Below are 57671 nucleotides of genomic sequence, written 5' to 3' on the forward strand. Positions count from 1 at the left end.
GTCCGGCATGCGCTCGAGGCGCGCCCAGACCGTCTCGCACTGGGCCCCTACGTCGTGATGCACGCCATCGCCGACTACGTCGTCGACACCTACCTCGACGTCACCGCCGCGGTGGAGACCGACCTGGACTCGCTCGAGGAGAACATCTTCTCCCCCGGCGGTCTCATCGAGATCGACTCGGTCTACCTCCTCAAGCGCGAGATGACCGAACTCCGGCGAGCCGTCGCGCCGCTCACGATCCCGCTCCAGCGACTCACCTCCCCGGACAACGACCTCTGCCCGAAGGAGGTCCGACGCTACATGCGCGACGTGCTCGACCATCACACCACCGTCGCGGAGCAGATCGGGACCTTCGACGAGGTGCTGACGTCGTTGCTCGAAGCCGCCTCGGCGAAGATCGGCATCCAGCAGAACACCGACATGCGCAAGATCACGTCGTGGGTGGCGATCGCCTCGGTGCCGACCATGGTCGCGGGCATCTACGGTATGAACTTCGACCACATGCCCGAACTGCACTGGCAATACTCGTATTACGTGCTCCTGGCGTTCCTGGCCACGGTGTCGGTGCTGCTGTGGCGCACCTTCCGGCGTAACCACTGGCTCTGAACGGCTCAGACCGCACCGGGGTCGGCGGCGATCCGATCGGGGTCGGCGACGTCGATCCCGGCCTCGTCCCACGCGCGGCGCAGGGCGTCGACACCGCGGAGTCGGACCCACGCCGCCTCGTTGCCGGTGACCGGCACCGCGCGCAGGAACGTCACCGCCGACATCGGGTCGGGTAGCGGGCAGTCGTCGATGTCGTCGGACTCGAGAACGACCGCGGTACACGACGATCCCGACCAGAGGGGCTCGCCCAGATCGATCAGCGCGTCGGGCACCAGCACGATGCCCTCGACCGAGGGCGCGGCGGCCAGCAACGCCAGGCTGCGATGCAGTCCGGGCAGCTCGCGTTTCTGCGCCATCCTGATCACGATCTCCGCGCGGGGACCGTGCAGCGGATCCGCGGCGAGGTCGGTCGGATCGGTCATCGGGTGTCGGGCGCATCCGACGCTGATGTAGACGACCTGCGTGTCGGCCTCGAACCGGAGCACGTCCACCGGTTCCACGCCGAGAAACGTGACGGACGCCTTCTGGGGGGATGCGGACAGGACCGACTGCAGGTGGACGGTGATCTGTTCGGTGACGTGCTCGCTCATCGTCATCAGTCAACACCTTCCCGGCCGGTAGCCTCGACACATGGTGCGAGTTCTCGCGGTGGCCGACGAGGTGGTCGATGCACTGACCTGCGGTCTCGTCGAACAACTCGCCCCCGATCTGATCCTGGGGGCCGGCGACCTGCCGTTCGACTACCTCGAGACGCTCTCGACCCGTAGCGGCGCGCCGTGCGTCTTCGTCCCCGGTAACCACGATCGCGACCTGTCCGGCTTTCGACGCGGACGGGGTGGATGGGTGCGCGCCGGCCTGCCCGCCTCGGACCCGGGGCCACGCGGCGCCGTGAACGCGGACGGCCGGGTGGTCACCGTCGCGGGTCTGCGCATCGCCGGGTTGGGTGGCTCGATCCGGTACAACGACGGCCCGAACCAGTATCGCGAGGCGGCACAGCGGCGGCGCGCGAACCGACTGCGGTGGCGGCGACGTCTGACCGGACGATCGTCGGCGCCGGTGGACATCCTGCTGACGCACAGCCCGGCCCGCGGATACGGCGACGGCGACGACGGCCCCCACATCGGTTTCCGATGCCTCATCGGGTTGGTGCGGACCCTGCGGCCCCAGGCACTGATCCACGGCCACATCCACCCGTACGGCATGACGCCGGCGGATCTGCAGATCCCGGTGGACGATTCGGGGTCGGCCCTGTCGATGAACACCGTGGGATACACCGTCTTCGACATCGACGCCGGCGGCAGCGGGATATCCGTGCGGAGGCGCAGACATGGCTCGTGACACCGGCTTTCCCGACGCGGACGCCGAGAACGATTTCTCCCGCCTGCGCAGGCAGGCCGAACTCGCGCGTCTCTCGGCGTGGTTCACCAGGACACCTGCCGACGTCAACACCATCCTGCCGTTCGACGAGGTCGTCGCCGCACTCGGCCGCACCGGTGAGACCAACGTCGGCCTGGTCGTGGTCGAGGTGTCGACGATCGTCGGGAGTGTGGACCGGACACGGGATTTCGACCGCTACTTCCGACCCACCTCGGCACGTGTGCGGGCGCGGTGGCAGCGCCTGGCCGCCGCACAGCGACGCGGCGAGTCGGTGCCGCCGATCATCCTCTACCGCGTCGGGTCGATGCACTTCGTCGTCGACGGACACCACCGGGTGTCCATCGCGATCGCCCGTCGCATCAAGACGCTCGACGCCTACGTCACCGAGATCCACACCCGCATCTCACCCGACGGGATCAACGCCACGTCCGACCTGGTCCTCAAGGACCACCGTCGCCTGTTCCTGGCGCGGGTACCGCTGGCGGGCAAACAGGCCGAGGCCATCACCGTCGAGGACCCGTTCGACTACGCCGAACTGGCCGAGAACGTGGAGGCATGGGGATTCCGTCTCACCCAGGAGATCGGCGAGTTCCTGTCCCGGGGCGAGATCGCCCGCCGCTGGTTCGGTGAGGAGTTCCTGCCGGTGGTGCGCATGGCGCGCCGCGCCGAGGTCCTGCCCTCGGTGACCAGCGACGCCGAGCTCTACATGTGGCTGGCCTGCGAGCGTTATCGCCTCGTGCGCAAGCACATCTGGGACGAGGACATCATCGACGAGCTCCGCACACTCGCGCCGCGCCGCCGACCCTGAGGTCGTCTACGACGCGGCGCGGTGTGCGTCGGCGACGAGCTTTCTACAGGCGCAGGTTGTGACCGCTGGCCTGGTCGAAGAGCGCGACCTTCGAGGTGTCGTAGAACAGTTCCGCCGACTGCCCCTTGGTGATCGTCGACTCGGGCGACAGCCGCGCGATGAGCTGGTTGGACCCGAAGTCGGCACCGGAGTCGGCCGCGAGTTCGGCCAGCGCATCGCTCGAGGCCCGCTGGCCCTCGACGGTGAAGTAGGCGAACTTGTCCGATCCCATGGACTCGAGCACCTCGATGTGGGCGGCGAAGGAGCCGCCGTTGCCACGCGCCAGGGTGTCGAGCAGCTTCGCGTCCTCGAAGTGCTCGGGGCGGATGCCGACCAACACCTCGCCGTTGCTCTGCACCGACTGCGCGTTGGACACGACCTTCTGGTGATCGGGGACGACGATCTCACCGATCGCGGTCTGCACCGACCCGGCGGTCAGCGTGCCCGGCAGGAAGTTCATCGCCGGCGACCCGATGAACCCGGCCACGAACAGGTTCGCCGGGTTGGCGTACAGCTCCTGCGGCGACCCGATCTGCTGCACGTGTCCGCCGCGCAGGACGACCACGCGATCGCCGAGGGTCATGGCCTCGGTCTGGTCGTGGGTGACGTACACCGTGGTGGTGCCCAGTCGCTGCTGCAGCCGGGAGATCTCGGTGCGCATCTGCACGCGCAGCTTCGCGTCGAGGTTCGACAGCGGCTCGTCCATGAGGAAGGCCTTGGGGTCGCGCACGATCGCGCGGCCCATGGCGACGCGCTGACGCTGACCACCGGAGAGGTTGGCCGGCTTGCGGTCGAGGTACTGGCCCAGGTCGAGGATCCGTGAGGCCTCGTCGACCTTCGCCGCGATCTCCGACTTCGAGAGCTTCGCCAGCGTGAGCGGGAACGCGATGTTGTCGCGCACGGTCATGTGCGGATACAGCGCATAGCTCTGGAAGACCATGGCGATGTCGCGGTCCTTCGGGGCCTTCTCGTTGACGCGCGTCCCACCGATGCGCAGTTCGCCCGAGGAGATGTCCTCGAGGCCCGCGATCATGTTGAGCGTCGTGGACTTGCCGCAGCCCGAGGGTCCGACCAGGATCACGAACTCGCCGTCGGCGATCTCGATGCTCACCTCGCTGACCGCCAGCGAACCGTCGGGGTACTTCTTGGTCACCTTGTCGAGAACGATGTCGGCCATGGCTATCCCTTCACAGCGCCGGAGGTCAGGCCGGCAACGATTCGACGTTGGAAAAAGAGCACGAAGATGATGATCGGAATGGTGATGACGACCGCCGCCGCCGCGATGGAGCCGGTCGGTTCGGCGAACTGCGAGTCACCGGTGAAGTTCGAGATCGCCGCGGGTGCGGTGATCGAGTTCTCCGTCGAGGTCAACGAGATCGCCAGGAGCAGGTCGTTCCAGGCGAAGATGAACACCAGGATCGCCGCGGTGACGATGCCGGGTGCGGCGAGCGGTGCGATCACTTTGCGGAAGGCCTGCGCCGGTGTGGCGCCGTCCATCTTGGCGGCCTTCTCCAGCTCCCACGGGATCTCGCGGAAGAACGCCGAGAGCGTGTAGACCGCCAGCGGCAGCGCGAACGTGATGTAGGGCAGGATCAGTCCCGGCCAGGTGTCGAACAGTCCGACCGCACGCTCGATGTTGAACAGCGGTGTCACCAGGGAGATCTGGGGGAACATCGCGATCAACAGCGCCGCTCCCACGAACAGCTTCTTGCCCGGGAAGTCGAGGCGCGCGACGGCGTAGGCGGCCATCGTGCCCAGCAGCACCGCGATCACCGTGGTGATCAGGCCGATGCCGATGGAGTTGATCAGCGCGCTGGTGAACACGCTGGTGTCGAAGATGCCCTTGTAGTTCTCCCAGGTGAAACTCTTCGGGATGAAGTTGCCGTCGGTCACCTGGCCCGGGGGCTTGAGCGACAGGCTCACGATCCACAGGACCGGCACCAGGGCGTACACCACCACCAGCAGGTTGATGACCGACCAGCCGACCTTTTTCCCCAACGTCTGATTCATGGTCGGCTACCGCCCCTCGTTGTCGGAACCGGGCGCCGATGCACCGAACCCCTTGATGAACAGTGCGGCGATGATCGCGACGGTCAGGAAGATCAGCACGCTGACCGCCGAACCGACGCCGAGATTGAACGCCTTGAACAGGTTGTCGTAACCGAGGATCGACACCGAGTAGGTGGTGTTCGCCCCCTTGGTCAACACGTAGATGTTGTCGAAGATGCGGAACGCGTCGAGGGTGCGGAACAGCAGCGCCACCAGGATCGCGGGCTTCATCAACGGGATCGTGATGCGTATCAATCGCGTCCAGGCACCGGCACCGTCGACCTGGGCCGCCTTGAGCAGGTCGTCGGGGACCAACGCGAGGCCGGCCAGCAGCAGCAGCGCCATGAACGGCGTCGTCTTCCACACCTCGGCGAGCACGATGATCGCCAGCGAGGGCCACTGCTCGGTGAGAGGCGCGCTGCCGTCGGGGAGCAGGTTGGCCAGGTACCCGGTCTCCGGCGTCCATGCGTAGAACCACGAGAACGCGGCCGCGACGGTGACGATGCCGTACGGGATCAGGACGACCGTGCGGACGGTTCCCCGCCCGAAGATGGTCCGGTGCATGACCAGCGCCACGGCGAGACCGAGTACGAACTCGATGGCCACCGAGACCAGGGTGATGCCCAGCGTCACACCGAATGCCGTCCACCAGTAGTTGTCCCCGAGCACGGTCACGTAGTTCGAGAACCAGACGAACTCGTCCTTGCCGGGAGCCGAGAGGCTGGCCTTGAACAGGCTCAGGTAGATCGAGTAGACGATGGGATAACCGGTCACGACGAGCATCACGATCGCGGCGGGCGCCACCAGCATCAGGCCGAGGCGACGATCGGCCTTCTTGCCGTCACTGGCGTTCTTCGCTGTGGGAGGTGCTCCCCCACCACCGGTCGTGGCCGGCGACGCGGTGCTCGCCGGGGTGTCGGGGCGCGCGTGACGCCCTCCGGGCTGCGTGAGCCCACCATCGGCAGTCGTCATGGGATCAGTCCCTCACCGTCGATTGCCTTGCGGACCTGCTCGGCGAGCACATCGACTCCGCTCTTGGGGTCGAGTCCGCCGGGCGGACTCAGCTTGGCCACCAGCAGCGTCGAGATCGCCTGGTAGACCGGCGATGCCGGTCGGTTGGCGGACGCATCCGCCTCCAGCTGCGCCTTGATGTCGTCGCCCATGGGGTAGGTCTGCTTGAAGTCGGCATCCTCGTAGATCGACGAGATCGTCGGCGGAGTACCACCGCTGATGGAGTACACCTTCTGCGCGTCGGTGTTGGTCAGGCACTGAGCCGCCTTGAACGCCAGGGCCTTCTGCTTCGACGTACTCGCCACGGCCAGGTTCACCCCACCGACGGTCACCTTCGCGGGCGTGCCCGGGTTGACCGCGGGGTAGCGCGCGAAGTCGAACTTCGTACGCACCAGTTGGTTGACCGGACCGAGCTCGGAATCGGCGGGCGGGTTGTCGGCGTCGGCGAACAGCTTGCCGTAGCGCTGCGCCATCTCCGGGAAGAACGAGACGTCACCCGCCGCGGCGTTCGACCGCATGCTGGGGAACACGAACGGATAGTTGATCTGGAAGGAGGACAGACCGCCCTCCATCGCCAGTCGTCCCTCGTTCTCCTTGTTGTTGCTCAGCGAGGGGTCGCGACCGGGCGCGGTGGCGATCGCACGCATCACCGTCAGCGCCTTCTCGGTCGCGGCGCGGTGCGCCGGGGTGTCGTTGAGGGTGATCTTGGTGGCGTCGTCCGGGTCCACCACCGACCCACCCGCGCTGGCCAACAGACTGTTGAACCAGACCATCAGACCCTCGTACTGCGCGCCCTGGACCTCGATGTAGCTGGGGCCGCCCGCCGCGAGGATCTTCGCGTTGTCCGAGAGCAGCTCGTCCCAGTTCTGGGGAGCGGTCCGCTTGCCCAGGTACTTCTGCAGCACGTCGGGGCGGAACCACAGCAGCTGCGTGTTGGTCCACGTCGGGATCGCGTACAGCCGCTTGCCGGCGTCGGAGTCGGTCTTCCACTCCGCGGTCTCGAGGGGACCGGGCAGCGATTCCTGGCTGATCTTCGAGACCAGGTCGTTCGGCACCGGCTCGAGCCATCCCGCGTCGGCGAACTCGGCCGTCCACACGACGTCCATGCCCATGAGATCGAGCCCGGCGTCGTTGCCGGACAGTCGGCGCGCCAACTGCAGACGCTGGTCGTCCGCGGCCTTGGGCAGCGCATGGGTGACGATGTTGTACTCACCGTTGGACGCGGCGCTGCACTTCTTGCCGACCTGGTCGATGAACGTCGCGCCGTCGGCGGGCGCGTACGCGTTGAGCGTGCCCGTCGTGTAGCCCGAACCGCAGGCGCTGACCCCGGGGATCACCACCGCGGCCGCGATGGCCGCGACCATCAGTTTCGACGCACCGGGGCGACGAAGAAATCCCCCCTGGTGCGGACGGGATGGCCCGCCCCCTGAAACCTTTTTCCCCGCCACGTGCGCCTCCTTGCGACCGGAGCACACGCACCAACTATCGGCGTGCACCTTCGAATGCCTGAGGCGTTACGTTATATGTGGCAATTCGTGACGCGCAACACATTCGGCATGATCGTCCCAACCCGATGCGAAATTGCCGCCCTGCGGCCACATCTTGTCGGTCGACACCGCCCCCGGACCACCCGAACACCGTCGACGATCGGCGCGGGTGTGGTAACGCGGTCCGATCAGATCGAGGTGCGCGCCAACAGGTCGCGAGCCTTCTCGGCGCTCTTGGGATCGCAGATCACGTCATAGCGACCGGCAACCAGCTGCATCGTCGAGGCGAAGTCGCGCTGCCCCTTCGTGGCCGCGTAGGGGATGGACGTCGAGATGACACCGAAGACGATGCCGCCGACGAGACCGAAAAGCAGTGGCACGATTGCGTTCCCGGTCACGACGAGACTGACCAGCAGCCCGAAGAACAGTCCGAGCCATGCGCCGGACACGATGCCACCACCGATCACCTTTCCCCAGGTGAGTCGGCCGAGCACCCGCTCGACCTGCATCAGATCGACCCCGACGATGGTCACGTCCTGGACCGAGAAGTTCTCGTCGGATAGGTAGTCGACCGCTTTCTGCGCCTCGGCGTAGGTGCCGTAGGAGCCGATGGGCCAGCCGGTGGGCGGCGTGGGGAGACCCGGGGTCTCGCGGCCGGTTCCGGGTCGCATCGGGTTGGTCATGTCTGGTGGTCCTCTCGTTGCAGGCCGGCGGCGCGGCCCTTCTGTGCGATCTTGCCCGCCATCGCAGCGCTCGCCTCGTCGATCATCTCACCGCGGTGGCGTACCGCGCCGCGTGCGCCACCGGGGCGCGACGTGGCCTCCCGATAGGCGTCGAGCAGGTTCTCGGCTGCGTCGTAGTCGCTCTGCCGTGGCGTGAAGGCCGCATTGGCCGTGTCGATCTGACCGGGGTGGATGACCCACTTCCCGTCGAATCCCAGGGCTGCGACCGCAGCAGCATTGCGGCGGAACGCATCTGGCGCATCGATGGCGAGGTAGGGCCCGTCGATCGCAGCCAGGCCGTGCGCGCGGGCCGCGATCAGCACCGACATCAGCACGTGGTGATGCGCGTCACCACGGGTGTACCCGTCGGGTTGCTCGCCGGTGGTCAGGGTCTGCATGCCCAGACTCGCCGCCATGTCCGCCGGTCCGAGCACCAACGACTCCAGACGCGGACTGGCCGAGGCGATCTCGTCGATCTTCGTCAGCGCGATCGCGTCCTCGATCTGCGCCTGGATCCCGATGGCCGACGGTTCGAGGTCGTGCTTGGTCTCGAGTTGGGTCAGCAGCAGGTCGATCGCCACGACCTCCGCACCCGAACGCACCTTCGGCACGATGATCGAGTCGATGTGCGCGCCCGCACCGGCCACCACCGCGATGAGATCGTCGTGGGTCCAGGGCGTGGACCAGCCGTTGACCCGCACCGCACGCCGCTGCCGACCCCATCCCGGATGGGCGAGCGCCTCGACGATCGTCGCCCGGGCGGTTTCCTTCTCGCTCGGGGCGACCGCGTCCTCGAGATCGCAGAACACCTCGTCGGCGGGCAGATCACGCGCCTTGCCCAGCATCTTCGCCGAACTGCCCGGAACGGCCAGCACCGACCGTCGCGAACCCGGCGACGACTGTGTCTGCATGCGTATCGACCTCTCCGCGAGCGGCTTCACAACGGGCGATGACTACCCTTACAGCCATGGCAGCAGTGAGCAAGGTGTTCGTGGCCAGGCTCGCGGGCCTGGCGGTACTCGGTCCGGACGGCGAATCGATCGGCCGGGTGCGTGACCTCGTGCTCGCCCTGCGCTACGACACCGCCCAACCGCGTGCGCTCGGTCTCGCCGTCGAACTGTCCACGCGACGACGGATCTTCGTCCCGATGCTGCGCGTCACCACCATCGAGCCGAACTCGGTGACGCTCAACACCGGAACCGTCAGCATGCGACGACTCAACCTCCGCCCCGGCGAGGCGCTGGCCATCGGTCAGATCCTCGATTCCCGCGTCCGGATCGCCGACCCGGACATCCCCGAGTTGGCGAGCACCGACGCGACCGTCGTCGATCTGGGCATCGAGCGCAACCGCACCCGGGACTGGACGGTCTCGCGGGTGGCGGTCCGCGGCCTGCGATCACGACTGGGCCGACGAGGCGGCACGCACGTCGTGGACTGGAACACCGTCCGGGGCCTCACCCACAGCGCCCTGGAACTCCCGGGACAGGGTGTCGCCCAGGCGCTCTCGCAGTTCGACGGCATGCGTGCGGCCGACGTGGCCAACGCCCTGCGCGAGCTGCCACCGAAGCGGCGGATGGAGATCGCCGCCGCGCTCGACGACGAACGTCTGGCCGACGTCATCCAGGAGCTGCCCACCGACGACCAGACCGAGCTCATCGGCCGCATGGAGGTGGACCGCGCCGCGGACGTGCTCGAGGCCATGGACCCCGACGACGCGGCCGACCTCCTCGGCGAGCTGCCCGACGCCGAGGCCGAGGCGCTGCTGCAACTGATGGACCCGATCGAGTCCGAGCCCGTCCGTCGGCTGCTCTCGCACTCCCCCGACACCGCGGGCGGTCTGATGACGCCCGAACCGCTGGTCGTGACCGCGTCGACCACCATCGCCGAGGCGCTGGCCCGGGCCCGCAACATCGACCTGACTCCGGCCTCGGCGAGCCTGACGTTCGTCGTGCGACCACCCACGGCCACGCCCACCGGCAAGTACCTGGGGTGTGTCCACCTGCAGGCGCTGCTGCGTGAGCCACCCGCCAACCTCGTCGGCGGCATCCTCGACACCGACCTCGCGCACCTCAACCCCGAGGACTCGCTGGAGACCGTCACCCGGTACTTCGCGACCTACAACCTGGTGTGCGGACCGGTCGTCGACGAGGAGGGCCATCTGCTCGGCGCGGTCACCGTCGACGACCTCCTCGACCATCTGCTGCCCGAGGACTGGCGTGAGACCGAACCGCAGGACGTCACCCCGGCCGCCGGGGCGAGCTCGTGAGCCCGGACGCGTCTCGGCCGGCGCGCGGCAAGCTCGACACCCCCCGTAGCGGGCGTCGCCGGTTCCGTTTCCACCTCGACTCCGACATCGTCGGCGTCTACAGCGAACGACTGGCCCGGTTCCTCGGGACGGGTCGGTATCTGGGCATCCAGACCATCGTCGTCATCGTGTGGATCACCCTGAACCTGGTGGCGATCAGCATCCGATGGGACCCGTACCCGTTCATCCTGCTCAACCTCGCGTTCTCGACCCAGGCCGCCTACGCGGCCCCGCTGATCCTGCTCGCGCAGAACCGGCAGGAGAACCGGGACCGGGTGGCGCTGGAGGAGGATCGGATGCGGGCCGAGCAGACCAAGGCCGACACCGAGTTCCTCGCCCGCGAGCTCGCCGCCGTGCGCTTGGCCGTCGGCGACACCGTGACGCGCGACTATCTGCGCAAGGAACTCGACGACCTGCTGACCGAGATGACCACGCAGCTCAAGAAGGCCGAGAAACGTCGGAACTCGGAGAACAAGAGCGGCGAGGGGCCGAAAGGTGAGCCCAAGGGCGGCTCGAAACGCGATTCCGCCGACGACTGAGCGTGAACGATCGGTTGTGACCGATCCGCTACGTCACCGTGACCCCATATGTATCGTGGGTCACAGTCCCGGGTCGGGGGATGATGTGAAGATCGGCGAGAACGGAGCTTTCCCAACGTGTCTCGATTCTCGGTGCCCCCCTCGCTTCGTGAGCACTTCCCACGCCGCGCGGTGTCGTTGAGCGTCGCGAGCATCCTCATCGGGGTGTTCGTCCTCGGAGCGGCCACCTCCAGCGCCCAGCGGCAGCCGGCCTCGGTGACCACCGAGGCCGCCGCCCGCGCTGCCGCGCCCGTCGCCGAGGTACTCCCCGGCGCGACCCGCACGCCCGCCGGATTCGCACCGCCCGCCGCGCGACCCGCCGCCGCCGTCGAGGCACTGCGCGTCCTCGCCCCCGCCCTGCCACCGGGACCGCTCGGGATCCCCGGCATCGTCCTGCAGGCCTACAAGCTCGCGGCCGACCGTGTGGGTGCGGAGAACGGCGCCTGCAAGCTCCCCTGGTTCCTGCTCGCCGGGATCGGTCGCATCGAGTCGGGCCACGCCGGCGACGGGTCGGTGGACACCTCCGGTACCACCATCAACCCCATCGAGGGTCCCCTGCTCAACGGCACCCTCGCGGGCAACGCCGTCATCACCGACACCGACAAGGGCGCGATCGACGGGGACGCGACGCACGACCGGGCCATGGGACCCATGCAGTTCATCCCGAGCACCTGGGCGGCCTGGGGAACCGACGCGAACGGCGACGGCAGGGCCGATCCCAACAACATCTTCGACGCGACCCTCGCCGCGGGCCGCTATCTCTGCTCCGGGGTCAGCGACATCATGTCCGCCTCGCATCGGGTGAGTTCGGTACTGCGCTACAACAATTCCGTCGAGTACGCGAACAACGTCCTGACCTGGGCGTTGGCGTACGCCACCGGGGCGTTGCCCACCGCGGGCATCCTCGAACCCAAGCGTCCGCCGTCGACCAGGGTGTCCGCGCCGGTCACCGCGCCCGGCTCCCCGGCACGCACACCGTCGGCGCCCGGCGCTCCCCCGGCGTCCGGCGCCCCGTCCGCTGCGGCCGGACCGACCGCCCGCTTCACGAAGGTGAACACCCGTTTCACCACCCCGGCCACGATCGTCGTCACGTCACCGGCCGGTCCGGTGACCTGCACGGTCGACCTGACCGGCGCGACCAGCACCGACGGGACGACCGCCACCATCAGCAAGGCCACGGTCCGCGGCGCGAACGCGCTGTGCGGTCTGGCCCGCACCGCGGGCATCCCCTGGACGGTGACACCCACGAGCGCGACGGCCGTCGAGATGTCGAACGTCGGTATCGACGCACTGGGCACGCGATGTGAGCCGGTCGTGCTGGCCGGCCCCCTGACCGATGCCCTCACGCCGACGACCGACGCCACCGGCACCTGCACGGTGCGCAGCCTGACACTGCGGCCCACCCCCGCCCTCGCGTCGGCATAGCCGGACGGCGGGTCCGACCCGTCCGCCGCGGCGGATAGTCTGGTCAGCGATGACTGACAACTCCCCACGTACCCCCGCGGACACCGAATCGGCGATCCGGATCGCGCTGTCGAAGGTGACCGATCCCGAGATCGGCAAACCCATCACCGATCTCGGCATGGTCAAGTCCATCGCCGTCGCCCCGGACGGCAGCGTCGACGTCGGTATCTACCTGACCACCTCGGGTTGTCCGCTGCGTACCGAGATCACCGACCGCGTCACGACCGCGGCCGCCGACGTGCCCGGCGTCGGAGCGGTCCGGGTCGAACTCGACGTCATGGACGACGCCCAGCGCACCGAGCTCCGCAAGTCCCTGCGCGGTGACCGCGCCGAACCGGTGATCCCCTTCGCACAGCCGGGCTCGCTGACCCGCGTCTACGCCGTCGCATCCGGCAAGGGCGGAGTCGGCAAGTCGAGCGTCACGGTCAACCTCGCCGCGGCGATGGCGCAGCGCGGTCTCACCGTGGGTGTCCTCGACGCGGACATCTACGGGCACTCCGTGCCCCGGATGATGGGCAACGACGCCAAGCCGACGCAGGTCGAGAAGATGATCATGCCGCCGATGGCGCACGGCGTGAAGTTCATCTCGATCGCGCAGTTCACCAGCGGGAACACCCCGGTCGTGTGGCGCGGGCCCATGCTGCACCGCGCTCTCCAGCAGTTCCTCGCCGACGTCTACTGGGGCGATCTCGATGTCCTGCTGCTCGACCTGCCCCCGGGCACCGGCGACGTGGCCATCTCCATCGCACAGCTCATCCCGGGCGCCGAGATCCTCGTGGTCACCACCCCGCAGCAGGCCGCCGCCGAGGTGGCCGAACGCGCGGGCGCGATCGCGCTGCAGACGCGTCAGAAGATCGTGGGCGTCGTGGAGAACATGTCGTGGATGGAACTGCCCGACGGCAGCCGCATCGAGCCGTTCGGCTCGGGCGGCGGCGAGATCGTCGCCGAGCGTCTCACCCGCGCGGTCGGTTCCGACGTCGCGCTGCTGGGCAAGATCCCGCTCGACACCGCCCTGCGTGAGGGTGGCGACTCCGGGATGCCGCTGGTGCTCTCGGCGCCGACCTCGGCCGCCGGTTCGGCGCTGCTCGAGGTGGCCGAGCGGCTCGCGGTCCGCAGGCGCGGACTGGCCGGCATGAGTCTGGGCATCGACACCGCACGCAACCTGTAGGCGCTCCGGGTCCGAGGTCGGGCTAGGTCGCGTCCCAGTCGGCGATCTCGCGACGCGGCGGGGTCGGGGGTCGGTCGAGGTCGAAGGCCGGGTCGGCGGCGTTCGTCGTCGCCTTGGCCGTGGTCGTCTTCGCGGTGGTCCCCGTGACCGCCGTCTTGTCCATCGACACCGCGGGGGTCGACGCCGACGGGGTGATCTCGGGCATCGGGGCGGAGACCGGCTTGATCGTCGTGTTGTCGTCGAACTTGCCCGTGAAGAAGGATTCGTCGCCGTCGAGCAGGTGCTTGGTGATGATCGACCGCGGGGTCATCCCGCGCAGCTGGTTGAGCTCGGCGAGGGGCGCCCGGAAGTCCTCGAACTCGGGCCCCAGGTCGTCCTTGAGCTGATCGGTCGCGCCGGAGGCGTACTCGCGCACCTGACGCAGGGACTTCATCGTCCAGGTGACGGCACCGGGTAGTCGTTCCGGTCCGAGGATGACGAGACCGGCGATCAGAAGTACGAGGAGCTCTCCCCAACCGACGCTGCTGAACACGGCTTCAGGCTACTCCGGGGTCTCGCCGCGACGATCAGGCGTCGGTGGCCGGCGTGACGGTGGTGTTGAACGTCCGACCGTCCCGCCAGTAGGTCATCGGGACGCTCTTGCCCGGCGTGGCCGTGCGTTCGGCGACGGTGAGCTCGTCGGCGCCGTCGATCGGGCGTCCGTCGAAGGCGGTGACGACGTCACCCTCCCGTAGTCCGGCGCGCTGCGCCGGGGACCCGTCGACGACGTTGCGGACCTGGGCGCCGAGCACCCGGTCGTTGCGCACCGAGCTGGTGTTGACGCCGATCTGGGCGTGCACGGCGCGACCGTCGCGGATCAGTTCCTCGGCGACCCCGCGGACCTCGTTGATCGGGATCGCGAAACCGAGACCGATGGACCCGCCACCGGGTACGAGGCCGGCGGTGTTGATTCCGACGACCTTGGCGTCGTCGTCGACGAGGGGCCCGCCGGAGTTGCCGGGGTTGATCGCGGCGTCGGTCTGGATGCCGTCGATGACGGCATTGGTGTCGGAGGTGTCGTCGGGTCGCAGCGGGACGGCGCGGTGGGTGGCGCTGACGATCCCGCTGGTGACCGTGCGGTCGAGACCCAGCGGCGATCCGAAGGCGATGACCTCCTGGCCGATGGCCAGATCGTCGGAGTTCCCGAGGGCGGCGGTGGTGAGGTTGTCGATGTTGTCGACCTTGATGACCGCGAGGTCGGTGCGGATGTCACGTCCGACGATGCGGGCGGGTACCCGCTGTCGGTCGAAGAACGTGACCTCGAGCTTCGCCTTCTGCGTCGCGGCGAGCGAGATCACGTGGTTGTTGGTGACGATGTAGCCGTTCTTGTCCAGCACGACCCCGGACCCGGTGCCGACGGCGCTCGAGGTGCTGACGGTGATGGCGACGACGGCCTTCTCGACCGCCGAGGCGACACGGGCGACCTGCCCCCGGTTCCCGCCGGGGGTGGAGTCGCTCTCGCCGAGGGAGACCGAATCGGAGTTCAGCGGCGGTGTGACCTCGGCGGTGACGCGGCCGAGCAGGCCACCGATGCCGCCGATGAGCACCGCGATGACGGCGAGCAGGGCGAGCGCACGCCAGCTGACGATGCGGTCGAAGAGCAGTTCACGCGCGCCGAGCTTGCGTCCCGGCACCGTCGGCACCGGTTCGGTCGGGCGGTCGACGGCGGGGCGGTCCATGGCAGCGATGCTGGCCGGGTCGCGCCACGGGTCGGCGGCCGCGGGAGTCTGCTCTGTCTCACCGAACCGGGAGTCCGGATCGCGCTGCAGCGAGTCGACGTCGTCGGATGGTCGGGCGAAGGCCTCGCGCAGCACCGGGTCGGGGTCGGCCACCACTGGCTGGCGCGGACCGGTGCGGACGTGGTCGGACCCCGCGAACGAGCCGGCGACACCGTCGGGCCGCCCGAACACGGCGACGGTCTGCGGCGAGACCGGCGAGTGCCGCGGACGGCGGGGCGCCGGCCGGGACCCACCCTCGGACGGGCCGCTCGGACCCTCGGGGCCGGGGTCCGACGGCGTGGGGCCACCGGACTGCTGATCAGAGGTCAACGATTACGCCACCGGCTCGGACGGTGGACGGGGAAGCCGGGGGCCGACAGCGGTCCGCGCGGGACCCGACGCTCGTCGTTGCGCTCGGCCTCGCGCCGCGCCATGGCGCTGCGCAGATCGATCTCGCGGGTCGGGATCTGGTTGAGCTGGCCCAGCAGGTCGACGGGCATGGTCACGTCGGCGCACGAGCGCAGTGCGCTGCGGGCGGAGGTCTGGGCCTCGACCTCGCCGGCGCACTCGGTGCAGGCCGCGATGTGGCGAGCGGCCCGGAGGTAGGCGTTCATCCGGAGTTCGCCGTCGACGTACGCGGCGATCGCCTCGGTGGCGAGGTGGTCGGTCGATGCGAACGAGCGACCCCCGTCGGATCCGGGAGCACGGTAGGACGCGTTCGGTGAGAACGACGAGTTCGCAGGAGTCCAGCGATTTCGGTCGGCCATCTCGATCACCCCTCTTCGCGGTTCGGCCCGGATGGGACGGCCCGCGACTCGCGGACCATCGACCACGATAGCGAACCCACATCCGGCGTGTCGGGCATCCACCCGCCCGACCTCGACATCAACGAACCGGACGCCCGCAGGGTTCCCGGGGGTGCGCGGCTACAGCGCGGGGGTGGCCACCGAACGACTGCTGGTGTGCCCGTTCGAGGCGAGGTGGTCCCGGATGGCCTGACGACCGCGGTGGATGCGACTGCGCACGGTCCCGAGCTTCACGCCCAGCGTGGTGGCGATCTCCTCGTAGGACAGACCCTCGATGTCGCACAGCACGACCGCTGCGCGGAACTCGGGGGCCAGCGCGTCGAGCGCCTGCTGCAGGTCGGGGTCGAGGTTGGCCTCGACGTAGACCCGTTCCGGGTCGGGGGCGGTGCCGGGAACCCGCTCGTAGTCCTCGGGCAGCGCCTCCATACGGATCTTCGCGCGACGTCGGACCATGTCGAGGAACAGGTTGGTCGTGATGCGGTGCAGCCATCCCTCGAACGTGCCCGCGCGGTAGTTCGACAGCGAGCGGAAAACCCGGATGAAAGTCTCCTGGGTGAGGTCCTCGGCGTCGTGCTGGTTGCCGGACAGGCGGTAGGCCAGCCGGTACACGCGGTCGGCGTGCTCACGGACCAGTTCGTCCCAGGACGGCATGAGGGCGCCGTCGCCGGTCTCGTCGAAGCGCGCGGTTCCTCCCACGACGATGACGTCGGCGTCGACGCTGAGCTGGGGAGATTCGGTCATCTGCGCGGCTCCACTTTCCTCTGGGTGAGATGTGGGGATCAATGCTGGCAACCCGACCCCCTGGGGGTTTGTTCCCGGACCACCACATCTGCTGTTGGTGATGACTCTGGTACATCGGCGTGTGCAAGCAGTGTGAGTGAGCTGAGGTTTCCCTGAGAGTCGCATTCTCTTGTCGGCGGGCACGGGGGATAGCCTCGTCGTTGTGTCCGACACCACCGGTGAGACCCCACCCGATCCCCACTCGTTGCGCGCCTACGCCGAGTCGGCGATCGCCGAGGACGACGCGTTGATCGCCGCCCGCGAACGCGCCCACGAGCTCGGCGCGCCGGCCATCTCCCCCGCCGTCGGCGCGACGCTGTGCCTGCTCGCCCGGCTCGTCGACGCACGGTCGGTCGTCGAGATCGGTACGGGCGCAGGCGTCAGCGGTCTGTGGCTGCTCGGCGGGATGCGGGCCGACGGCGTGCTCACCACCATCGACCCGGAGTCCGAACACCAGCGTGCCGCCAAGGTGGGTTTTGCCGCCGCCGGTGTCGCGGCCTCACGAACACGTCTGATCAACGGCCGCGCCGCCGAGGTGCTCCCCCGTCTCGCCGACGCCTCCTACGATCTCGTCTTCGTCGACGGGGCCGTCATCGACCAACCACGGTACGTCCGAGAGGGTCTGCGGCTGTTGCGGTCCGGTGGCGTCCTGCTGGTGCACAACGCCACCGCCGACGGTCGGATCGCCGACCCGTCGGCCACCGACCCCGACACCGTCGCGGCACGCGAGGCCGCCCTGCTCATCTCCGAGAACGATGCACTGTTGCCGGTGGTGATCCCGCTCGGACGGGGACTGCTCGCCGCCACCCGCGCCGAGCGACCCACCCCCGAGGACTGACGCACCGGGACGAGAACCGGCGCGGCTCCATCACGGTGTCGCCGGGGCCAGCTCGGTGAGATCGGGGTACTTCGGGGCCATGTTGTCGCCGCGGGACCGGCCGCGGAGCCGGCGGCCGATCCACGGTGCCGCCGCCTGAGCGGCCCACTGGCGGTTGTCTTTTCGCCGCTGCGCCGCGGTCATCGTCTCGGGCGGGCCGAACTCCACCGGCACGAGATCATGGTCGATGCCCAGCGACTCCAACACCCGGATCGCCATCTGATGATGACCCGCCGACGACAGATGCATGCGGTCGAACTCCCACATCCGTCGGTCGGAGAACTCGCGCATGCGCCAGAAGTCGACCAGCTCGACGCCGCGCCGTTCGACGACCTCGCGCAGCAGCTCGTTGTAGATCGCGAACCGGCCGCGCATCGCCGCGAAGAGCGGTCGGCCGCCGGTGTCGAAGGCGGTGAAGGTGAAGACCCGGGCGCCGGTGTCGACCAGGGCGCCCAACGCGTCGTCGTACCGGGCGATGATGGCGTCGATGTCGACCGACGGGCGCAGCAGATCGTTTGCCCCCGCACACATCCCGATGAGGTCGGGGCCCATCGCGGCCGCGGGGGCGAGTTGATCGTCGATGACCGGACCGAGCAACTTACCGCGGATCGCGAGGTTCGCGTATCGGGTGGGGGCCGCACCGGTCTCGACGGACCGGCGCGCGAGCACCTCGGCCATCCGATCCGCCCAGCCGCGAACCCCGTTGGGGCAGCGTGGTTCCGGGTCACCGACCCCCTCGGGGAACGAGTCGCCGATCACGACGAACCGGCTCACCGCCGGGTCGGTGTCAGACATCGGTGGAGAAACGCACCCCGCCGTCGGGGATGGTCACACCGGGCCAGACCCGGGCGCCGCGCAGCAGTTCACAGCGCGCGCCGATGTCGGCGCCGTCACCGATGACGCCGTCACGCACGAGGGCGCGGGGGCCGATCCGGGCACCGAAGCCGATGATGCTGCGCTCGACCACCGCGCCTGCCTCGATCACGGCACCGTCGAACACCACGGCCCCGTCGAGACGCGCCCGCGCACCGATCTCCGCGCCGCGACCGACGACCGTGCCACCGATCAGGACCGCACCAGGGGCGATACCCGCTCCCTCGTGCACGAGGGACTCACCGCGCTGACCCGTCAGCGCGGGCGACGGGGCGATGCCACGCACCAGGTCGGCCGAACCCTGCACGAAGTCCTCGGGGGTACCCATGTCGCGCCAGTACCCCGCGTCGACGTGGGCGTGCACGTGGCGGCCGTGGGCCAACAGGTTCGGGAACACCTCGCGCTCGACCGACACCGGCCGGCCGGCGTCGATCTCCTCGATGACCGACCGCTTGAAGACATAGCAGCCCGCGTTGATCTGATCGGTCGGCGGATCCTGCGTCTTCTCCAGGAAGGCGGTCACGCGACCGTCGTCGTCGGTGGGGACGCACCCGAACGCGCGGGGGTCACCGACCCGTACGAGGTGGATGGTGACGTCGGCGCCGGAGGTGTGGTGTGTGTCCAGCACCGCCCGGACGTCGGTGCCGCCGAGGACGTCTCCGTTGAACACCAGGATCGTGTCCGCGGTCAGCTCGCCCAACACGTTGCGGATCGCACCGCCGGTGCCCATGGGCTCGGTCTCGGTGACGTAGCGGATCTGCATCCCGAGTTTGGAGCCGTCACCGAAGTGGTCCTCGAACACCTCCGCCTTGAACGAGGTGCCGAGCACGACGTCGGTGATGCCCGCGGCCTCGATGCGCGACAGCAGATGCGTCAGGAAGGGCACACCCGCGGTCGGGAGCATGGGCTTGGGGGCCGACAGGGTGAGCGGACGCAGCCGAGTTCCTTTGCCTCCCACCAGGATCACTGCTTGAACGGCGGGTGCGCCTGCCGATTTGTCGGCAGCGCTGTCGAACTCTGACACTCAGGCCTCCCTCGGAGGTGTCGATGGTGGACTCACGATAGGCGAATCCGACCGGCTGGTCGTCGCTCGTCGGGCCGATGCCACGGCCATTCGTGACCGAACCCACAACCCGGCACGCAGACCCGCTCGCAGCGGGGCCCAGCGCGCTCCCGGATGCCGGTCGGCCTGGAAGCGGTACGCGCTCTCGTGGTGTGCGGGCAGCATCAGTTCGGGGTGTTCACCGGCGACGTGGCCCTTGCGGTGGATGACCTCGGCGCTGGGCGCGAACACGTTGAGCCACCCCGAACGCGCGAGGCGGTCACCGAGGTCGACGTCCTCCATGTACATGAAGTAGCGGGAGTCGAAGCCGTTGATCGACTCGAAGGCCGCGCGGCGCAACAGCAGACACGAACCGGAGAGCCAACCGACGGTGCGTTCGGCGATCGCCTCGTCGTCCTGCCGGTAGCCCGCGGTCCACGGGTTGGACTTCCACACCCGGCCCAACAGGGCGTGCCCGGTGCCCGACACGAGGTCGGGGACGCGGCGCGCCGACGGGTAGACGGTGCCGTCGGGTTCACGGATGAGCGGTCCGACAGCGCCCGCACGCGGCCAGCGGCGGGCCACGGCGAGCATCTCGTCGACCGAACCGGGCACCCACTCGACGTCGGGGTTGGCGACGATCACGAACTCCGTGGACGAGTCGGTCGCGGCGACCGCGCGATTGGAGGCGCCGCCGTAGCCGATGTTGGCGCCGGTGCGCAGCAGGGTGAGGTTGTCGAAGTCGCGCTCGGCGGCCTCGGGGGCACCGTCGGTCGATCCGTTGTCGGCGATTACCACCTCGTACTCGACCGTGGTCGCCGCGGAGAGGCTGCGCAGGAAGTTGGAGAGGTGGTCGCCGGAGGAATAGGTCACCGTCACCACGGCCAACTCAGCTGTCACGGGGCAAGGGTAACGAACGGGCGTGCAGCGCCATGTCGAGGGCGGGGCGCCACTCCCGCAGCGGCCGCAACCCCGCATCGGCCCACGACACACCGGACAACACCGAATAGGCCGGACGTGGTGCCGGACGCGGGAACTCGGCGGTGGTGACCGGTCGGACCCGCTCGGGGTCGGCCCCGACACCGGCGAACACCGCCTGAGCGAGGTCGAACCAGCTGCACCGCCCCGCGTTCGTCGCGTGCACCACCGCACCCTCGACCCGGGACATGTGCTCGGGCGGCGTCTGAGCGAGCTGCACGAGCGCGGCGGCGAGATCGACCGCGTAGGTCGGCGACCCGATCTGGTCGTCGACCACCCCGATCGTGTCGCGCTCGGTCTCCAGCCGCCGCATCGTGGAGACGAAGTCCGAGCCCCCCACGGCGCCGGTGTACACCCAGGCGGTCCGCACGATCGTCGTCCGCGGGTCGGCCGACCGGGCCGCGCGCTCACCCGCCAGTTTCGTCCGCCCGTAGACGGTCGCCGGTATCGCGTCCGGATCCAGGTCGGCCGGTTCGAACGGTCGGTCCCTGGTCGGGGCACCGGAGAACACGTAATCGGTGGAGAGGTGGATCAGCCATGCTCCCGCGGCCGCGGTCGCCCCCGCCAGGGCGGCGGGACCTGCGACGTTGATCGCCTCGGCGGCGGCGACATCGCTCTCCGCGGCGTCCACGGCGGTGTAGGCGGCACAGTTCACGACCACGTCCTGCGGCCCGAGATCGGCGAGTACCCGCGTCACCGCATCGGCGTCGGAGATGTCGAGGTCCGTGCGACCGAGTCCGATCGCACCGGGCGCGGCGGTGAGCAGGCGGCCGACCTGGCCCCCGGCGCCGGTGACGATCAACCGGCTCGATCCCGTCGAATTCGTCACACCGGTCACCTCCTGGTCAGACATCGCCGTGAGCATATTGGACCCCGCCCCCCGGCGTTGCGCTCCCCGATCAACCCCACCAGCCCCAGTAGCGTGGGACCTCGGGGAACAGTCAGTACATCTCTGCCATCACAGAAGTCGAAAGGGTCACGTGCACCAGCCACCCGACGATCGGCGTGCGCGTCGTGCCGTACCCCGGGATCCCGACGACCGGCGTCGCACCCGAGCGTCGAGCGGTACGACCGGAGCCGGTGCCCGTCGGGCGTCGCCGCCGCGGCCCACCGCGACCCCCGACGCCACCGCACCGCCGAGACACCGGACCCCGCGCGAGGCGACACCCCCGACCGTCGGGCCTGCTCGCACCGGTGCGCTGACCCTGTCGGGCAACCTCGGCCGGGTCGCAGTCGCGCTGCTGTCGGTGGTCGTCCTGGTGATCACGGGGTTCGCGTGGAGCAGCATCACCTCCCTGCAGAACGGGGTGACCCGCCTGGGGGGTCTGGCCCTCGGCGACGGCACGGACGGTGCCGTCGACATCCTCATGGTCGGTACCGATTCCCGGGTCGACGCGCAGGGCAAGCCGCTGTCGGCCTCGGAGGCCGCCCAGTTGCACGCCGGCGACGAGGTCGCCACCAACACCGACACCATCCTGCTGATCCGGATCCCCAACGACGGGTCCTCGGCGACGGCCATCTCGATCCCCCGCGACTCCTACGTCGACGTCCCCGGGATCGGCATGAGCAAGATCAACGCCGCCTATGGCGCCACGAAAGAAACCAAGCGGGCCGCGCTCGTCGAGGCGGGCACCGATCCCGCCGAGGCCGAGAAGGAGGCGACGGTGGCCGGCCGCAAGGCGCTCATCCAGACCGTCGCGCAACTGACCGGCGTCCAGGTCGACCGGTACGCCGAAGTCGGGCTGGTCGGCTTCGTGCTGCTGACCAACGCGGTCGACGGTGTGGACGTCTGCCTGCGCAACCCGGTGAACGAACCCCTGTCCGGTGCGCGTTTCCGGGCCGGGCGACAGACCCTCGACGGCGCCAAGGCCCTGAGCTTCGTCCGACAGCGCCATGATCTCCCCCGCGGTGACCTCGACCGCATCGTGCGTCAGCAGGTGTTCATGGCCTCGCTCGCACAGAAGGTCCTCTCCGCCGGGACGTTGACCGACCCGGGCAAGCTGAGTGCGCTCGAGGACGCGGTGTCGCGATCGATCGTGATCGACGACAACTGGGACATCCTCAAGTTCGTCGAACAGCTCAAGGACCTCACGGGCGGCAAGGTCAAGTTCGCGACCATCCCGGTCACCGACGAGCAGGGGTGGAGCGAGGACGGCGAGCAGTCGGTCGTCACCGTCGACCCCGCCGCCGTGCACCGGTTCACCGCAGCCCTGCTGACGACGAAGAAGAAGGGCGCCCTGGTCCGCGACGAGTACACCGTGGACGTGACCAACGCGGGGACGGTGGACGGGCTCGCCACGAACGTCTCGGGCATCGTCGCCGCCAAGGGCTACACCCGCGGCACCACCGACACCAAGGGCACCGCCGACGCCGACAGCTACATCGCGACGTCGGAGAACAACGCCGGCGCAACCGATCTCGCCAAGCAGATGGGTGGCCTGCCGGTCCGGGTCGACGGATCGGTCCCGTCGGGACACCTGCGGCTCGTGCTCACCGATTCCTACACCGGCCCGGGGTCGATCAGTGACACCGGCGCGCAGGGGCAGGACGGGGCCGTGGCGGCGACACCCGCCGCGGCGACCACCCCGCCGCCGATCACCGCCGCCGGTTCCGGACCGCAATGCGTCAACTGAGGAAAGCGTCGTACCGATGACCCCGACCACCCACGCCACGGTCACCGACGCGGTCTTCGCCCACGCGATGGCGCACGACCCCGCAGGTCCGTTGATCACCTTCTACGACGACGCGAGCGGTGAGCGCACCGAGCTGTCCACCATCACCACGGCGAACTGGGCGGCCAAGACAGCCAACATGATCCGCGACGAGTTCGGGCTCGCCCCGGGCGATCTCCTGGCCGTCGACCTGCCCGCACACTGGCAGACGTTCGCCATCCTGCTCGGCGCGTGGTGGGCCGGATGCGAGGTCGTCATCGGTCCGTCCGACGGCGCGGCGGGCGCGTTCTGCTCCCTCGACCGCCTCGAGGCCAACGACCACGGCGGGGAGGTCGCGGTGGCACCACTCGACCCGTTCGCCATGGCCGTCCCCGGGCTGCCGATCGGGGTGACCGACTTCGGGTCCGCGGTTCGGGTGCACGGCGACCAGTTCGCCCCCATCGTGGCGGGTCCGCTCGCGCTCGCAGGCCGCAGCACCGCCGAGACCATCACCGCCGCGCTCGACTTCGCCGCCACCGCAGACATCGGTCCCGGGGCGCGCATCGTGTCCACCCGGCACTGGGACACCGCGGAGCGCATCGTCGCCAACCTGCTGTCGGTCACGATCGCCGGTGGGAGCCTGGTGCAGATCGCCAACCCCGACGTCTCCCGGCTCATCGATCGGGCGGCAAGCGAAAAGGCCACCGCGTCACTGTCGTGATCGCGATGGCCTCGTCGTGTGGAGTGCGGTGTCAGCGCAGCAGTGCGCGCGACATCACCACGCGCTGGATCTGGTTGGTGCCCTCGTAGATCTGGGTGATCTTGGCGTCACGCATCATCCGCTCGACCGGGAAGTCGCGGGTGTAGCCCGCGCCGCCGAAGAGCTGCACCGCATCGGTGGTGACCTTCATCGCGACGTCGGAGGCGAAACACTTCGAGGCCGACGAGATGAAGCCGAGGTTCTTCTCACCGCGTTCGGCCCGCGCCGCCGAGGTGTAGACCATCAGCCGGGCCGCCTCGATGTTCATCGCCATGTCGGCGATCATGAACTCGACGCCCTGGAACTGCGAGATCGTCTTGCCGAACTGCTTGCGGTCCTTGATGTACTCGATGGTCTTGTCTAGCGCGCCCTGCGCGATACCGACGGCCTGGGCGCCGATCGTGGGGCGGGTGTGGTCGAGTGTCTGCAGGGCGGTCTTGAAACCGGTCCCGGGCTCGCCGATCATGCGATCGGCCGGGATCTCACAGTTCTCGAAGTACAACTCCGCCGTCGGCGACCCCTTGATGCCGAGCTTGCGCTCGTAGCCGCCGGTCGAGAAACCGGGATCGTCCTTGTGGACCATGAACGCCGAGATGCCGTTGGCCCCCTTGTCGGGGTCGGTCACCGCCATGACGGTGTACCAGGTCGACTTGCCGCCGTTGGTGATCCACGCCTTCGCGCCGTTGAGCACCCAGCCGTCGGCGGTCTGCTTGGCGCGCGTGCGCATCGCGGCCGCATCCGAACCGGCCTCCCGCTCGGACAGTCCGTAGGAGGCCAGCGCCCCACCGGTCGCGAGGTCGGGCAGAACCTGCTTCTTGAGTTCGTCGGAGCCGTTGAGGATCAGGCCCATCGTGCCGAGCTTGTTGACCGCGGGGATCAGCGACGCCGATGCGTCGGCGCGCGCGACCTCCTCGATGACGATGCATGCGGCGACCGAGTCCGCGCCCTGACCCTCGAACTCCTCGGGGACGTGGATCGCGTTGAAACCCGACGCGTTCAGGGCGTCGAGCGCCTCCTGCGGGAACCGCGAGTTCTCGTCGACGTCGGCCGCGTACGGCTCGATCTCCTTCTCCGTGAGCGCGCGGATGGCCTCACGGAGCGCGTCGTGTTCCTCGGGCAGTGCAAACAGGTCGAAATCCGGGTTACCCGACATCGGCGAAACTCCTAGAGAACTGTGGTGGACCGGTGGTTATGTGCTCTTCATGCTAGCGCCGGAAATCGGAAATAGTTACTCGCGGGTAACCCAGATCATGTGGTCTGGGTCGGTGTCGGATGCAAGGCTGACGGGATGACCTCCCACGAAGGACGACACCGGTGAGCAACGACACATTGGCCGATTTCGAACGAACCGAGTTCAGCGCACACGGCCGCACGGCACCGGTCTACCGCCTCGGCAGCGGCCCCGCGGTCGTCGTCATCTCCGAGATGCCCGGCATCACCCCGAAGGTGGCCGACTTCGCGCGGACGGTGGCGGGCATCGGATGCACGGCGGTGATGCCCCATCTGTTCGGCGCCGACGGCAAGGACCCGATGGACGCCCGGATCCCCGCACTCGGCGCGATGGCGACCATCACCCGCGCGATCGTCCCCGCCTGCATCAGTCGCGAGTTCACCGTCCTGGCCACCGGCAAGTCGTCGCCGGTGGTGACGTGGCTGCGAGCGCTGGCCGCGCAGGAGCACGAACGGTGCGGCGGACCCGGCGTCGGTGCGATCGGGATGTGTTTCACCGGCGGTTTCGCCCTCGCCATGGCCGCCGACGACCGCTTGATCGCGCCGGTGTTGTCGCAACCGTCGTTGCCGTTCGCGATGTCGGGTCGGCGCGCCCGCTCGATCGACATCGACCCCGCCGACCTCGAGAAGGTCAGAGGGCGGTGCGCTGCCGGTGATCTCACCGTGCTCGGGCTCCGCTTCCAGGGCGACCGCATGTGCCCGTCGGCGCGGTTCGGGTGGTTGCGCGAACAGCTGGGCGACGCGTTCACCGCCGTCGAGCTCCCGGACTCCTCGGCGAACCCGGATGCGATGGGACCGCCGCACTCGGTGGTGACCGAGGGTCTGATCGACGAGCCCGGCCAGCCGACCCGCGCGGCGCTGGACGAGGTGCTCGACCTGTTCCGCAGGCGGTTGCTCACCCCCGCCTGACCTCACTCCCCGTGTTGGGCCGTCGTTTCCGCGTGTTGGGCCGTCGTGCCTCCTTGCTGGGCCGTTGTTTTCCCGTGTTGGGCCGTCGTTGCGCCGTGAACCGTTTCGGCGACGCGTGCGTCCAACAACCCATGCCATCTCCGGACCCTGATCTCCCGAACACCCCGCGAATCATCCGCTCGAACGCGGAATCGAGCGACGTGCGACGCGACCTGCACCGACTCCACCGCGGCATCTACACGCCGCTGGTGTCGGAGCTGTCGGTGACGGACCGCATCCGCGCGGCGGCCATGCGAGCCGGCGAGGGGGCGGTGGTGGCCGGACTCAGCGCGGCCATCCTGCACGGCACGACATTCGTCGACGAGGACCACGACGTGGAACTCATCCGCGGCCTTGGTGGCCAGGGACGGACACGCGGATCGGTCCGTGTCGTCCGCACCGACCAGCTCGAACCGGGCGACGTCGAGACGGTCGACGGAATTCGCGTCACGTCACCGGTGCGGACGGCCTACGACCTCGGTCGGCGCCGCCCGGACTGGTTGGCACTGGCGCGGCTGGACGATCTCGTGCGGGCAACGCAGCTGAGTCTGACCGAGCTGTGGTCGTACACCCGCGCGCACCCGCGAACCCACGGAGTCCCGCAGATGCGCGAACTCATCCAACACATCGACCCCGCTGCGGAATCACCGGGAGAGAGTTGGCTGCGACTGGTCATGGTCCGCAACCATCTACCGCGACCGGACTCGCAGATCGTGCTCACCGACACCGACGGCCGCTTGATCGCCCGGTTCGACCTCGGCTACAAGCGGTACAAGCTCGGAATCGACTACGACGGCGTCGAATTCCACACCTCCGACGAGCAACGTGCCCATGACGCACGTCGCGACCGTGCCGCGCGCGACCGAGGATGGGAGGCGTTCCGGGTCGCGGGAACCCTGTTGTCGCGCGACCCCTGCGCGGTGATCAACACCATCGAGAACGCGATGCGGCTGCGTGGCTACCGCCCGTGAGCGCAACCAGGACCCAACAGGCGGGAACGACGGCCCAACACGGGCGGGTGGCGGTGGTCGGGGCGGTGGGCGTCAGTCGCCGAGCAGAGTGCGACGGAGGGCGACGTCCTTCTCCAGCACCATCGCCTCGAGCTCGCGTTGGAACGCCTGCATCCGGGCGAGCAGGACCCGATCACCGGTGGCGAGGATCCGCACGGCCAGCAGGCCCGCGTTGCGGGCCCCACCGATGGAGACGGTCGCGACCGGGACGCCCGCGGGCATCTGCACGATCGACAGCAACGAGTCCATCCCGTCGAGATACTTCAGCGGCACCGGTACACCGATCACCGGCAGCGGCGTGGCCGAGGCCACCATGCCCGGCAGGTGCGCGGCGCCACCGGCGCCGGCGATGATCACCGAGATGCCACGATCGGCCGCCCCGGCGGCGTAGTCGAGCATGCGCTGCGGGGTGCGGTGCGCGGACACGACACCGACCTCGAACGGCACCTCGAACTCGGCGAGGGCCTGCGCCGCTGCCTCCATCGTTGGCCAGTCGGAGTCGCTGCCCATGATCAGACCCACACGCGGCCCCGACGGGCTCGTGCCCACCGGATCCCCCGCGGGGGCGGGTCCCGTCGATTCAGCCATCGCTGTGCTCATCCCATCCATCGGTCCATACCGCCGTCGACATCCAGTGTGCGGCCCGCTCGGCGCGCTCTCGCACGGCGGCCACGTAATCGGGATCGGTGATCGAGCCAGGACCGCCGACGACGTTGACGTGTCCGATCTTCCGGTCCGGTCGCTCACCCTTGGCGTACAGGTGCACCTTGGCGTCGGGCATGCGCGCCATCAGGTGGTGCAGCCGCTCGTCCATCGACATCGTCGGCGCCTGCGCAGCACCCAGGATGTTGCCCATCACGGTCACCGGCGCCCGACTTCGCGTGTCACCCAGCGGATAGTCCAGAACCGCCCGCAGGTGTTGTTCGAACTGGCCGGTCACGGCACCGTCCATGCTCCAGTGACCGCTGTTGTGCGGACGCATCGCGAGCTCGTTGATCAGCAGTCGGCCGCCGTCGGGTCCTGGCTCGGCGGTCTCGAACAGCTCGACCGCCATGACCCCGACCACGCCGAGGTCGGCGGCGAGTCGCAGGGCGATGCGTTCGGCCTCCTCGGCGAGGTCGTCGGAGAGATCGGGGGCCGGCGCGATGACCACGGCACACTGCCCGTTGCGCTGCACCGTCTCGACGACCGGCCACACCGCGCCCTGGCCGAACTCCGAGCGCGCGACCATCGCCGACAGCTCGCGGCGCATCGACACCTTCTGCTCGGCGATCAACGCAGAGTCCGCGGCACCCGAGTCGGCGAGGATCTGTTGCGCCTCGTCGAGGCTGTCGGGCATCCAGACCCCGCGGCCGTCGTATCCGCCGCGGATAGCCTTGAGGACGATCTGGCCGTCGTGTCGGGCCCAGAAGCCGTCGAGGAGCGTGTGCGCATCGACTCCGTCGTCGGCGGCGGGCGCGAGATCGGCGAAATCCGGGATCGGCAGCCCCATCTCCGACAGCCGGCGACGCATGGCGAGTTTGTCCTGCGCGTAGAGCAGGGCCTGCGGCGGCGGCGAGACGGTGACCCCCTGTGCGACCAGCTCGAACAGGTGCTCGGCGGGGACGCCCTCGTGGTCGAAGGTCACGACGGTGGCGCCGTCGGCCAGTCGGCGCAGGTCGTCGAGTTCGGTGTGGGTGCCCAGGACGACGTCCGGGGTCACCAGCGCGGCCGGTTCGTCGTGGGAGGCGGCGAGGACACGCAGCCGCTGACCGAGGGCGACCGCGGCCTGATGGGTCATCCGGGCCAACTGTCCGCCACCCACCATCGCCACGACGGGCATCCCGCCGCTGCTCGGGGACGGGCGCCGACTCTCGGGGGTCTCGATGCTCACGGCGGTAATGGTGTCACGAGCACCGCACGACACACCCAAACCGGCCGGTCAGCCCGTTCGATGGGGGCGAATGCGCGATAGTTTCGTACACTCTGGACTTGTGTCGTTCATCGACGGGTTGATGGCCCGTACCCCAGCGCCGGTGCAGCGGCTGGCGCTCCGTCATCACGAACTGATCAAGTTCGCGCTCGTCGGCGGGTCCACGATGATCTTCGACATGGCGATCTTCTACAGCCTGAGCCTGTCGGTTCTCGAACAGAAGCCGGTCGTCGCGAAGGTCATCGCCAGCACCCTCGCCACCGTCCTGAGCTACTTCCTCAACCGTGAGTGGGCGTTCAAGAACCGCGGCGGCCGTCAGACGCACCACGAGGTCCTGCTGTTCTTCGTCATCAGCGGGATGGGTGTGATCCTGCAGGCGGCGCCGCTGTTCATCGCCAACAACCTGTTCGACGTGCGCAACCACGCCAGCGTCGCGCAGCTGGTGGTCATCGACTTCGTGCTCGGCTACGTCATCGGCAACGTCCTGCAGCTCGCGTTCCGGTTCTGGGCGTTGCGCAAGTTCGCCTTCCCGGAAACGCAGGGTCACGAGGACCAGGAGATCGAGGCGTTGGCCACCGGGCAGGTCACCTTCGACGAGAACAAGCCCGCGTCGCAGTCGGACTCGATCTCCTAGGACCTCGGCGGGAGATCTCAGCGGGGCTCGCGCGCGGCCCCGACCGGTCGTCCGCGCGGTCCCGACAACGGACCCGACTCGCCGGTGGGCACCACGATGGTGAACGTGGCCGGGCGTCGCGCGGCCAGATCGAGACGGCCACCGTCGGCCTCGATCAGGGCCCGTGCCAGCGACAGCCCCACCCCGCTCGACCCGCCACTGGAGTACCCGCGGCGGAAGATGTAAGGGACGATTTCGTCGGGGACGCCGGCCCCCTCGTCGGACACCGAGACCCGCAGCATCCCGGCCCCGGACAGCTCGGCGACGTCGACGAGGGTGTCACCGTCGCCGTGGCGCAGCGCGTTGTCGATGAGGACGCTGACCGCCTCCCGCAGACGGCTCGGCGTCGACCACGCGGTGGTGTCCCCGCTGTAGGTGACCCCCAGCGACCGTCCCTCCTGACCGAACGAGTCGGTGAAGTCGCGGACGAGCGGATCGATGGCGGACTGCACCGGGATCGGCCCCTTTGGCACGACGGCGGAGTCGCGGGACACCGCGATGAGTTCGTCGAGTTCGCGGTTGAGGCGTTCGACCTGCTCGTGGGCGGCCTCGGCCTCGGTGACCACGTTCGTGTCGTCGTGCAGGGAGAGTTCGTCGAGTCGGAGTTGGATGGCGGTGAGCCGACTCCGCAGCTGATGTGAGACCTCGCCCACGATCTCGCCCTCCCGTTCGAGGCGCAGCGCGATCTCCCGGTTGGCGACCTCCAGCGCACTGGAGACGCGGTCGAGTTCGACGATGCCGTGCGTCTTCCACGCCGAGTGGAAGTCGCCCTGGGCCATGCTCGACGCACGCTCGGCCAGTTCCTCGAGCGGGTCGGCCAGCCGTTTGGCGGTGAACGCGGCGACGGCCGTGCCCGCGGCCACCGACATCGTCAGCACCAGCGCGACGACACCGACCGCGGTCCACTGATTGCTGCGCACCTGCGTCAGCGGGATCTCCATCGTGATGGCGCCGGCGTCGCCCAGGCTCACCGACTCGCTCACCGTGGAACCGCCGATGGGCGAACCGACCTCGGTGCGGTCGGTCTCGCCCGGGGCGGCCGGGTACTGCAGTTCGAGCCGACCGTTGGCCGGGAGGAGCAGGCGGAACGGGGCACTGTCGATCGAGGCCGGGCCCTCACGGCCCGCGACCTCCTGGTCGATGAGCTCGCTCGACACCCGTTTGAGCCGTTGGTCGAGATCCTGATGCGCCAGATCGTCGACCCACCACCAGGCGGTGAACATCAACGGCAGACCCAGGAGCAGGCCCAGCCCGACCACCATCGCGATCATCGACAACAGGATTCGCCTGCGCACGGCCGTCTAGTCCGGATCGAATCGGAAGCCGACACCGCGGACGGTGACGATGCGCTTCTTGCGCCCGGACTGGTCGTCGCCGATCTTGCGGCGCAACCACGACACGTGCATGTCGAGGGTCTTCGACGAGCGCAGGTCGGCCGATCCCCACACCTCGGTGAGGATCTCCTCGCGGCTCACGACCTCGCCGCCGCGTTCCATCAGGAACCGCAGGAGGTCGAACTCACGGTTGGCCAGGGTCGCGTCCTTGCCGCCGACGAGCACCCGGCGACCGCGGGCGTCGAGGTGGATGTCACCGGCCTCCAGGACGAGGTCGACGCCCTGCTTGCGCCGCAGCAGCGCGCGGACGCGGGCCAGCAACTCGGCGAGTCGGAACGGTTTGCCGACGTAGTCGTCGGCACCCGCGTCGAGACCGACCACGAAGTCGACCTCGTCGGTGCGGGCGGTGAGCATCAGCACCGCGAGTTGCGGGCGGGCCGCACGCACCCGGCGGCAGACCTCGAGGCCGTCCATCTCGGGCAGACCGAGGTCGAGGACGAGCAACTCGAACCGGGTGTCCTTGGAACGCTCGAGTGCGTCCGGTCCGGTGGTCACGATCTCGCAGCCGTAGCCCTCACGGGTGAGCGCCCGGGCCAGGGGTCCGGCGATCGCCTCGTCGTCTTCGGCCAGCAGTACGTCCGTCACGTGTTCACGTTACCGTCGCCTCTGTCGAACACCTCGTGGTAGAGCAACGAGTGCACCTTCTCGACCTGCGGGATGTCGTCGAAGGACAGCGGGTCGTCCGACGCGGACTCGATGATGAGCGTCCCGGTGCGGAGCATGCGGTCGACGAGTCCGTGGCGGAACTCGACCGAGTTGATGCGCTGCAGCGGGATGTCGATGCCCGAGCGGGTGAGGATGCCGTTGCGGAAGGTAACCCGGCGGTCCGTGAGCACGAAGTGCGTTGTGCGCCAAGAGATCAACGGACGCAGGAAGAACCAGACGATCAGAGCCAGCCACACCACGGCGATGACGACCCACACCACGAGCTCACCGGTTCCGCTCAGCGAGGACGAGGTGAGGTAGCCGGCCGCCACGCCCGCCGCGGCCGTGACCAGCAGGAACACGATCGTGGGGAGGACCAGACACTTCCAGTGCGGGTGACGGTGCAGCACCACGTGTTCGCCGTCGGCGAGGATGTTCTCCGGATACCCCATGCGTAGAAGTTAGTCGAGAGGTCGGGACGTCCGGGTGTGACTCGCTACACTCTGCGTCAAAGGGAGGTGCCGATGTACCCGAACGATCCTCGAGACCCGCGCACACGAGCGTACGAACAGCAGCCCCAGCACGATCCGTACGGCCAGGACCAGTACGGCCAGGCCCAGTACGGAAAAGATTCCTATGCCGGTGACCGCTATGCGGCCGACAACTACTACGACGACCGCGCCTACGACGACCGTCGTCGGGCCGCGGACCCCTACCCGGCGCCGGCCGCCGAGCGTTCGAGGTCGCGCGCTCCCAAGGCGCCGCGTCGCGGACCCCGTGTCAACGCCGGCCTGTTCGCGGGCGGTGTGCTGGCCACCGCGGTCGTGACCGCCCTCGCGGCCTGGCTGGCCGCCTGGATCATCCGGGTCATCAGCCAACGGATCACCGAGACCGGCAAGTTCGGGGTGTGGAACCCCGTCGCCCAGGACGAGTACTGGTTCGCCGTCGTCGGCGTGCTGTGCGCCATCCTGGCCGGCGCCCTCTGGTACGTCCTGCACATGACGACACCGTCGCCGGACAGCTTCTTCGCCGGGATCGTGGGACTGCTGATCGCCGCCGCCGTGCTGTTGCCGTTGCTGCTGTCGCAGGAGTGGACCTCGGCCATCGGGACGGCCGTGATGCACCTGGTCATCGGGCTGCCGATCTTCTTCCTCATCCGGGCCATGGGCGCGAAGAGCCTGGAGTACTAGGACCCCGGGATCGCACGCAGATGCGTGACGTCACCGGCGGCGAGTGCCGTGGGGTGACTCTCACCGTCGGCCAGCACGACGATCCGGCCGAATGCATCGACGTCTCGGGCGGTCCCGACGATCGACCGGTCCCCGGGTAGCTCCATCCGGACACGGGCTCCGATGGTCGAGCACACCTCGCGGTAGGCCGCGGTCAGCGCAGCGATGTCGTCCGGCCACGACCGCAGACCGTCGGCGAGTTCGGCGAGCACCGCCCCGGCGAGCGCGGATCGGTCCACCGGGGTGTCGGTGTGCAGGTTCAGCGACGTGGCCGTGGGCACCGGCAGGTCCGCGACCGTGAGCCCGGTGTTGATGCCGAGGCCGATCACCACCGCCGGATGCGCGCCGTGGGCCAACTCGGCCAGGATGCCTGCCACCTTCGACCCGTCCACCAGCACGTCGTTCGGCCACTTGAGGACCGCGTCCACCCCGGTGACCGTCCGGATCGCGCGCACCGCGGCCACCCCGGTCAGCAGCGGCAGCCATCCGAGGACTCCTGCAGCCGCCGCGCCGCCCGAGCCGACTGCCGCCGACATCGCCAACTGCGCTCCCGTCGGCGACGACCAGACGCGACCGTGACGTCCCCGACCCGCCACCTGATGGTCAGCGATGAGCACGTGTCCGACCGCGTCGTCGTGCGCGCAACGAGCCACCAGATCGGCGTTCGTCGAACCGGTCTGCGCCACCACCTCGATCGAGCGCCAGTACGCGCCGGCGGCACGGCCGATCAGTTCCGGTTCGAGCGCGCTGGGGTCGGGGTGCGACGTCATGGGGTCAGCGTATGACCGTCCCGGACATCCACCGACAGCGCCGATCGGCAAACATGAGACAACACTCAGGTTGGGCCGGTACACGTGACCGAGCGCACGCTCGTTAGCATCGATGCCATGACAACAGCCTCGCGCGACGCAGACAGCGCGCCCGACATCCACACCACCGCCGGAAAGCTCGCTGACCTGCGTGGTCGCCTGGCCGAGGCAGAACACCCCGTCGGCGAGGACGCCGTCGAGAAGACCCACGCGAAGGGCAAGCTGACCGCGCGCGAGCGGATCACGCACCTGCTCGACGAGGGGTCGTTCGTCGAACTCGACGCGCTCGCCCGCCACCGCAGCACCAATTTCGGGTTGGCCGAGCGCCGACCCGTCGGTGACGGCGTGGTCACCGGGTACGGCACCGTCGACGGCCGCGAGGTCTGCGTGTTCAGCCAGGACTCCACGGTCTTCGGCGGCAGCCTCGGCGAGGTGTACGGCGAGAAGATCGTCAAGGTGATGGACCTGGCGATCAAGACCGGCCGCCCGCTGATCGGTATCAACGACGGCGCCGGAGCGCGCATCCAGGAGGGCGTCGTCTCGCTCGGTCTGTACGGCGAGATCTTCCACCGCAACGTCCGCGCGTCGGGTGTCATCCCGCAGATCTCGCTGATCCTCGGTGCCGCCGCCGGCGGGCACGTCTACTCCCCCGCCCTCACCGACTTTGTCGTGATGGTCGACAAGACGAGCCAGATGTTCATCACCGGCCCCGATGTGATCAAGACCGTCACCGGTGAGGACGTCACGATGGAGGATCTCGGCGGTGCGCAGACGCACATGTCGAAGTCCGGCACCGCGCACTACGTCGCCACCGACGAGGAGGACGCCCTCGACTACGTCAAGGACCTCCTCGGTTACCTGCCGAGCAACAACCGCGCCGAGGCACCCCGACTCCCCGTCGCCGTTCCCGCGGCCGGCTCGATCGAGGACACCCTGACCGACGAGGACCTCGAACTCGACACCCTCATCCCGGACTCGCCGAACCAGCCCTACGACATGCACGAGGTCATCGCGCGGATCCTCGACGACGACGAGTTCCTCGAGGTGCAGTCCGGCTACGCGGGCAACGTCATCATCGGATACGGCCGCGTCGACGGTCGCAGCGTCGGCATCGTGGCCAACCAGCCCACGCAGTTCGCCGGATGCCTCGACATCAACGCCTCGGAGAAGGCGGCGCGGTTCGTCCGAACCTGCGACTGCTTCAACATCCCGATCATCACCCTGGTCGACGTACCCGGTTTCCTGCCCGGCACCGAGCAGGAATACAACGGCATCATCCGACGCGGCGCGAAGCTGCTCTACGCCTACGGTGAGGCCACCGTCGGCAAGATCACCGTCATCACCCGCAAGGCGTACGGCGGCGCGTACGACGTCATGGGGTCCAAGCACATGGGCGCCGACGTCAACCTCGCCTGGCCCACCGCCCAGATCGCCGTGATGGGCGCATCCGGTGCGGTCGGGTTCGTCTACCGCGGCAAGCTCAAGGAGGCCGCGGCCAACGGCGAGGACGTCGACGCCCTGCGCCTCGAGCTGCAGCAGGAGTACGAGGACACGCTGGTCAACCCCTACGTGGCCGCCGAACGCGGCTACATCGACGCGGTCATCCCGCCGTCGCACACCCGCGGACAGATCGCGACCGCGCTCAAGCTGCTCGAGCGCAAGATGGTCACCGTCCCGCCCAAGAAGCACGGGAACATCCCGCTGTGAGCGCCGCGGACGACCAGACCACCCCGGACGACGGTGACGCGACGGCCCAGGCCGCCCCGGTGTTCCGGATCGTGAAGGGCAACCCCACCGACGAGGACGTGGCGAGCATCGTGGCCGTGTTGGCCGCCGCGAGCGGCTCGGGCGAGGCGCCACCGTCCGGCCCCCGCGACCTGTGGGGCACCCCGACCGACCGACTCCGTCCCGCGGAGCCGCTCGCACCCCTGAACTTCGTCAACCTGAGGTTCGGTTACTGAGTCCCCGACGCCGATCCAGGTCGTTCTCGGATCGGCGTCGCCGGCCCGACTGAGGGTGTTGCGGTCGGCCGGGATCGCACCGGTCGTCCGGGTCTCCGACGTCGACGAGGACGCCGTCGCGGCGGACCTCGGTACACAGGCCCAGCCCGAGCAGGTCGTGGCGGCCCTCGCCGCGGCCAAGGCACGGGCGGTGCGCGAGACACTCGCCGACGACCCGGAGATCGCCGACGACGTCGTGGTGATCGGTTGCGACTCCATGCTTCTCGTCGACGGGCAGCTCACCGGCAAGCCGCACACCGCGGACGTGGCTCGCGCACACTGGATGTCGGTGCGGGGGCGTTCGGCGCAGTTGCTCACGGGGCACTGCCTCATCCGGGTCGGCCCCGGCACTCCCGATGTGCACGCGCAGGCGGTCTCGTCGACCGTGGTGCGGTTCGCCGACGTCGACGAGGCGACGATCGACGCCTACGTCGGCTCGGGCGAACCGCTCGAGGTCGCGGGCGGGTTCACGCTCGACGGACTGGGTGGGTGGCTCATCGAGGGCATCGACGGCGACCCCTCCTCGGTCATCGGCATCGGACTGCCACTCGTCCGACGATTGCTAGCCGAACTCGACGTACATCTGTCCGAGCTCTGGACCGACTGACCGGCGCCCGGCCGCGTCGGTGATGTGGCGCACGGTGCGCATGGACGTGGGCCGCTAGCCTGTGTCGGTGAGATCAGCAGCGAGCGCACAATTCGGCCCGATGCCGACCATCGCGGGGGAAAGCGGATCATGACCGAACAGCGTCCCGGGCGGCATTCCCGGCGCGAGGATCACTCGACCAACGATGCGGACGATTTCGCGTCCGCCGCCACGCAGGTGTTCACGCCCGTCGTCGCATCGCCCCGGCATGAACCGATCCGGAAGACGCCGCCGAGCCGACCCCGACCCGTCGACCCCCTCGCCGTCGAGGTGTCGGGCCTGACCAAGACCTACGGAAATCAGCGGGTGGTCGACGACGTCGACTTCGTCGTGCCCGTGGGCACCGTCCTGGGCCTGCTGGGCCCCAACGGTGCAGGCAAGACCACGATCGTGCGGATGCTCGCCACACTGCTGCGGCCCGATGCCGGGGAGGTGCGGATCCTGGGGCGCGACGTGGCCAAGGAATCCACGGCGGTCCGTTCACTGATCTCGCTCACCGGGCAGTACGCGTCGGTCGACAACGACCTGACCGCGCTGGAGAACCTCGACATCTACGGCCGACTGCTGGGGTTGAAGGGATCGCAGGCGCGCAGACGCGCACGCGAACTGGTCGACCAGTTCGGCCTCGCCGACGCCGCGACCCGGCCGGTTCAGGGATTCTCCGGCGGTATGCGCCGCCGCCTCGACCTCGCCGCGAGCATGATCCACCGCCCCGCCCTGCTGTTCCTCGACGAGCCCACCACCGGACTCGACCCCCGCACACGGACCCAGCTGTGGGAGATCGTGCGCGATGTCGTCGCCGCCGGGACCACCGTCGTCCTCACCACCCAGTACCTCGACGAGGCGGACGCCCTCGCCGATCACCTCGTGGTCATCGACCACGGCCGCGTGGTCGGTCGCGGGACCCCCGAGACGCTCAAGAGGTCCGTCGGCAGCTTCTCGCTGTCGATCCGGCTGGCCGATCCCGGCAGCACCCCGGCCGCCGCCGCGACCATCGAAGAACTGCTCGGTCACTCGGTGGACATCGACCGCCGTACCGGCGAGCTGACCGCGCCGGTCCCCGACTCCGCCCGTGCCGCACAGGTCATCGCGGCGCTGTCCGCCCGTCGGATCACCGTGGGCGAGTTCGGCGTCCACTCGCCCTCGCTCGACGAGGTCTTCCTCGCCCTCACCGACGACCGGAGCAAGCCATGACCTCGACCGAGAACGTGTTCGCGGCCATCCCCACCGCGACGGTCACCGAGAACATCAGTGCCGGCAAGGCCGTCCGCGACACCGCCACGTTGGCGCGACGCGGCCTGCTCAAGTTCAAGCACTCCCCGCAGCTGCTGGTCGACGTCATCATCGTGCCGATCATCTACACGGTGTTGTTCGGCAGCATCTTCGGCGGCGTCATCGCCGGGGACGTGACGACCTACCTGCCCACCCTGATCCCCGGCGTGCTGGTCAACGTGGCGATCACCTCGACCGTGGTCGTCGGGATCCAGCTACGCGAGGACATCGACAAGGGCATACTCGACCGTTTCGTGTCGATGCCGATCTCCCGCATCGCACCGTTGGCGGGCGGACTCGTGGCCGCGAACCTGCGGTATCTGATCGCGGTGGTCATCACCGTCGGTGCGGGCGTGGCGATGGGGTACCGTCCGGCGAGCCCGCTCGGGGTGCTCGCGTCGGCTGCCCTGGTCGTGTTCTCCGCGTTCGCGCTGAGCTGGGTTTTCGCCCTGCTCGGGGTCGCACTGACGAAAGCCTCCGCCGTACAGGGGTTCTCGGCACTATTGCTCACCATCCTCGGCTTCACCTCGAACGCGTTCGTGCCCACCAGCACCCTGCCCGGGTGGTTACGGCCCATCGCCGAGGTCAATCCACTGTCGCAGCTGATCTCCGCGGTGCGTCTGCTCGCCAACGAGGGACAGGTCGATCACCATCTCGTCTACTCGGTGCTCGGTTCGTTGCTGATCATGGCGATCGCGACGCCGCTCACCGTGCGCATCTACCTGCGCAAGCTCTGACGAGCGCGCCCACCCCACGGCTCGACGCAGGAGGAACGACGTGCCCGACCGCACACCACCCGTGCTCCGCACCACCGCCGACGACGATCTCTTCATCAGGATGGACCGCGCCCTGGGCGTTCCCGTCGTCAACCAGATGGTCTGGCGGCTCACGTCGGCACCGGACGAACACGAACTGGAGCAGCTGTTCGGTCGGCTGGCCTCGGGGCGGCTCGGACGGCTGCTGCGCCGAACCGGCCTCCCACTGGTCCGGGATCACTGGGTCGGTGCCGGCGCCGCGTCGGGTCGACGGGTCGCCGACGCCGAGGCGGTGGCCGACGACGCGGTCGTCCCGTGGATCGATGCGGCCGCATCGCGACCGCTGGATCTGACCTCCGGGCCGGTGTGGGAACTGCGTTCGGCGCCGTTGGCCTCCGGGGGCGCGGTCGTCTCACTGTGCGTCGCCCACGCGGCCGGTGACGGCTCGGCGGTGCTCGACGCCGTGCGGGCCGCCCTCGACACCGCGACCACCACGACCTTCACGGCGCGTTCGCCGGGGCTGATCGATCAGGCCGCCGACGCCGTGACACAGGCGGGCGCCATCACCCGCAACCTCGTCGCCCTGGCCCGGGGCGCGATGTCCGGACGCACCGATGGGTCGCCGGGTGACGACGACACCGAGACGGCGCCGGTGTCCGCACGCACCAGCAGGGTCGTCCCCCGCGATCCCGAGGCCGCGCCCGACGACGAGATCGCCCTGGCCCCGGTGTGCATCGTCAGCGTCCCGTCCGAGCAGTGGGCAGCCGCGGCCGCCGCGGCGGGCGGTTCGGCCAACACCCTGTTCATCGCGGTCGTGGTCGGGATGCTCGTCGCCGGCGGTCGCGCCGACGACGACGACGTCGTCCGGATCTCCATCCCCATGTCGTTGCGCGGCGGCGTCCCGGACGACCGGGCCAACGCCACGCTCGGGTTGTCGCTGGACGTTCCCGCCGCGGCGGCCCGCGAGAAGGACCTCGCGACCATCCGGGCGCTGTCGAAGGACGTCTACGCCCAGCGCACGGCCCGCCCGGGCACCTTCGTCCGGCTGCAGCCGATGATGCAGGCGCTCGGCGACCGCGCCGTCGCCGCACTGAGCAGGGGGGCGACCACCCCACTGGCACTCGCGTCGAACCTCGGCACCCTCGACGACCACCTGGCCGGACTCGGCGATCCCACCCGGGCCGGCGGCATCGTCACCCGGTCGACCACCCAGGCCATCAGCACCGCCCGACTGCGAGAGCTCCGGGGCGGGCTGGCCGCCTGGGTCAACGACGCCGGCCACACCACGACGGTGTCGGTGATCGGCCTGGACCCGGACGGACTCGGCCGCAGGTCGCTCTCGCCGATCCTGCACGCCGAGCTGGCCCGCTGGTCCCTGACGCCCCGGGAGTGGTGACCCGATGAGACTCGCGCTCGCCCTCAACGGCAGCCGGGGCGATGTCCAACCGGGGATCGCCGTGGCGCTGGAGATGACGTCGCGGGGCCACGAGGTCGTCGTCGGTGTGCCGGAGAACCTGGTCGACTTCGCCCGGGGGCACGGTGTCGACGCGCACATGTTCGCCCCCGACACCGACGAGCTGCTGAAGTCCCCGCTGATCAAGCGCGATCTGAAGTCGTCGAACCCGCGGACGCGGGCACGGGCCATCCGCGAAGTGACCGAGTTCGGCGCGGCCACGATGGACGAGCGTTTGCTGGAGATGGCCGACGGCGCCGACCTCGTCGTCACCGGCCTGATGGGCCAGGAGCGTGGCGCGACGGTTGCCGAGTTCCGCGACGCGGCGTTCGTCCCCCTGCACTACTGCCCCGTCCGGCCGAGTCGGAGTGTTCCGGTTCCTCTCGGTCCGCTGGCCGCGCTACGGGCGGTGCCGGTGCTCAGCGAGGCGGTGTGGCGGCTGGTGGACCACGCCTTCTGGCTCGGTTCGGCACGACGTGGCGACGTCGCCCTGCGCGCGCGTCTGGGTATGCCCACCGCCTCGGGCCCTCTCGGCGGGCGACTCCGCAACGCGGGAACCCCGGAGATCCAGGCCTACGATGCCGGATTGTTCCCGGCGCTCGCCGCCGAGTGGGGGCCACAGCGCCCGCTCACCGGATTCGTCACCCCGCCCGCCCACGCGGGGCGGCCATCGTCCGACGACGAAGCGGTCCTGACGTGGCTCGACGAGGGAACGCCGCCGGTCTACGTCGGCTTCGGCAGCATGCCCCTGGCCGAGGCAGCCGTCACGTTCACCCACCTCGTCGAGACGATCCGCGCACACGGACACCGGGTTCTCGTCTGCGCGGGACCGAACGCCGACGCCGTCGCCGGGCGTCTCGACGGTCCCGGGGTGCTGGTGGTCCGCGCGGCCGACCACGGGCTCGTGCTGCCTCGTTGCGTCGCCGCGGTCCATCATGGCGGCGCCGGGACCACCGGGGCGTGTGCGCGGGCCGGCGTCCCGAGCCTGATCGCGGCGTTCAGCGCCGACCAGCCGTTGTGGGGACGCGCAATCAGCGACGCCGGACTCGGGGCCACGTGCCGTATCCGACAGACCGTCGACGGCGAAGAGTTACCCGAATTGATCCGAAGAATTCTCGATCCCGACACCGCACAACGCAGCCGTACATTCGCACAGTCGATGGTCGGTCCCCAGGACGCGATCGCGGCAATAGCGGAGATACTCGAACACACGGTGTGATGTTCGGTTCACCTACGATCCTGAGATCGTGCGTTCGCATCGGTTGTGCGAGACTGTGGCTCAACTCACGTAAGGACATTTGATGCATTCAGGAATCAGCCGCGAAACGGGGACATCTCCGATGATGAACTCCGCGCGGCCGTTGCGTTCACAGAGATTTGTGACGTTTCTCATCGCGCTCTTGACATCATTGTGTGTCGTCACATCCCTGTCGGCAACCGCGGCAGCCGCACCCTCGGTCTCGACGATCGAACGCGTTGAATCGGAGGGACCGACACAGTTCGGCGTATACGTCTACTCCGCGTCGATGGCGAAGACGATCAAGGTCCAGGTCCTCGTCCCGAGCACGCAGCGCGGCCCCCGGCCGGTGCTGACGATGCTCAGCGGTCTCGGCGAGGAGGACCCCACCAACAGCATGTGGCTGCGCAAATCCGACGCGGCGAAATTCTTCCGCGACAAGAACGTCACGGTGGCACTCCCGCTCGCGGGCAACGGCAGCTTCTACACCGACTGGCAGCGCGATGACCCGAAGCTCGGGCGCTACCGCTGGGAGACCTTCCTGACCCGCGAGCTGCCGCCGCTGCTCGACAAGCGGTTCTCCGGCAATGGGATTCACGGTGTCGCCGGCCTGTCCATGGGTGCGGGTTCCGCTCTCACGCTCGCCGCCCGCAAGCCCGGGTTCTTCAAGGCGGTCGGTTCGTACAGCGGCTGCTACTCGACGGCCGACATCGTCTCGCAGGGCATCCCGCGCGCCATCGTCGCGGCGTTCGGAGGCGACGCGACCAACATGTGGGGCGCGCCGAACAACCCGGCCTGGGCCGCACACGACGTGCTGCTGCGTGCCGGCGGGCTCCGCGGCTCCACGGTCTACGTCTCGGTCGGCAGCGGCCTGCCCGGCCCCTACGACGCGCCCAACTACCCCGGCAACACCAATCCCACCGACCGGTTGATCGTGGGCGGCGCCATCGAGGCGGGCGCGAACTTCTGCACCCACCGACTCGCCGACACGCTCGCGGCGAAGCGGATTCCGGCGACCTTCGACTTCGAGGCGCGGGGCTCGCATTCCTGGCCCTACTGGAACGATCAAATGCACCGCAGCTGGCCGACGCTTTCGCGCGGTTTGGGCGTAACCGGATAACAGTAAACAAAGATCTGTTGACGGATACGTAATAGGTGACAACATTTCGCTGCGAATGGTCACAGGCACTTGCGCACTGAGACTTTCACAGGCTAAATACTCACTCGACACCGAAAAAATCAGCGGCGATCGCGTTAGTGTCTGGTGTGGAGTGGAGCCCTTCGACAGGGCTGCGGAGCGGGGGCTCTGGGGGGATCGTCAATGCGCCAGGTCACACAAGTGCCAGGACAGTAAGGAGATCTCCCCATGGAGTACACCGAGCTCGCCGACTATCCACTCCCGGCCGGAACGGTCACCGAGTGGACGCCGGCCGCCGATGACAACGACTGGGCCGACGACGACCGCCGCCTCTCCTACGTCCATCTCGAGCACGCCCGCCGCGCCCACGAGGTCGGCGACGAGTGGTACAGCCAGTGGATCGGTACCGCGTTCACCATCGACCACCCGCTCTGCGCCGACGCCATGGCCGCGACCCTGCAGCGGTGGTTCGCCCGTCACGAGGCCTTCCGCTCGACGGTGACCCGTCGCCCCGACGTCGACGCCAACCACGTCGAGGACGAGTTCGGGCGTCGCATCATCGCCGCGGACAAGGTGAGCATCACGATCGCGCGGGACGACGAGCCCTCGACCAGCAGTGCCGTCTACGAGCGCATCAACGAGCTGTTCAACACCCGCATCAGCCCGCTGGCCTGGCCGCACTGCCTGGTCACCACGGTCGAACCCGAGGACACCCCGGGGTCGTTCCTGTTGGTGTTCGGTGCCGACCACACCGTCATGGACGCCTACACCCAGGTGTTCGCGATCAAAGAACTCACGCGGCTCTACGAGTCGGCACTGTTGGGCCACGACGACTCGCTCGCCACCTTCGGCAGCTACCTCGACTTCAGTCACGCCGAACGGGCCAGCGGCGCGCGTCTGGACGCCGACACCGTCGAGGTCACACGGTGGAAGAACTTCCTGCAGGCGCACTCCGACTCCACGTCGGTGACCCAGCCGGACCCGATGCCCGCGTTCCCGCGCGCGCTGCCCGCAGGCGAGTCGCAGGTCGGACCGCTCTCACGGGTCGAGACCACCCACTCGCGCTTCCAGGGCAGTCTGTCGACCTGGCTGCTCGACGCCGAGCAGACCGAGCGCTTCCACCGTGCCTCCAAGGCCGCGGGCGCGAACATGGCCGCGGGCATCTACACCGCGCTGTCGATCACCACGCACCGACTCTCGGGCACCGGGGACCTGCGTTTCATCAGCCCGGTCCACACCCGCACCGAGCTGCAGTGGGGCGAGGCCGCCGGATGGTTCGTCGGTCTGATCCCCGTCCACCTGCGTCCGGGTGCCGCACGCACCTTCTCCGAGGCCATCGGCCCGGTTGCCGAGTGTGCGCGTGAGTACAAGGACCTGGGCACGGTCCCGTTCCACCCGATCGCCGACCTGATCGGGCACCGCACCCCGCCGCAGTTCGTCGTCTCCTACATCGACCTCCGCGGTGCCGAGGGCGCCGACCAGTGGGACACCCACGACGCACGCGTCCTGCGCAGCGCCTGCGCGTCGTCGGACGAGGTCTACTTCTGGATCAACCGGATCCCGACCGGCACCAACCTCTCGGCCCGGTTCCCCAGCCACCACCCCGGCGCCAACGACGTGCACCGGTTCCTGCGCACCTTCAACGATGTGCTGCTCGAGATCGTCGAAGCCGGTGACACCGCGTTCGACGTCGAGTCCGCGATGTCGGCCCCGGGAGGGCAACCGGGCGGCCTCACTCCGTGATCGCGGGCACGCTGCAGGAGTGGGATCCCGCGGCAGGCGAACTCGTCGAATGGCGACTGCGGGACGGCGAGACCGTCACCGCGGGCGCTCCGACGCACCCGTTGGGCCCGTCGTTCCTCCAGCGTGACCACCTCGTCGCGGCGACGGCCAAGCGCGCCACCGGCGCGCCCCATCGCGCCGTCGTGATGATGGTGACCGACATCGACGAACCACTCGACCGCGACGCCATGCGTGCGGCGATCACCGATTTCGTCCGCGCCCACGACGAGGTCCGCAGTTTCTTCGAGGTGACGACCGACGCCATCGTCCGACGCGTGGCCGCGGCCGACGGCATCGAGTTCGACACCGTCGCCACGGGACCGTCCGGCGACCACACCGCGCTGATCGACCGTCTGCACACCCGCATCGACTCCGAGGCGGTCCACGACCGGTTGCCCGGGATCGCATTCGGTGCGATCGACGCCGGCGACTCGTTCGGTTTCTACGTCGCGTCCGACCATTCGCACACCGACGGCACCGCATCCATCGGTGCTCTCGGCGAGCTCTTCGAGCGGTACCGCGCACACCGGTCCGGCGCCGCGGCGAACATTCTTCCCGCGGGCAGCCATCTCGACTACATCGCCGACGAGTACGCCCGCGCCGCACGGGTGTCGCCCGACGACCCGCGCGTCGAGACGTGGCGATCGATTCTCGCCGACCACGGTCGGACCGTGCCGCGATCCAAGCTCGACCTGGGCCTGACGGGGCCGGACACCCTCGACGCGATCGCGATCGACCGGCCGCTCGCGTCCGCCGAGACGACGGCCGCGTGCGAGCGGCGTGCGCGGGCACACGGCGGATCGCTGCTCGGCCTCCTGTTCGCCGCGCTGGCGCGCGCCGAGTACGAGATCACCGGCGATCCGGCCTATTTCACCTCGACAGTGCTCTCGACCCGCGATCCGGAGTTCCCCGGCACGCAGGGATGGCTGTGCAATTTCGCACCCGTGGCCTTCCGAGCCGACTCCGGTGAGGACTTCGACGATCTCGTGCTGATCGCGTCCGAGGCGGTCCGCCGCACCCGTGACCTCAAAGCGGTTCCGGTGCACGCGGTTCTCGGGTTGCTCGCGGCGCAGGGTGATTTCGTCCCGGACGACGGCAGCCCACAGATGGTGTCGTATCTCGATTTCCGACGTCTCGCCGACGAGACCTCGCCGGAGATCGCCGACGGTCGGGTCATCCCGGGCGTGGGCCGCACCCGCAACGCCAATCTGTGGATCAACCGGAACAGCGACGGTCTGCGTCTGCTGTCCCACCTGCCCGACACCGTCGCCGCCCGAGCCTCGGTGACCGAACTCCACGATCGCGTCGGTGCCGTACTCGCCGAGCACGCCTCGCGCGCCGACCTCGTGCCGACCACGGTGGGTGACCGATGAAACTGACCACCTTCGCCAACCTCGACGTCCCGGCCGGACGCCTGCACCGGTGGACCACCACCGCCTCGGGTGTCGCCGCCGCGCACGCCACCGGCCCGTCGGAGAACGAGCGGTTCCACCTCGACGCGGTGGCCGACGGCGCCTCGGGGTGGCTTGCGGTGACCTTCGACATCGATTCCTCGACGGTGGATCTCGTGGCCGTGCAACGCGCTTTCGAGACCGTTCTCGATCACCATGAGGTGCTGCGCGCCCACTTCGTCACCGATGACGACGGCGCGGTGCGTCGGGTACTGCATGCGCCCGGCGGTCTGACGGTGTCGGCGGCGCAGACCGTCGAACACGTCGACGCCGCGGCGGCCAAGGAACTCATCTCCTCGACGATCGTCGAGGGGTGCACCGCGTCGGCGCCGGCCTCACACGTCCTCGCCGCCCTCGAGCACGCCGACACCACGACCATCGTCTGCGCGTTCGACCACTGCTACGTCGACGCGCACTCCCTCGCGGTGATCGCCGAGGACTTCGTCGACGCGTACCACGGCAAGGACCTGCGTCCGGCCGGGAGCTTCCTCGACCACCAGGCCGCCGAGGTGGACGGGGAGATGTCGGACAGCGATGCCCGGATCGTCGGCTGGAACGATTTCCTGACCGCCACCGACTGGCACGTCCCGGAGTTCCCCATCGATCTCGGGGTGGCCGAGGGCGAATTCGCACCCGCGCGCATCTACGTCGACACCGTCCTCTCCGCCGCGGACGCGGCGACCTTCTCCGCGTCCGCCGCCGAACGTGGTATCCGCTTCTACCCCGCCCTCCTGGCCTGCCTGGCGATGGCCACCCGCGATCTCGGTGGCCCGGAGAAACTGCCGCTGATCCTGCCGGTACACACCCGGCGCACCGACACCTGGTCGCGGTCGGTCGGCTGGTTCGTCGCGAATGCGCCACTGGTCCTCGACGCGTCGAACGACCTCGTGTCGGCCATGCGGTCGGCCACCGATGCCCTGTCGGCGGCCCTACCGCTCGCCGAGGTGGACCTGACGACCGTCTACGGCACGTTCGGGCACCGACTGCGCAAGGCCCGACACGACGTGTTCATGGTGTCCTACCTCGACTATCGGCGGTTCGACGGACTGCCGACGATGAACGTCCACCACGTCTCCAGCGACGGCCGTGCCGACACGGTGCAGCTCTGGTTCTGGCGCGACGAGAACGGCGTGCACCTGCGGACCCGCTTCCCGCACACCGAGATTGCCGCGACGGTGGTCCACACCCTGGTCGACGATCTCGTCCGGATCGCCTCCGAACAACTGCGCCACGGCCACGCGTCGCTGCTCACCTCACCCGCCTAGGCACGCGGCCGCACTCACCAGGCCGAGTGCGACAACCCCCACCGGTCGAGTTCCGCGGCGATGTCGCGGTGCAGTGCTTGCGGGTCGCCGAAATGGTCGGGGTCGATGCCGAAGAACGCGACGCTGACCTTGTCCGCGTACTCGACCGCCCACGCGGCCAGGGCCGGGCCCTTCTCCCTGCGCACCTGTGCCGGCTGTCCCTGCATGAGCGCACGGATCACGAACGACTCCGCGGTCACCCCGCCGATCTCGAGTGCGGTCGCCGGCGCCTCCCCCAGGTTCGACACCGTCGTGTCCGGCCCGACGAGCTTCGCCATCAGACGGCCGATGATCGCCGACGGCAGCAGACGCACGATCGGCTGCACGTTGTCGGCGACCTGTCGGTCGCCGGAGGTCGCGTAGTCGACGAACGCCTGCTTGCTCAGGGCCCGGATCCCGCCGAGACCTTCCTCCGGTCCGATGACCCCCGGGACCCGGATCCACACCCCCCCGGAGGCATTCGCGCGATCGTCGTCGTCCCCCTCGCGTTTGCTCACCGCGATGCACACGCGCATGACCCCGCCGGTCACCGGGACACCGGCCCGGGCGACGAGTCCGCCGATGACACCGGTGAACAGGCTGTTGGAGGTCCCGCCGAACTCCGCTGCCCGCGCGGCCCATTCCGCCCGGTCGAGGTCGTAGATCGCCAGGGTGGGTTCCGGGGCCGGGTCATCCACCGCGGCGACCGGGGACGCGGCCGCAGGTGGCGTCCGGACCGGATCAGCGGCTTCCGACGGTTGCTGCGGCGCACCACGTCGCGCGGCGAGGGCCGCCCCGGCGACGACACCCACCGCCCGCGCAGCGGCGACGACTTGACCGCCTGCGTCGCGCAGATCGGCACGGAGCCCGGCCATCCCGGTGGTGACCGCCGCGGGCGGCAACGGGTTGATCGAGGTGCGGGCGGCCGCCGCCGCCAGCGCACGGTAGATGCCCTGGCCGTCGGAGGTCATGTGCGAGACCAACAACGAGACCACGTAGCGGCCCGCGGAGGTGGGGGCGCCGTCGAGCTGCCACCCGTGTCCCGACACCGGGTCGAGACGGGTCGTGCGGACACGGGTGTCGAACCAGTCCGCGGTCGCCGAGTCGTCGATCGGGTCGGTCAGCAGTCGTGGCGGCGGTGTGGTGTCGCACCGCACCCACCGCGCCCGCGCGAACGGCACGCGAGGAGCGACCACCCGTCGCGCGAGGATTCCCTGCGACAGTTGATCGTTGAGGTCGGACAACGCCGTCGCACCGGGGTCCGTGGGCATGATCCAGCAGTACTGGATCGGTGCGGACATCCCGAAGAGCCTCTCCGCCAACAGGTATGACTCGTCGTTGCCGGTTACGCGATACACCCGGTCGACAATAGTTGCCCTGGCGTATCACCGCAGTGCGTGATCACCAGATGCGATGAACGACACCCCACGCGTCGAGCTCGGCGGCGATGCCCGCCCGCAACTCCGACGCACCGGCGAAGGCGGACTCGTCGAAGGCGGCGACCGAGAACGTCAGGGTGTCGCCCACCTGCACCGACCACGACTGCAGACCGTCGCCGAATCGATGGTGCAGGTCGGGGTCGACCCCCTGGGCATCACCGCGGAATGCCACCGCCGATGCCGTGTGCCCACCGATGCGGGCCACCTCGGGTCCGAAGACGCCCAGGTTCGAGGTCATCACGTCGGGCATGCCGTTGCCCGCGGTCGCCACCTTCGCCACCACCGAGACCGGCAGTACGTTCATCAGGGGCCGCAGGTGCATCATCGCCGGTCGCGTTCCCGCGGCCAGACGTTCGTAGGCCTGTTTGCACAGACGTCGCAGGGCGGTCAGATCTCCCCCCGCGGTGACCTCGCCACGGACCATCACCGAGACCCCCGCCGTCGCGTTGGCCCGGTCGTCGCCCTCGGTACGCCGGCTCACCGGGATGCCCACCTTGATGGGTTCGTCCGCGGGCAGGTGGCCCGCGGCCCGCAGCGCACCGGCGATGACCGCGACGAACAGGATGTTCGACGTGCCGTGGTGGCGTCGGGCGACCTCCTCCCAGTGCGCCGCGGACACCGAGACGACGGCCCAGCGGGTGCGCGCGGACGGGGAACGCTCGTGCATGGGCGCTCGCACGGCGCGGGCCGGAGGCGGTGGACCGTCGTCGGTCGTGGACCTGACCGCACTGGTCAGCGCCCGGGCGACCCCGCTGCCGGCCTGCGACACGACGGTGAGGACGTCGGCGAGGTCGGCCAGCACAGCCCGCCGGGTGGAGAGCGGGACCGGATCGGACGAACCACCCGATGTCGCGGCCGCGACCGCGGCGGCCACCATCCCCCGTCCGTCGGCGACCAGATGCAGTGTCGTCAGCGACACGACGAACCCGCCGTCGGCGGTGGGGACCCCACGCAGTCGCCAGGCCGAGCCGTCCACCGGATCGAGCGTGACGGTCTCCAGTTCCCCGTCGGCCCACGCCTCGATCCCGTCGGCGCCGATCGGCAGCGTGTCGATCACCACATCCGGTGTCGCGGGTGAGTGCGACCACCGTGGACGGGCGATCGGCACCGACGGCAGGACCACGCGACGGTTGAGGGATCCGACGGCGAGTTCGGCGTTCATCTGCGCCAGGGCCGCCGCGTCGACCACCTCGTCGAACGTCCACACCAGCTGCAGGACCACCGACCAGTCGAAGGCACGGTTGACGAACCAGTAAGTCATGTCCTGGGATTCGAGACGCCGCATGGTCTCGAGCATAGGGCCGGGCACATTACGGTGTTGTCCATGGAACTGGTCCTGTCGTTCAACGGCAGCCGTGGCGACGTCCAGCCCGGCGTCGCGCTCGCCGTCGCGCTGGGTGCGCGCGGTCACACGGTCCGAATGGCCGTGCCACCCAATCTGGTTGAATTCGCACGCGCCGCAGGTGTCCGCGCCGAGCCGTGCGGAACCGACACCAGGGCCCTGCTGGGCTCCGAGCTCGTCACCCGAGACCTCAAGTCGCGCAACCCCGTGGCGCGGATGCGAGCCGTGGCCGAGGTGACCCACCTCGGCGCCCGGGCGGCCCAGGCCGAGCTCGTCGACATCTGCGCGGGCGCCGACGCGGTCATCGGGGGCAGCGTCGGCCAGGAGCGTTCGCTCACCGTGGCCGAGGCGCTCGGTGTGCCCTACCTGCCGGTGCACTACTGCCCGATGCGCAGCAACGGGATCGCGTCACCGCTCGCGCAGTGGGGCATCGACCCGCCCGCGCCGGTGTCACGCGCATCGTGGCGGCTCCTCGAGCAGATCCTGTGGCAGACCAGCCGCACCGGGGAGAACCGCCTGCGGTCCGATGTCGGGCTGCGGTCCGCCCGCAGGCCCACCGCGCGGCGGATCGCCGACCAGGGGGTACCCGAGATCCAGGCCTACGACCCGAGCCTGTTCCCCGGGTTGTCCGACGAGTGGGGCGCGGGTCGTCCGCTGGTCGGCTTCCTCAACCTCGCCGCCGACACGCGTGCCCAGCTCGGGGCCGACGCACCCTCGGCCGCCCTGCTGGACTGGCTCGATGCCGGCGAACCGCCCGTCTACGTGGGATTCGGCAGCATGACCGTCGAGGACCCCGCACGTCTCGCCGACACCATCGTGCGGGGGACGCAGGGACATCGCGTGCTGGTGGCGACCGGGTGGAGCGACTTCATGTCCGACGCCTCCGACGACCGGATCCATGTGGTCGGCGCCGTCGATCACGACACCGTCCTGCCCCGCTGCTCGGTTGCGGTCCACCACGGCGGTGCCGGGTCCACCGCGGCCGGGTTGCGCGCCGGGGTGCCCGCCGTCATCTGCTGGCTGGGCGCCGATCAGCCGATGTGGGGCCGCCGGGTGGCGAGGGCGGGCGCCGGCGTCAGCGGCGCACTCGCCGCGCTGACCGCGACGTCGTTGCGCGACTCGATCGACGCTGCTCTCCTGCCGGCGTCGCGCGCCGCGGCGCGATCGTTGAGCCGCCGGTTCATCGCCCCGGTCCGGGCCGTCGATGCGGCCGTGGAGATCATCGAGTCCGCCGCACCGAGTCGGGGGTGATCACCACCACGATCGGCCGTCGTCGCCGGGCCGCAGCGCCGGAGATCCCTTAGGGTCAGGTCGTGTCGTGCGCGCGGCGAACCTTCTCACCGCACGCGCGCGACGCCTGATCCGGGGGTGAGGAACGATGTCGACGACGCTGCTGTCCGTGGTGATTCCCACGTACGACGAGGAGGACGTGATCGCCGACTGCCTCGACCGACTGCTGCCCCAGCTCGAGCACATCCACGAGATCCTCGTGGTGGACAACAACTCTCAGGACAAAACCGTCGACATAGTCGCGACCTACGTCGACCGGTACCCGGCGGTCCGGATGATCTCCGAGGAACGTCAGGGGCTGGTGTTCGCGCGTAACGCCGGTCTCGACGCCGCCACCGGAACGGCGATCGCCCGCATCGATTCCGACACCATGGTCGGACCGCGCTGGGCCGCCGACATCGTCGAGTTCCTCGACGCCGACACCGACGGTCACTGGGCCGCCCTGTGCGGCCGCGGCGAGGCCTACGGGCTCCCCTACGGCGATGCGATGTCGCGGCTCAAGGAGCGGATCGCGTTCCTGCCGTTCGCCGCACGCCGGCACGACAGGCAGGTCGAGGTGAAGCCGGTCTTCGTGCTCTACGGATCGAACATGGTGCTGCGACGCGACACGTGGCTCGCGATCCGCGAATCGGTGAGCATGCGCCGAGACATCTTCGAGGACGTCGACACCGGGTTGTGCGTCGGTGAGATCGGCGGTCGCAACGCCTTCCTGCCGCACCTCGGGGTCGGGGTCTCACCGCGCCGGATGGAGAGCAGCGTCGGCTCGTTCATCCGCTACATGAGCTTCCTGCCCCGAACGTTCCTGCTGCACAAGCGCTACGGCCTGGCAGTGGGTTCGATGACGCTGTACGTGCCGTGGGTGACGCTGGTGCACGCCGCCCGATTGATCCTCATCCGCAGCTACGACGCGCAGACGCGGACGTTCGCGCCACGTCACCTGCTGCGACGGACCACCGACCGGATCATGCCCTGAGCCACCCCGCCGCGCCTCAGGCGCGGCGCATGTAGACCCGAAGAGTCAACGGCGCCACCACGATCAGCACGACGGCCGCGCCGAGCAACGACCACACGATCTGCACGCCGTACCGGCCGTCGGCCATCTCCCGCACCGCCGAGACGAGATGTGAGACCGGGTTCACCCCGGCGAACGCCTGCATCCAGCCCGGCATCGTCGCCACCGGGACCAGTGCGTTGGACATGAACGTCAGTGGCATCAGCACGAGCATGGACACCCCCTGCACCGTGGACGCCTTCTCCATGACGACACCCATCAGCGCGAAGATCCAGCTCAGGGCGAACGCCACCACGACCACCAACACGCAGGCCAGTACGACGCCGACCGCACTGCCGGGTCGGTACCCCATGAAGAGACCGACGATGACGGTGATCGTGGTGCCGACGATGTAGCGGAGCACGTCGGCGAGCAGCGAACCGGCCAACGGCGCGATGCGGGCGATGGGCAGCGAGCGGAAGCGGTCGAAGACACCCTTGTTCATGTCCTCGCGCAACTGGACGCCGGTCGTGACCGAGGCCGCCAGGGCGACCTGCACCAGGACACCGGGGATGAGTATGGGGAGGTAGCCGGTCACGTCGCCCGCGATCGCGCCGCCGAAGATGCTCGAGAACATCACGGTGAAGACGATCGGCAGGACGATGACATCGAACAGGTGCTGCGGGTTGTGCTTGATCTTGAGCAGTCCCCGACCGGCCATGGTGGCCGATTGGGCGACCGCCTCGAGCACGGTGACCTGGCGCGCGGCGGGCGTGCGGGTGTCGAGGTGCGACACCGTCGAGACGGCGGTCATGCTGCGTCCTCCCCGACCCCGGTGATCGAGAAGAACACGTCGTCCAGACTCGGCTTGACCACGTCCACCTCCGCCAACTCGACTCCGACCGAACCGAGCGCCACCAGGATCCGCCCCACCACCGCCAGATCGGTCAGGGCCACGGTCACGGCGTGATCACCCGCGGTCACCGCCCCCATCGGCACATGCCGTTGCGCGACGGAGGACGCCAGTGCGACGGCCGTCGGTTCGACCGGCGTGAGAACCAGAGCCGAACTGCCCACCGACGACTTGAGCCCGTCGGCTGTCCCCTCGGCCACCACCTTCCCGCGATCGATGACCGCGATGCGGTCCGCGAGTTGATCGGCCTCCTCGAGGTACTGGGTGGTGAGCAGGATCGTCGACCCCTCGGCGACGAGCTGCCGCACCGTGTCCCACATCTGGGCGCGGGTCCGCGGGTCCAGACCCGTGGTCGGCTCGTCGAGGAACAGCAGCGGCGGACGCGAGATCAGACTGGCGGCGAGGTCCAGGCGACGTCGCATACCGCCGGAGAAGTTCTTCAACGTCTTCGACGCGGCCTCCTGCAGGCCGAACTGTTCGAGCAGGTCATGGGCGCGAGCACGTGAGTGTCGACGGGAGCGGCCCAACAGCCGGCTGAACACCATCAGGTTCTCGGTCGCGGTCAGGTCTTCGTCGACCGAGGCGTACTGCCCGGTGACACCGATCATCGACCGCACCTCGGTGGCGTCGGCGACGACGTCGCGGCCGAAGACGTGCGCGCTGCCGCCGTCGGGACGCAACAGCGTCGCGAGCATGCGCACCGTGGTCGTCTTGCCCGCCCCGTTCGGACCGAGCACCGCATACACACTTCCCTGCGGCACAACGAGATCGACCCCGTCGACCGCCGTCATGGACCCGAAGGTCTTGGTCAGTGCGTGGGTCTCGATTGCCGGCCGATCGCCCGCTGTCATGTCTGTCCCCTCGATCGAATCGTCGCGACATCGTCGTATGTCGCCGTCAGATACTCTGTCGTGTGCGCGATCTGGGCAAAGTGTAGGGGTCCATCCGCGCCGACGGCGACGCTGCGCGACGACGATCACGCCGCATCGGGCGGTCTTGTTCAGCTGTACGACGCGATGTCACACGCCCGTTACACGGATGCGATCTCGACGACTCAAAAGACGCCCACATCTCGCAGTCGCTGCGGCACGAAATTTTACGGTGACCGTGCTCACGTGACCGCGAATACTGTTGTCGTCGAACACTCCTGACCGATCAGGTCACCCTGTCGAGCTACCCGACCGGGCCCGACCAAGACCTCAGTGATGAAGAACACTCGTTACCCAGGTAAACAAGATCGGCCCGGTCTGCCTACCATTTGCTCATCACCGAATCGGTCATCTCCGTAAGAACGGGACATCCGACTGGCCGGCAGCGTCGCCGGAATCGACCGCAACCCACCCCTGGATGCGTATCGCTCATGCCCAGGCCCACCATCGGCGCGAAATCGGAAAGGCTGAAGTGGAATTCACCGAATTGGCCGACTATCCCCTACCCGCCGGACACCTCACGGAGTGGACTCCGCGTCTCGTCGACGGCGAGAACGCGTGGGTGCACGACACCCGGCCCCTGAGCTACCTGCACGAGGACTACTGCGGTCGCGGTAGCACCTGCCACCCACCGGTCGATTCCGAGGACGGACACCACCGGGGGTCGTGGCTGGGTGCGGCATTCGAGATCCCGCATCCCCACGACCCCGACGCGGTCGCCCGCGCGCTCACGGTGTGGATGCGCCGCCACGAGGTCTTCCGGACCACGGTGACCGAGACGCGTGACGACAACGATGTACGCCTGTCCCGACGATCGGTCGCCGATGTCGAGGTGTCCGGAGCCGACATCGGCCACATGCGCACCGGCACAAGGGTTCACGAACACCTGGTGGACCTGTTCGAGCGCCTCTCCCCGCTGCGGTGGCCGCACTGCCTGGCCGTCACCATCGCCCAGGACGACCCCGACGCGGACTCCTTCGTGCTGGTCTTCGGCGCCGACCACTCGGTGATGGACGCCTACTCCATGCTCCTCGCGATCGGGGAGATCCAGCGCATCTACGAATGCGAGCTCGCGGGTGAGGACCCCGAACTCCCCACCGCGGGCAGCCATCTGGATTTCAGCGTGGACGAGCGTGTGGTCGGCCGGTCCCTCGACGCCCGACACCGCGCGGTCGATGTGTGGAGTCGTTACCTCGCGCGTGACGACGGTCGGTTCCCCGCGTTCCCCCTGCCGGTGGCGGGACCGAGCTCGTCGCACCGCCGACACCAGAGCGGGACGTCGTCCTGGGTCCTGTCGGCCGCACAGTCCGACGCCATCAACCGGCGTGCCCGCGAGTCCGGACACTCCATGCAGTCCGCCGTCCTCGCTGCGCTCGCCCTGACCACTCGGACGGTGGCCGGAGCCGACGTCACCCGATTCGCGATGCCCATGCACACCCGCAACCAGGCGCAGTACGTCTCGTCGGTGGGATGGTTCGTCGGGATGATCCCGATCGAGCTCGACGTGCGCGGCGTGGAGTCGTTCGACGACTGCCTGTCACGAGCCGGGCACGCGGTCACCGAACACAAGGACCTCGCGCAGTTCCCGTACCCCCGCATCGCCGAGCTCATCGGCGTCGAGGAGGTACCGCGGTTCGTCGTGTCGTACGTCGACGCCCGGTTCATCCCCGCCGCCCAGGACTGGTCCCGGTGGGGCGCACGGACCCTGCGCGGGGCGGCCGAATCCGACGACGAGGTCTACCTCTGGATCGTGCGGTCACCGAAAGGCATCTCGGTCTCGGCGCGGTTCCCGAGCAACCCGGTCGCGACCGCGGGTGTCCACGACTACCTGAACTCGTTCACCGCGGTCATGGCACGGCTCGCCGCGGCCGGCTCCGAGACGACCCGACTGAGCGCCGACGACCTCGTGGCTGCGAGCTGATCGCGATGATGATCGACATGCTCTCGCACTGGCAGCCCGCGCGGGGCCGCCTGGTCGAGCTCTCGGCGTCGTCCGCATCGCTCGCCGCCGCCGCCGCGGCGCCCGCCCACCCGACGCCGGCATCGTTCCTCCAGGAGAACCATCTGCGGGGGTCCACGGCCACCGCGGCGCGTGGTGATGCGCACAAGGCGTACCTGGCCGCGACCACCGAGGTCGAGGGCCACTTCGACGCCGATGCCCTGGCTCGCGCGTTCCGGCGGTTCGTCGCACGACACGACGGGCTGCGATCGTGGTTCGACGTCACCGACGGGGTGGTGACCCGACACATGGTGGCCCTGTCCGACATCGCCTTCGAGGCAACCGCGGTGGGTTCGGTGGACGACTACGGCTACCTGCGGGCCGACGACGACGCGGCGCCGTTGCCGCGCCGGTTCTCCGATCACGTCGAGCAACGGTTCAGCCAGAATGCCAACGCACTGAGCTGGCCGGGTTTTGTCGCGGGTGCGATCGTCCGCGGCGACGGCTTCACGCTCTACTACGGCTGCGACCACGCCCTGAGCGACGGCATCTCCCAGGCACTCGTCCTGGCCGAGGTGGCCGACCTGTACCTCTCCGAACGCGACGGCACCGACGTCGGCCCGTTCACGTCGGCGCCCGCGGGATCCCAACTCGACTACGTCACGGCCGAACGCGCCCGCGCGCAGACGCTCACCGACACGTCACCGGAGGTGCGCGGCTGGGTCGACATCGTCGCGCGACACGGCAACCGGATGCCGCAGTTCCCCCTCGACCTCGGCCTGGCTCCCGGCGAGACCGCTCCGGTCGCACCGATCAAGTTCGATGTCCTCGACGCCGGGGGCGCGGAGGCCTTCGAGCGGACATGTCGCGACCACGGCGCCAAGATGATCGGCGGCATCATCGCGGCCCTCGCGATCGTCGATCACGAATTGGCCGGGGTCGACAGCTATTTCGGCATCACCGCGCTGAGCGATCGGGCGCTGGCGGGCAGCGAGCTGTCGCAGGGGTGGTTCTGCCGTTTCGCCCCGGTGTCCTTCCCGATCACCCCCGCACGGACGTTCACCGAATTGGTGTCCGCCGCTCAGCAGGGGTGTGAGACCGGGAAGTCGCTGTCCGATGTCCCGGTGCACACCGTGCTCGGCTCGCTCCTGGCGAGCGGGGCGCAGAGCGGCGACGTGCTCGTCACCCCGCAGTTGCTCTCCTACATCGACTTCCGGCGGTTCCCGATGGCCGGCACCGCCGTCTACGACCGCGGTATGCAGACCACCGGTGAAGGGCGCACCTCGAACGCGTCGATGTGGGTCAACCGCGACGACTCCGGTGTCTACGTCGGGACCCAGACGCCGGACACCCCGACCGCCCAGCGGCGTCTGGCGCGCTACCACCGACGACTGCGCGAGGTGTTCGCCGCGGTCGCGGCCGACGGCGACCACGTGATCGCCACCTCGGTCACCGAGAGGGAGCCCAGCCTTGCGCGTCACCACGATTGACCGGTTCACCCCCACGGGCGGGACGCTGCACACGTGGTCGGTGAACTCGTCGGACAGCACACCGGTGGTCTCCGCGGTCCCACCGTCGTTCAACCAGAGCTTCCACCTCTCGACGGCCGGCGAGTCCTCCGACGCGCCGAGCACGTGGCTCGCGGCGTCCTTCGACATCGACGGGTCCGTCGACCTCAAGGCCATGGAGCAGGCGTACGCGATGCTCATCGCCCGTCACGGCACGCTGCACAGCGGCTTCACCCGGGAGAACGGCGCCATCGTCCGACGACTCCACGACCCCGCGACACTGAGGCTCGACGCCGGTCCGCCCGTGGTCGGGCT

The 57671-nt window shown here is 69.2% G+C and carries 56 protein-coding genes (2 of these 56 cut by a window edge); 30 read left to right on the forward strand and 26 right to left on the reverse strand.

Annotated features, from left to right (window positions below):
* A protein-coding gene (locus tag IEV93_RS14160) for a magnesium and cobalt transport protein CorA (protein ID WP_188490650.1) crosses the window boundary here: on the forward strand, window positions 1–606 show its 3' portion. Its footprint begins 462 nt before the window's first position; only the last 606 of its 1068 coding nucleotides appear in the window; its start codon lies beyond the left edge, outside the window; it ends in the stop codon at window positions 604–606.
* Between the two features lie 5 nt (window positions 607–611).
* Here IEV93_RS14160 and IEV93_RS14165 read toward each other — a convergent pair whose 3' ends face one another.
* Window positions 612–1196 carry a suppressor of fused domain protein gene (locus tag IEV93_RS14165; protein WP_188491562.1) on the reverse strand — a complete coding sequence of 195 codons (585 nt, stop codon included), beginning with the start codon at window positions 1194–1196 and terminating at the stop codon, window positions 612–614.
* 40 nt (window positions 1197–1236) lie between these two features.
* Between IEV93_RS14165 and IEV93_RS14170 the strand changes: the two genes are divergently transcribed.
* Window positions 1237–1944: a metallophosphoesterase family protein gene (locus tag IEV93_RS14170; RefSeq protein ID WP_188490651.1), complete on the forward strand. Its 708-nt coding sequence runs from the start codon at window positions 1237–1239 to the stop codon at window positions 1942–1944.
* Window positions 1934–2791 (forward strand): chromosome partitioning protein ParB, encoded by an 858-nt coding sequence (locus IEV93_RS14175; RefSeq protein WP_188490652.1) that lies wholly within the window; start codon window positions 1934–1936, stop codon window positions 2789–2791. The genes IEV93_RS14170 and IEV93_RS14175 overlap by 11 nt, the downstream gene beginning before the upstream one ends.
* Before the next feature lie 43 nt (window positions 2792–2834).
* On the opposite strand, the gene IEV93_RS14180 is transcribed toward IEV93_RS14175, so the two are convergent.
* From IEV93_RS14180 to IEV93_RS14205, 6 genes are all read right to left on the reverse strand, one after another.
* Entirely contained in the window at window positions 2835–4007 is a 1173-nt protein-coding gene (locus IEV93_RS14180; protein ID WP_188490653.1) for an ABC transporter ATP-binding protein, read from the reverse strand.
* Window positions 4008–4009: 2 nt separating this feature from the next.
* The gene (locus IEV93_RS14185) at window positions 4010–4840 is read right to left on the reverse strand and encodes a carbohydrate ABC transporter permease (RefSeq protein ID WP_188490654.1); all 831 of its coding nucleotides are present in this window, start codon (window positions 4838–4840) and stop codon (window positions 4010–4012) included.
* 6 nt (window positions 4841–4846) lie between these two features.
* Window positions 4847–5851: a carbohydrate ABC transporter permease gene (locus tag IEV93_RS14190; protein WP_188490655.1), complete on the reverse strand. Its 1005-nt coding sequence runs from the start codon at window positions 5849–5851 to the stop codon at window positions 4847–4849.
* Window positions 5848–7254: an extracellular solute-binding protein gene (locus tag IEV93_RS14195; protein ID WP_188490656.1), complete on the reverse strand. Its 1407-nt coding sequence runs from the start codon at window positions 7252–7254 to the stop codon at window positions 5848–5850. The genes IEV93_RS14190 and IEV93_RS14195 overlap by 4 nt, the downstream gene beginning before the upstream one ends.
* Before the next feature lie 311 nt (window positions 7255–7565).
* Window positions 7566–8060 carry a YflT domain-containing protein gene (locus tag IEV93_RS14200; protein WP_188490657.1) on the reverse strand — a complete coding sequence of 165 codons (495 nt, stop codon included), beginning with the start codon at window positions 8058–8060 and terminating at the stop codon, window positions 7566–7568.
* Complete coding sequence (locus IEV93_RS14205) at window positions 8057–9010, reverse strand: HpcH/HpaI aldolase/citrate lyase family protein (RefSeq protein WP_188490658.1); 954 nt, start codon at window positions 9008–9010, stop codon at window positions 8057–8059. The genes IEV93_RS14200 and IEV93_RS14205 overlap by 4 nt, the downstream gene beginning before the upstream one ends.
* A 56-nt stretch (window positions 9011–9066) precedes the next feature.
* Here IEV93_RS14205 and IEV93_RS14210 point away from each other — a divergent pair, with 56 nt between their 5' ends.
* From IEV93_RS14210 to IEV93_RS14225, 4 genes are all read left to right on the forward strand, one after another.
* Window positions 9067–10365: a magnesium transporter MgtE N-terminal domain-containing protein gene (locus IEV93_RS14210; protein WP_188490659.1), complete on the forward strand. Its 1299-nt coding sequence runs from the start codon at window positions 9067–9069 to the stop codon at window positions 10363–10365.
* Window positions 10362–10943 carry a DUF1003 domain-containing protein gene (locus IEV93_RS14215; protein ID WP_188490660.1) on the forward strand — a complete coding sequence of 194 codons (582 nt, stop codon included), beginning with the start codon at window positions 10362–10364 and terminating at the stop codon, window positions 10941–10943. The genes IEV93_RS14210 and IEV93_RS14215 overlap by 4 nt, the downstream gene beginning before the upstream one ends.
* Before the next feature lie 132 nt (window positions 10944–11075).
* On the forward strand, window positions 11076–12407 hold the full coding sequence (locus tag IEV93_RS14220; RefSeq protein ID WP_308691222.1) for a PraA/PraB family alkane oxidation protein activator: 1332 nt from the start codon (window positions 11076–11078) through the stop codon (window positions 12405–12407).
* Window positions 12408–12456: 49 nt separating this feature from the next.
* Window positions 12457–13614, forward strand: coding sequence for an Mrp/NBP35 family ATP-binding protein (locus IEV93_RS14225; protein WP_188490662.1), 1158 nt, complete (start codon window positions 12457–12459; stop codon window positions 13612–13614).
* A gap of 22 nt (window positions 13615–13636) precedes the next feature.
* Here the strand turns inward: IEV93_RS14225 and tatB are convergent, their stop codons facing one another.
* From tatB to sigE, 4 genes are all read right to left on the reverse strand, one after another.
* The gene (tatB, locus tag IEV93_RS14230; protein WP_188490663.1) at window positions 13637–14146 is read right to left on the reverse strand and encodes a Sec-independent protein translocase protein TatB; all 510 of its coding nucleotides are present in this window, start codon (window positions 14144–14146) and stop codon (window positions 13637–13639) included.
* Between the two features lie 34 nt (window positions 14147–14180).
* On the reverse strand, window positions 14181–15701 hold the full coding sequence (locus tag IEV93_RS14235; RefSeq protein WP_188490664.1) for a S1C family serine protease: 1521 nt from the start codon (window positions 15699–15701) through the stop codon (window positions 14181–14183).
* Complete coding sequence (locus tag IEV93_RS14240; protein ID WP_188490665.1) at window positions 15698–16138, reverse strand: anti-sigma factor; 441 nt, start codon at window positions 16136–16138, stop codon at window positions 15698–15700. The genes IEV93_RS14235 and IEV93_RS14240 overlap by 4 nt, the downstream gene beginning before the upstream one ends.
* 159 nt (window positions 16139–16297) lie before the next feature.
* A complete protein-coding gene (gene sigE, locus IEV93_RS14245) occupies window positions 16298–16918 on the reverse strand; it encodes an RNA polymerase sigma factor SigE (RefSeq protein WP_188490666.1) in 621 nt (206 codons plus the stop codon).
* 202 nt (window positions 16919–17120) lie between these two features.
* Here sigE and IEV93_RS14250 point away from each other — a divergent pair, with 202 nt between their 5' ends.
* Entirely contained in the window at window positions 17121–17795 is a 675-nt protein-coding gene (locus tag IEV93_RS14250; protein WP_188490667.1) for an O-methyltransferase, read from the forward strand.
* A 30-nt stretch (window positions 17796–17825) separates the two neighbouring features.
* On the opposite strand, the gene IEV93_RS14255 is transcribed toward IEV93_RS14250, so the two are convergent.
* From IEV93_RS14255 to rfbD, 4 genes are read right to left on the reverse strand one after another with little or no spacing between them, the layout of a single operon-like run.
* Complete coding sequence (locus IEV93_RS14255) at window positions 17826–18629, reverse strand: SGNH/GDSL hydrolase family protein (protein WP_188490668.1); 804 nt, start codon at window positions 18627–18629, stop codon at window positions 17826–17828.
* Window positions 18622–19731, reverse strand: coding sequence for a mannose-1-phosphate guanylyltransferase (gene manB, locus IEV93_RS14260; protein WP_188490669.1), 1110 nt, complete (start codon window positions 19729–19731; stop codon window positions 18622–18624). Before manB ends, IEV93_RS14255 begins: the two co-directional genes overlap by 8 nt.
* Window positions 19732–20649, reverse strand: coding sequence for a glycosyltransferase family 2 protein (locus IEV93_RS14265; RefSeq protein WP_188490670.1), 918 nt, complete (start codon window positions 20647–20649; stop codon window positions 19732–19734). It abuts the gene before it with no gap.
* Window positions 20639–21580, reverse strand: coding sequence for a dTDP-4-dehydrorhamnose reductase (rfbD, locus tag IEV93_RS14270; protein ID WP_188490671.1), 942 nt, complete (start codon window positions 21578–21580; stop codon window positions 20639–20641). Before rfbD ends, IEV93_RS14265 begins: the two co-directional genes overlap by 11 nt.
* A gap of 127 nt (window positions 21581–21707) precedes the next feature.
* On the opposite strand from rfbD, the gene IEV93_RS14275 reads away from it, so the two are divergent.
* The gene (locus IEV93_RS14275; protein WP_188491791.1) at window positions 21708–23360 is read left to right on the forward strand and encodes an LCP family protein; all 1653 of its coding nucleotides are present in this window, start codon (window positions 21708–21710) and stop codon (window positions 23358–23360) included.
* A gap of 16 nt (window positions 23361–23376) precedes the next feature.
* Window positions 23377–24099, forward strand: a complete 723-nt coding sequence (locus IEV93_RS14280) for a TIGR03089 family protein (RefSeq protein ID WP_188490672.1) — start codon at window positions 23377–23379, stop codon at window positions 24097–24099.
* A gap of 31 nt (window positions 24100–24130) precedes the next feature.
* Here IEV93_RS14280 and IEV93_RS14285 read toward each other — a convergent pair whose 3' ends face one another.
* Window positions 24131–25291, reverse strand: coding sequence for an acyl-CoA dehydrogenase (locus IEV93_RS14285; RefSeq protein WP_188490673.1), 1161 nt, complete (start codon window positions 25289–25291; stop codon window positions 24131–24133).
* A 161-nt stretch (window positions 25292–25452) separates the two neighbouring features.
* On the opposite strand from IEV93_RS14285, the gene IEV93_RS14290 reads away from it, so the two are divergent.
* On the forward strand, window positions 25453–26277 hold the full coding sequence (locus tag IEV93_RS14290) for a dienelactone hydrolase family protein (RefSeq protein WP_188490674.1): 825 nt from the start codon (window positions 25453–25455) through the stop codon (window positions 26275–26277).
* Window positions 26278–26477: 200 nt separating this feature from the next.
* Entirely contained in the window at window positions 26478–27287 is an 810-nt protein-coding gene (locus IEV93_RS14295; RefSeq protein ID WP_188490675.1) for a type IV toxin-antitoxin system AbiEi family antitoxin, read from the forward strand.
* Between the two features lie 72 nt (window positions 27288–27359).
* Here IEV93_RS14295 and purE read toward each other — a convergent pair whose 3' ends face one another.
* Window positions 27360–27914 (reverse strand): 5-(carboxyamino)imidazole ribonucleotide mutase, encoded by a 555-nt coding sequence (purE, locus tag IEV93_RS14300; protein WP_188490676.1) that lies wholly within the window; start codon window positions 27912–27914, stop codon window positions 27360–27362.
* Window positions 27907–29148 carry a 5-(carboxyamino)imidazole ribonucleotide synthase gene (locus tag IEV93_RS14305; protein WP_188491564.1) on the reverse strand — a complete coding sequence of 414 codons (1242 nt, stop codon included), beginning with the start codon at window positions 29146–29148 and terminating at the stop codon, window positions 27907–27909. The genes purE and IEV93_RS14305 overlap by 8 nt, the downstream gene beginning before the upstream one ends.
* 151 nt (window positions 29149–29299) lie before the next feature.
* On the opposite strand from IEV93_RS14305, the gene IEV93_RS14310 reads away from it, so the two are divergent.
* Window positions 29300–29872 (forward strand): GtrA family protein, encoded by a 573-nt coding sequence (locus tag IEV93_RS14310; RefSeq protein WP_188490677.1) that lies wholly within the window; start codon window positions 29300–29302, stop codon window positions 29870–29872.
* Window positions 29873–29889: 17 nt separating this feature from the next.
* On the opposite strand, the gene IEV93_RS14315 is transcribed toward IEV93_RS14310, so the two are convergent.
* From IEV93_RS14315 to IEV93_RS14325, 3 genes are read right to left on the reverse strand one after another with little or no spacing between them, the layout of a single operon-like run.
* A complete protein-coding gene (locus tag IEV93_RS14315; protein ID WP_308691228.1) occupies window positions 29890–31182 on the reverse strand; it encodes a sensor histidine kinase in 1293 nt (430 codons plus the stop codon).
* Between the two features lie 30 nt (window positions 31183–31212).
* Complete coding sequence (locus tag IEV93_RS14320) at window positions 31213–31890, reverse strand: response regulator transcription factor (RefSeq protein ID WP_188490679.1); 678 nt, start codon at window positions 31888–31890, stop codon at window positions 31213–31215.
* Entirely contained in the window at window positions 31887–32402 is a 516-nt protein-coding gene (locus IEV93_RS14325; protein ID WP_188490680.1) for a PH domain-containing protein, read from the reverse strand. Before IEV93_RS14325 ends, IEV93_RS14320 begins: the two co-directional genes overlap by 4 nt.
* A gap of 72 nt (window positions 32403–32474) precedes the next feature.
* Here IEV93_RS14325 and IEV93_RS14330 point away from each other — a divergent pair, with 72 nt between their 5' ends.
* Window positions 32475–33140 (forward strand): DUF6069 family protein, encoded by a 666-nt coding sequence (locus tag IEV93_RS14330; RefSeq protein ID WP_188490681.1) that lies wholly within the window; start codon window positions 32475–32477, stop codon window positions 33138–33140.
* Here IEV93_RS14330 and IEV93_RS14335 read toward each other — a convergent pair.
* The gene (locus tag IEV93_RS14335; RefSeq protein ID WP_188490682.1) at window positions 33137–33949 is read right to left on the reverse strand and encodes a biotin--[acetyl-CoA-carboxylase] ligase; all 813 of its coding nucleotides are present in this window, start codon (window positions 33947–33949) and stop codon (window positions 33137–33139) included. The genes IEV93_RS14330 and IEV93_RS14335 overlap by 4 nt on opposite strands.
* A gap of 117 nt (window positions 33950–34066) precedes the next feature.
* Between IEV93_RS14335 and IEV93_RS14340 the strand changes: the two genes are divergently transcribed.
* The 11 genes from IEV93_RS14340 to IEV93_RS14390 all read left to right on the forward strand — a co-directional run bounded on the left by IEV93_RS14340 (window position 34067) and on the right by IEV93_RS14390 (window position 46987).
* Entirely contained in the window at window positions 34067–35695 is a 1629-nt protein-coding gene (locus IEV93_RS14340) for an acyl-CoA carboxylase subunit beta (protein WP_188490683.1), read from the forward strand.
* A complete protein-coding gene (locus IEV93_RS14345; protein WP_188490684.1) occupies window positions 35692–35949 on the forward strand; it encodes an acyl-CoA carboxylase subunit epsilon in 258 nt (85 codons plus the stop codon). The genes IEV93_RS14340 and IEV93_RS14345 overlap by 4 nt, the downstream gene beginning before the upstream one ends.
* Before the next feature lie 13 nt (window positions 35950–35962).
* Complete coding sequence (locus IEV93_RS14350; protein WP_188491566.1) at window positions 35963–36595, forward strand: Maf family protein; 633 nt, start codon at window positions 35963–35965, stop codon at window positions 36593–36595.
* A 129-nt stretch (window positions 36596–36724) separates the two neighbouring features.
* Window positions 36725–37828 (forward strand): ATP-binding cassette domain-containing protein, encoded by a 1104-nt coding sequence (locus IEV93_RS14355; protein WP_188490685.1) that lies wholly within the window; start codon window positions 36725–36727, stop codon window positions 37826–37828.
* Window positions 37825–38643, forward strand: coding sequence for an ABC transporter permease (locus IEV93_RS14360; RefSeq protein WP_188490686.1), 819 nt, complete (start codon window positions 37825–37827; stop codon window positions 38641–38643). Before IEV93_RS14355 ends, IEV93_RS14360 begins: the two co-directional genes overlap by 4 nt.
* 40 nt (window positions 38644–38683) lie before the next feature.
* Window positions 38684–40057 carry a hypothetical protein gene (locus IEV93_RS14365; RefSeq protein WP_188490687.1) on the forward strand — a complete coding sequence of 458 codons (1374 nt, stop codon included), beginning with the start codon at window positions 38684–38686 and terminating at the stop codon, window positions 40055–40057.
* 4 nt (window positions 40058–40061) lie between these two features.
* Entirely contained in the window at window positions 40062–41333 is a 1272-nt protein-coding gene (locus tag IEV93_RS14370) for a glycosyltransferase (RefSeq protein WP_188490688.1), read from the forward strand.
* Between the two features lie 124 nt (window positions 41334–41457).
* On the forward strand, window positions 41458–42471 hold the full coding sequence (locus IEV93_RS14375; RefSeq protein ID WP_188491568.1) for an alpha/beta hydrolase: 1014 nt from the start codon (window positions 41458–41460) through the stop codon (window positions 42469–42471).
* Between the two features lie 246 nt (window positions 42472–42717).
* Window positions 42718–44232 carry a condensation domain-containing protein gene (locus tag IEV93_RS14380; protein ID WP_188490689.1) on the forward strand — a complete coding sequence of 505 codons (1515 nt, stop codon included), beginning with the start codon at window positions 42718–42720 and terminating at the stop codon, window positions 44230–44232.
* Window positions 44229–45644 carry a condensation domain-containing protein gene (locus tag IEV93_RS14385; RefSeq protein ID WP_188490690.1) on the forward strand — a complete coding sequence of 472 codons (1416 nt, stop codon included), beginning with the start codon at window positions 44229–44231 and terminating at the stop codon, window positions 45642–45644. The genes IEV93_RS14380 and IEV93_RS14385 overlap by 4 nt, the downstream gene beginning before the upstream one ends.
* The gene (locus tag IEV93_RS14390; protein WP_188490691.1) at window positions 45641–46987 is read left to right on the forward strand and encodes a condensation domain-containing protein; all 1347 of its coding nucleotides are present in this window, start codon (window positions 45641–45643) and stop codon (window positions 46985–46987) included. Before IEV93_RS14385 ends, IEV93_RS14390 begins: the two co-directional genes overlap by 4 nt.
* Window positions 46988–47001: 14 nt before the next feature.
* Here IEV93_RS14390 and IEV93_RS14395 read toward each other — a convergent pair whose 3' ends face one another.
* Complete coding sequence (locus IEV93_RS14395) at window positions 47002–48363, reverse strand: hypothetical protein (RefSeq protein WP_188490692.1); 1362 nt, start codon at window positions 48361–48363, stop codon at window positions 47002–47004.
* Window positions 48364–48406: 43 nt separating this feature from the next.
* A complete protein-coding gene (locus IEV93_RS14400; protein ID WP_188490693.1) occupies window positions 48407–49705 on the reverse strand; it encodes a hypothetical protein in 1299 nt (432 codons plus the stop codon).
* A gap of 63 nt (window positions 49706–49768) precedes the next feature.
* Here IEV93_RS14400 and IEV93_RS14405 point away from each other — a divergent pair, with 63 nt between their 5' ends.
* Entirely contained in the window at window positions 49769–51037 is a 1269-nt protein-coding gene (locus tag IEV93_RS14405) for a glycosyltransferase (RefSeq protein WP_188490694.1), read from the forward strand.
* A gap of 148 nt (window positions 51038–51185) precedes the next feature.
* Window positions 51186–52049, forward strand: a complete 864-nt coding sequence (locus IEV93_RS14410; protein WP_229705192.1) for a glycosyltransferase family 2 protein — start codon at window positions 51186–51188, stop codon at window positions 52047–52049.
* Between the two features lie 16 nt (window positions 52050–52065).
* Here IEV93_RS14410 and IEV93_RS14415 read toward each other — a convergent pair whose 3' ends face one another.
* Together IEV93_RS14415 and IEV93_RS14420 are read right to left on the reverse strand one after the other, a co-directional pair.
* The gene (locus tag IEV93_RS14415; protein WP_229705193.1) at window positions 52066–52881 is read right to left on the reverse strand and encodes an ABC transporter permease; all 816 of its coding nucleotides are present in this window, start codon (window positions 52879–52881) and stop codon (window positions 52066–52068) included.
* Window positions 52878–53831, reverse strand: a complete 954-nt coding sequence (locus tag IEV93_RS14420; protein ID WP_188490696.1) for an ATP-binding cassette domain-containing protein — start codon at window positions 53829–53831, stop codon at window positions 52878–52880. Before IEV93_RS14420 ends, IEV93_RS14415 begins: the two co-directional genes overlap by 4 nt.
* A 550-nt stretch (window positions 53832–54381) precedes the next feature.
* On the opposite strand from IEV93_RS14420, the gene IEV93_RS14425 reads away from it, so the two are divergent.
* The 3 genes in view from IEV93_RS14425 to IEV93_RS14435 are tightly spaced (at most 5 nt apart) and all read left to right on the forward strand, a layout consistent with a single transcriptional unit that may run on beyond the window.
* Complete coding sequence (locus tag IEV93_RS14425; RefSeq protein WP_188490697.1) at window positions 54382–55830, forward strand: condensation domain-containing protein; 1449 nt, start codon at window positions 54382–54384, stop codon at window positions 55828–55830.
* A 5-nt stretch (window positions 55831–55835) separates the two neighbouring features.
* Window positions 55836–57338, forward strand: a complete 1503-nt coding sequence (locus tag IEV93_RS14430) for a condensation domain-containing protein (protein ID WP_188490698.1) — start codon at window positions 55836–55838, stop codon at window positions 57336–57338.
* Window positions 57319–57671, forward strand: partial view of a condensation domain-containing protein gene (locus IEV93_RS14435; RefSeq protein ID WP_188490699.1) — the start only. It continues 1003 nt past the right edge of the window; only the first 353 of its 1356 coding nucleotides appear in the window; its start codon is at window positions 57319–57321; the stop codon falls past the right edge of the window. The genes IEV93_RS14430 and IEV93_RS14435 overlap by 20 nt, the downstream gene beginning before the upstream one ends.

The organism is Williamsia phyllosphaerae (genome assembly GCF_014635305.1).
In the GTDB taxonomy this organism is placed as follows: domain Bacteria; phylum Actinomycetota; class Actinomycetes; order Mycobacteriales; family Mycobacteriaceae; genus Williamsia_A; species Williamsia_A phyllosphaerae.

Bases quoted from the DNA above. Each gene is read 5' to 3' on its own strand.
- IEV93_RS14165 (WP_188491562.1), bottom strand. From the start codon at position 1,196: ATGAGCGAGCACGTCACCGAACAGATCACCGTCCACCTGCAGTCGGTC.
- IEV93_RS14170 (WP_188490651.1), top strand. From the start codon at position 1,237: ATGGTGCGAGTTCTCGCGGTGGCCGACGAGGTGGTCGATGCACTGACC.
- IEV93_RS14175 (WP_188490652.1), top strand. From the start codon at position 1,934: ATGGCTCGTGACACCGGCTTTCCCGACGCGGACGCCGAGAACGATTTC.
- IEV93_RS14180 (WP_188490653.1), bottom strand. From the start codon at position 4,007: ATGGCCGACATCGTTCTCGACAAGGTGACCAAGAAGTACCCCGACGGT.
- IEV93_RS14185 (WP_188490654.1), bottom strand. From the start codon at position 4,840: ATGAATCAGACGTTGGGGAAAAAGGTCGGCTGGTCGGTCATCAACCTG.
- IEV93_RS14190 (WP_188490655.1), bottom strand. From the start codon at position 5,851: ATGACGACTGCCGATGGTGGGCTCACGCAGCCCGGAGGGCGTCACGCG.
- IEV93_RS14195 (WP_188490656.1), bottom strand. From the start codon at position 7,254: ATGGTCGCGGCCATCGCGGCCGCGGTGGTGATCCCCGGGGTCAGCGCC.
- IEV93_RS14200 (WP_188490657.1), bottom strand. From the start codon at position 8,060: ATGACCAACCCGATGCGACCCGGAACCGGCCGCGAGACCCCGGGTCTC.
- IEV93_RS14205 (WP_188490658.1), bottom strand. From the start codon at position 9,010: ATGCAGACACAGTCGTCGCCGGGTTCGCGACGGTCGGTGCTGGCCGTT.
- IEV93_RS14210 (WP_188490659.1), top strand. From the start codon at position 9,067: ATGGCAGCAGTGAGCAAGGTGTTCGTGGCCAGGCTCGCGGGCCTGGCG.
- IEV93_RS14225 (WP_188490662.1), top strand. From the start codon at position 12,457: ATGACTGACAACTCCCCACGTACCCCCGCGGACACCGAATCGGCGATC.
- IEV93_RS14240 (WP_188490665.1), bottom strand. From the start codon at position 16,138: ATGGCCGACCGAAATCGCTGGACTCCTGCGAACTCGTCGTTCTCACCG.
- sigE (WP_188490666.1), bottom strand. From the start codon at position 16,918: ATGACCGAATCTCCCCAGCTCAGCGTCGACGCCGACGTCATCGTCGTG.
- IEV93_RS14255 (WP_188490668.1), bottom strand. From the start codon at position 18,629: ATGTCTGACACCGACCCGGCGGTGAGCCGGTTCGTCGTGATCGGCGAC.
- rfbD (WP_188490671.1), bottom strand. From the start codon at position 21,580: ATGTCTGACCAGGAGGTGACCGGTGTGACGAATTCGACGGGATCGAGC.
- IEV93_RS14280 (WP_188490672.1), top strand. From the start codon at position 23,377: ATGACCCCGACCACCCACGCCACGGTCACCGACGCGGTCTTCGCCCAC.
- IEV93_RS14285 (WP_188490673.1), bottom strand. From the start codon at position 25,291: ATGTCGGGTAACCCGGATTTCGACCTGTTTGCACTGCCCGAGGAACAC.
- purE (WP_188490676.1), bottom strand. From the start codon at position 27,914: ATGGCTGAATCGACGGGACCCGCCCCCGCGGGGGATCCGGTGGGCACG.
- IEV93_RS14305 (WP_188491564.1), bottom strand. From the start codon at position 29,148: ATGCCCGTCGTGGCGATGGTGGGTGGCGGACAGTTGGCCCGGATGACC.
- IEV93_RS14315 (WP_308691228.1), bottom strand. From the start codon at position 31,182: ATGATCGCGATGGTGGTCGGGCTGGGCCTGCTCCTGGGTCTGCCGTTG.
- IEV93_RS14325 (WP_188490680.1), bottom strand. From the start codon at position 32,402: ATGGGGTATCCGGAGAACATCCTCGCCGACGGCGAACACGTGGTGCTG.
- IEV93_RS14330 (WP_188490681.1), top strand. From the start codon at position 32,475: ATGTACCCGAACGATCCTCGAGACCCGCGCACACGAGCGTACGAACAG.
- IEV93_RS14335 (WP_188490682.1), bottom strand. From the start codon at position 33,949: ATGACGTCGCACCCCGACCCCAGCGCGCTCGAACCGGAACTGATCGGC.
- IEV93_RS14340 (WP_188490683.1), top strand. From the start codon at position 34,067: ATGACAACAGCCTCGCGCGACGCAGACAGCGCGCCCGACATCCACACC.
- IEV93_RS14355 (WP_188490685.1), top strand. From the start codon at position 36,725: ATGACCGAACAGCGTCCCGGGCGGCATTCCCGGCGCGAGGATCACTCG.
- IEV93_RS14360 (WP_188490686.1), top strand. From the start codon at position 37,825: ATGACCTCGACCGAGAACGTGTTCGCGGCCATCCCCACCGCGACGGTC.
- IEV93_RS14370 (WP_188490688.1), top strand. From the start codon at position 40,062: ATGAGACTCGCGCTCGCCCTCAACGGCAGCCGGGGCGATGTCCAACCG.
- IEV93_RS14375 (WP_188491568.1), top strand. From the start codon at position 41,458: ATGAACTCCGCGCGGCCGTTGCGTTCACAGAGATTTGTGACGTTTCTC.
- IEV93_RS14380 (WP_188490689.1), top strand. From the start codon at position 42,718: ATGGAGTACACCGAGCTCGCCGACTATCCACTCCCGGCCGGAACGGTC.
- IEV93_RS14390 (WP_188490691.1), top strand. From the start codon at position 45,641: ATGAAACTGACCACCTTCGCCAACCTCGACGTCCCGGCCGGACGCCTG.
- IEV93_RS14400 (WP_188490693.1), bottom strand. From the start codon at position 49,705: ATGACTTACTGGTTCGTCAACCGTGCCTTCGACTGGTCGGTGGTCCTG.
- IEV93_RS14405 (WP_188490694.1), top strand. From the start codon at position 49,769: ATGGAACTGGTCCTGTCGTTCAACGGCAGCCGTGGCGACGTCCAGCCC.
- IEV93_RS14415 (WP_229705193.1), bottom strand. From the start codon at position 52,881: ATGACCGCCGTCTCGACGGTGTCGCACCTCGACACCCGCACGCCCGCC.
- IEV93_RS14420 (WP_188490696.1), bottom strand. From the start codon at position 53,831: ATGACAGCGGGCGATCGGCCGGCAATCGAGACCCACGCACTGACCAAG.
- IEV93_RS14430 (WP_188490698.1), top strand. From the start codon at position 55,836: ATGATGATCGACATGCTCTCGCACTGGCAGCCCGCGCGGGGCCGCCTG.